Raw genomic sequence first — 54,751 nt, forward strand, 5'->3', positions numbered from 1 at the left:
GGTCCCGCCGATTTCATCAGCATTGGCTTCAATGCCAAAGCCATGAACGTCCGTCAGCCGGTTGTAGAAGTCTCCTTTGTCCCAGAACCCGTCTTCCGAGCAACCGATGCACGGGTGTCCAGACTGGATGGGGAAGGAAAGTCCGCCGTTCCATTTGACGGTCGCGCAAGCATTGTAGGTCGTCGGGCCCTTGCAGCCGACTTTGTACAGGCAGTAGCCTTTGCGTGCGCCCTCATCATCGAAATGCTCGACAAATTGACCGGCATCAAAATGTGGACGGCGATAACATTTGTCGTGGATTCGCTGCGAGTAGAACATTTTCGGCCGGCCCTGACGATCAAGCTCGGGGAATTTCTCAAAGGTCAGAATGTAGGTGATGACCGCCGTCATGACTTCGGCGATTGGCGGGCAGCCGGGCACCTTGATAATCGGTTTGCCGGGAAGACCCGGCACTTTGTGCACCGGAGTCGCCCGTGTCGGGTTTGGCCGCGCTGCTTGTACGCAGCCCCACGATGCGCATGAGCCCCAGGAGATGATGGCCTTGGCATTTGCCGCCGCATGCTTGAGCTGATCGACAAACGGCTTGCCGCCAATGATGCAGAACATGCCGTCCTCGTCGAGTGGCGGGTTGCCTTCGACGGCGAGAATGTAATTGCCTTTGTATTTCTCGATCACCTCTTCAATGATCGCCTCGGCCTGATGTCCGGCTGCGGCCATCAGCGTGTCGTCGTAGTCAAGCGACAGCATTGAAAGCACAACATCCTTGGCCAGCGGATGGGCCGAGCGGATGAAGCTTTCAGAACAGCATGTGCACTCAAGTCCATGCAGCCAGAGTACGGGAATGCGTGGCTTGGTTTCCATCGCATTGGCGATCTGCGGCGCAAAGCCGGGTCCAAGTCCAAGCGATGCAGCGGTCAGGCTGCAAAATTTCAAAAAGCTGCGCCGCGTTATGCCTTGACGCCGCATAACCTCGTAAAAGGTTTCCTGCATGGGTTTCTCCTCCTCGGCAGGGCAAGTCGTTGCCCCCGTAAGAAACCAAGCAAATGCCGTGCCAATCCAAAAAGATAAGTGTTTACCGTGCGGCGGAGCCGAAACGCACGCGCATCCTTGCGGCCCGTCCGCAGAAGGATGGCCCGCCATTGTCGCGCAAATCCAGCCACCCGGCCACAAGAGCCGTTGAAACCAAATGCTACAAGATCGGCGTATGACTGCTTCAGTGCTCGCCGCTGCGTGCGTGCCTTGGCAGCAAAGCGCTCAGACAGACATCCGCTATTAATTTCAGACAGATAGCAAAGCCTCATCGGATCTAATGGGGATTAAGATGCTTCAAGATATTCTGATATTGGAAAAAACTGGCTTCCTCGCGTACTGCGAGAAGATTAGAGGACTCAGCAAGAACACCGTAGACGCCTATGAGCAAGACATCGCCGCCTTCATGAGGTTTTTCCGACAGGGCGACCCTAGTGTGCCTCTCGATGGCCAAGTGGTTATTCACTATCTCGACGATTTGAAGCGAGAGCGAAACCACAAGCACGCGACCATCCGCCGGCGGCTGGTGACGCTGCGTGCTTTTGCGACCTGGCTACGCAAAGCGGGCCACATCGCGACCGATCCTTTTGACGGCCTCGAAATCGACCTGCGACCGCCCAAACGCCTTCCGCGGCCTGTGGAATGGGTCGATGTGCGAACGATGCTGAAAGCTGATAGCGGATGTCTTGCCGGGTCTCCCACCCTGCTCAACAGTGAACTCCATGCTCTATCGAGAACGACAGCGCTGGCCATCAAGCTCATGGTAGCAACAGGAGTGCGCGTTGGTGAGCTTACTCAAATTACGCTTTCGAACATTTCCAATGACGGCTATCGAATTCGGATCCATGGCAAAGGCAGCAGGGAGCGAAATGTCTATATTGGCAACCTAAATCTGCGAACCGAGTTGCAACATATCAAATGGCAAGCCAGCCGAGCTGCACATGACGGCGACTATCTGCTTCTCAACAGCCGGCGGCGGCGCCTCAGTGAACAAGCTCTGAGGCGAAGACTTCGCCTCCTCGCACAAGCCTGTAATCTTGATACGCGAGTGACCCCTCACCGCTTTCGCCATTCAGCAGCGACGTTCCTGATAGAAGAAGGGGTGGACATCCGCTTCGTCCAGCGACTTCTCGGGCATGCAAGCATTGCAACTACGGAAATTTACACGCGTGTCTCGGACACCGCTCTCATGCGGGCGATAGACAATGCCGATACGCTAGTCACCTGAATCCGAAGTTCGGCTCATTGTTTTCTGGCAGAAGCGTTTGACGGCGGCGAGGATTTCGTCGGCAGATTTGACCCATTTATACCAACATGCATTGATCAAAACCGATGCGCCCACTCGCGCAGTCCAATGGACATTATCTTCCAGGGTTGCGCGACGAGTTTGTTCCAGGCGGCACAGCAGTGAGCGACGATGTCCTCGTAGTCTGTGAAGATGCGGTTCGACAGCCAGTTGTCCCTCATAAACTGCCAGACGTTTTCGACAGGGTTCAATTCAGGCGAACGCGGCGGCAAGAACAGCAATGTGATGTTGTCAGGGACGCTGAGCTTCGGCGTGACGTGCCATCCGGCTTGATCGAGGATGAGGACCGCGTGAGCGCCGTCATCGACTGCCTGGCTGATTTCCAGCAGATGTTGATTCATGGCGTCGGTATCGCAATAGGGCAATACGAGGCCCGCGCCCTTACCTTTCTTGGGGCAGATGGCACCGAAGATGTACGCCCACATCGTCCGTTGATCCAGCGGCGCTGAAGGTCGGGTGCCACGGCGAGCCCATCGGCGGGTGATCTTGTTTTTCTGACCTATGCGCGCCTCGTCGGCCCACCAGAGTTCGATCTCGGTATTCTTCGGGAGGCTGCTTCTGATGGCTGCCAATGCGGCAGGGAACTCTTTTTAAAAGCGTCCACTTCGGGTTCATTCTGGGCGTAGTGGCGCGGCCGGGCAGACAGCTTGGCAAAGCCGAGAGCCTTCAATTCGCGACCAACCGTGGTCTCGTCCATCGAGATCCGGAATTCCTGGAAGATCCATTGGACCAGATCCTTGCGCCGCCACCGAACGACACCGTGGATAGCCGGGATCGGACCACGCTCTACAATCTTGGCCAAGGCCTGGCGCTGATCATCATTCAGCTTGGGCCGATTGCCGGGAGCCTTGCCGTTGAGGAGCCCGGCCGACCCGTGCTCATTGAAACGAACGACCCAGTCGCGAACAATCTGCAAGGTCACGCCCCCGATCCGGGCCGCATCTGTACGCGAGCCGCCGTCATAAATTTCCGCCAACGCCAGAAGCCGCCGCGCTTGAGCGGCATCCTTGGTCCCTTTCGCGAACTGCCGCAGAGCAGGACCATCAAAATCATCGCGCAATGCAATCGCCGAACCCATTGCAAACCTCCCGTTTGCCCCATGGATTCAGATTTTCACCGATTCGGGAATCTGGAGGGTTATGTGAGGTCGGATAGGACAGTGGCGTCATACTCGGCCGACCTCACATAAGCCGGATTGAACGAAGGCGCGGGTTGTTTGGCACTATGGGGATTGCGTTCTGCGTCCGGTTCCGGCGCGGTGATGCGGTGGCCCTGAGGGCGCGCAATCAAGTGGCAGACGGCGAGGTTTTACATGATTGTCGAAGCGCAATGTCGCGGGTCGCTGTGCCGGTTGTGCCGATATGGATGCATTTGCGCCTACGGATCGAACATCTGGCCTGGTTCCAGGCAGCGACGATTGTCCGCCGGAACGGCGTCCAAGTCGGCGGGTGATATGGGTCGTCTGCCGATCGCCTGATGTCATGATGTGTCACATCGGAATGAAGATGACCGTGCTTGAGCGGGTCGGATGTTGGCCTTCATCCGACGCATCGGCCGGTCACATTCGGGGCATGTGAAGGGGTAGCCTTGATTTGGGTTGAGGCAATGCGGTTGCTCGGCCGACGTCGACCGCTGGCCCAGCAGGTCCCGACAGAGGGCGATGCGTTGCCGGCGATGGCTATTGGCGAGAAAGCCGAAGTGACGCATACGGTGAAAGCCGTCGGGTAGTACGTGGAGAAGGAAGCGCCGGATAAACTCGAGCGGGTCAAGGCGCATGATCTTCTCGCGATCATGTCCTTGGCGTCGATAGTCCTTCCACCGGAAGTCGACATGCTCGTCATCGGCACCGACGATACGACTGTTGGCGATGGCCACACGATGGGTGTATCTGCCGAGATAGGCGAGCACTTGGTCCGGTCCGCCAAACGGCGGCTTGGCGTAGACGACCCATTCACTGCGACGGGCGTGCGCGAGATGGCTGGTGAAAGCGGTGGGGTCGGCAAGGCGTGCAAGCGCGTTGGAGAAGCGAAGTTTACGCTGAGCGAAGGCGTCAGCAAGGGCCGTCAGAAAGAGCCGCCGGAAGACACGCGATAGAACTCGGACGGGCAAGAAAAAGCCCGGCCGGCATGCGATCCACTTTGACTTATCCGGTGAGAGACCGCCGCCTGGTATGACGCAGTGGACGTGGGGATGGTGGGTCATCGCCTGGCCCCAGGTGTGAAGCACGGCGATGATACCGATCTCGGCACCCAGCCGTTTAGGGTCGGCGGCGACCGTCTGCAGCGTCTGGGCTGCGATCCGCATCAGCAGTGCGTAGACGACCGCCTTGTTGTGGAAGGCTATCTCGGCGATGCCAGGCGGTAGTGTGAAGACCACATGGAAGTACTGGACCGGCAAGAGATCGCAGATGCGGGCCGCGACCCATCCCCTGCGAGCTATGCCCTGGCACTTCGGGCAGTGACGATTGCGGCAGGAATTATAGGAGATGCGAGTCGTGCCACACTCATCGCAGGCATCGACATGGCCGCCGAGCCTGGGTGTGCGGCAAGCTTCGATCGCGCCCATGACACGTCGTTCGCCACGACTAAGATGACCGGCGTTCTCTCGCCTGTAGCAGCCACCGTGTCGCCGAAAGATGTCGGCAACTTCGAAAGCGGGGCGCAACCGATTATGATACCGGCGGCGTCACCTCCAGTCGCAATCGGTCAAGCGGGCTTGCCGTGGAGCGGATCGTGTCGGTGGAAACCCGCGTGTAATGTGCCGTGCTCGACAGGTGTGCATGACCGAGCAGTACTTGGATAATACGAATATCGGTGCCGTTCTCCAGCAAGTGGGTGGCAAAACTGTGCCGCAATGTATGGATGGTGACCCGCTTGGCCAGTCCCGTTGCTGCAACCGCCGAACGACAAGCGGCATGCAACACCGTCGGCTCGATCGGCTTGTCAGGATTGCGTCCGGGAAAGAGCAGCGTCTTGGGCCTCGTCAAGCGCCAATAGCTGCGTAGGATGCCGAGCAGTTCCGGCGACAGCATGACGTAGCGGGCTTTGCCGCCCTTGCCATGGCGGATATGAATCACCATGCGCGAGCTGTCGATATCACCGATGCTTAGTCCGCAGACTTCCGAGACCCTGAGACCGGCTCCATAGGCGCAGGTTAGTGCCACACGCGCCTTCAGGCTGGAGACAGCTTCCAGGAATTGGACTACCTCGTCCGTCGACAGAACGATGGGTAGCTTCCGCGGTGCGCGGGCATAGGGGATGCGCTCCGGGATCTCATTCTGACCGAGCGTGACCCCATAAAAAAACCGCAGCGCGCAGACGATCTGGTTCAATGCCGCCCAGGATATTCCACCTGAGACAAGGTAGACTTGGAACGCGCGGACATCTTCAAGATCAAGCCGATCCGGCGAGTGGCCGAAATGGCGGCTGAACTTCTGGACGGCATTGATATAGGATCGTTGGGTGGCCGGAGACAGATTGCGGACCGTCATGTCCTCGATCATCCGGCGGCGAAGAGGGCTTATCTCGGCCATCTGGACCTCCTGTCTGAAGGGTGGGTTTGCAACACCCTCATCCTCTCAGCCAGGAGGCTCTTCTCAAAGCCCGCCGCAATTGCCGCGGTAGCGGCTTAGTTCAATCCCAAGTGAGTCGTACTCTGCGCTCGCTGGTATTATAGGGCTTGGGGTTTTCGTTCGCGTTGGTGCACGGATCGTTTAGCGGTCGTGGTGTAGGCGATCGGCAACCTCAATAACCGATCTGTGACCTTGATGCCTTTCAAACATAACGCCGCCCGCCGCCATCGCATCGGCAGGATGAAATTCAAGGTGACGAACTGGCCGGAATATGAGGCGGGGTTACGGCGACGTGGCAGCTTGACCCTGTGGCTGACACCGGAGGCGCTTGCCATGTGGCTTGCTCCACGCCGAACGACGCGTGGTGGCCAGCCTCGTTATTCCGATTTAGCCATCGAGACCGCCTTGATGCTGGGCCTGGTGTTCGGCTTGCGGCTGCGTCAGGTCGAAGGATTATTAGGATCGGTGCTGCCCTTGATGGGCTTGGCGCTCGCTGTCCCCGATCATACCACCCTGAGCCGTCGGGCGCGAACATGGCAATCGCCCAACAAGGCGCATGACCTCCAGGGTCGACCGGACGGGCCAGTGCATATTCTTGTCGACAGCACTGGACTGCAGGTCTACGGCGCGGGCCAATGGTTGGAGGAGAAGCATGGCGCCAGATCCCGCCGTGGTTGGCGAAAGCTGCATGTGGCACTGGATGCCGATAGCAGCGAGATCATTGCACATACGATGACCGACCAGGACGCGGGCGACGCATCGCAGGTGGAGCCGTTGCTCAACCAGATCGATGGTCGGATCGGGCAGTTCACAGCCGACGGCGCCTATGACGGGAAGCCCACCTACGACGCGGTCACCGACCACAGTGCGGCTGCCGTCATCGTCATTCCCCCGCGCGCCAACGCGATCGAACCAGCCGGCGATCAATCTCCCGGACAAAGGGATCAGCATATCGCTGCAATCAGCAGAGACGGACGAATGAAATGGCAGCTCTCCACCGGCTACGGCAAGCGCTCGCTGGTCGAGACTGCCATCGGCCGATACAAGTCCATCATCGGGCGGCGTCTGCGGGCTCGGTCGTTTCACGCTCAGCAGACGGAAGTGGCCATCGGCTGCGCCGCCCTCAATCGTATGCTTGCATGCGCACGCCCTAAATCCATCCGCCGCAATGGACCGACCACATAGATAGCCCCATCACAGATCCAGATCCGCTCAAGTCCCGATCCATGGACCAACGCCCATTTGGACATCATCATTCACCGTCAAGCTCACCTGAGACGATGGCGCCGTCACTGACCAATACCAATGGATACAAGACACGAAATCATCTCCACTGAACGTCTTCATTCTCGAGCTTTTTCGGGAGGGCGGGTAGCACAGCCTGCCGCAGCAAAATTGAAGCCTGATGCCGTAGTCTGCCGGGATCGGTAGCGGCGCATTCTTCGACAATCCTTCCTTGTTCCATGACCAGGATCCGGTCGGCAAAGCGGTCGATGAGGCGGAGGTCATGAGTGACGAAGAGATATGCGATGCCTTCGCTTTTCTGGAGTTTCGCAAGCAGTGCAAGAGCTGATGCCTGGAGATGGATATCAAGATTTGAAACGGCTTCATCCAAAATGACGAGCTTCGGTTTCGGCGCCAATGCGCGAGCAATGCATATCCGCTGAAGCTGCCCACCGCTGACCTGCGATGGCAGCATATCGGCGATGTCGGCCGGCAACTCAACCATCCTGAGCAATTCCATCACGCGCGCTTCCCGTGCCGAAGAATCCAGCCCGGTCAGATGTCGCAGCGGCTCGCTGATGATCCTTCGTATGTCAAAGCGAGGATTTACTGCGCTGGGCGAGTCCTGAAAGACCATCGTCACATCTCGGCGAAACAGTTGGTGGTCCAGACCGTTGATTGGCTGGCCTCGATAGGAGATTGTCCCGACGTCGGGCCGCTCAAGACCGGTCAGCAACCTTGCAAGCGTACTCTTGCCGCAGCCGCTACGACCGAGAAGGGCGACGGTCTCGCCGTTGGAGATGCTGAGAGATACGTCGTAAAGCACAGCCCGCGCGCTGCTGGCGCCAACCAGGGAGAACGTGCGGTAGCTCTTGCTGACGCTTTCTGCGCTGATCAGGAACATCAGGTGAGCTCCATTCCGTAGAGCGCCAGATGCGCCTCCACCAGCATGCGTGTCACGATATCTTGCGGCGCCCGAAAAATCTGCTCCACAGGCGCGTACTCCACCAGTTGCCCGAAATCCAGTACTGCGACATCGTCGGCGAGCCTTGCAACGACACCCATGTCGTGGGTCACGAGCAGCACGCCGAGCCCGCGCTGGCGCACGAGTTGCTCCATGAGATCGAGAATGCGCATCTGCACGACCAGATCGAGATCGGTGGTTGGTTCGTCAGCAAAGAGGTAGGGCGCCTCGGTGAGCAAGGCGAGCGCGATCATCATCCGTTGAAGCATGCCGCCGCTCATCTCGAAGGCGTGCAGGTCGAGCACCCGCCTTGGATCGTCAAGGCCGACGTCCAGCATCGTCGCTTCGATGCGAGCTTGCGCGTCCGGTCCATGGCGATCGAGGGCCTTCAGTGTTTCTTCGGCGTGAAAGCGCATGGTGCGAACGGGATTGAAAGCACTGCGCGGGTTCTGCATGATCGAGGCCACGCGACGGCCGCGAAGGTTTTGCGGTTCGATGGTGCTGCCATTAAGTGCGACGCTGCCGCTCGTTTGCACCACACCGGGAGGCAGGACGCCAAGGGCAGCGGAACAGGTCATCGATTTCCCGGAACCGCTGGCCCCGACCAGGGCCAGCACACGGCCGGGTCGAACTTTCAGGGATAGGTCGGAGACCAGCGTTTGCGAGTCGTTGCCGTGACGAGCGAGGACCGTAAGGTTCTTGATGGTCAGGGTTTCACTGTTCAATGGCAATGCTCTGCCCTCAGATGCGGATCGAGGCGATCACGCATGGCGTCGCCAAGAATGTTGAAGGCCATGACGCTGATGAACAAAGTCAGCCCCGGCCAGAAAATCAGCATCGGCGACGTCCAGACGAACTGCCGTGCATCGCTGATCATGACACCCCATTCCGACGTCGGCGGCGTAACGCCAAGACCCAGGAATGACAATCCGGAGACATGCAGCATCATGTGACCGATATCGAGCGTGGCCAATACCAGCAATTGCGACAGTGTGGCGGGCAGGAGATGTTCGATGAACATACGGACCGGTCCGGCGCCACTCAACCGTGCGGCCAGCAGGAACTCCCGATGTCTGAGCGATAGCACGATGCCGCGCACGATCCGGGCGTACCAGGCCCAATGGGACAGTGCGATAGCGACAATGACATTGGTCAGGCCCGTGCCGAGCATCCCGATCATAAACAGGGCCAGCACGAGCGTCGGGAATGTCAGGAATACGTCGGTCATTCGCATAATGATCTGGTCGATGCGTCCGCCGATGAAGCCGGAGGTTCCGCCGATCAAAACGCCCAACGCCAAGATGATGGTCAGTGTTACCGCTACGGCGCCAAGCGATATGCGTGCGCCGGCGATTAGCCGCGAAAGGATGTCTCGACCTAAATGATCCGTGCCGAGCCAATGCGTCCAGTCAGGTGAGCGAAGCCTCATTGCGAGTTCTACTGCGTCGGGATCATGGGGCGATATCCATGGCCCGGCGATGGCCGCCAGCGTCAGAAGCGCAATGATGGCCAGCGCCAGATAGGTGCTGGAACGGCGGGTCATTAGCCTTGTGCTGCGTATTGACGTCATCATCTCCATCATTGGACACCCTCGGCGGATAGCCGGATGCGCGGGTCGGCCCAAGCATAGACGATGTCGACGATCAGGTTGCAAAGCACGAAGATCGCGACCATCACCAGGGTGAAGCACTGGATAACGGGATAGTCGCGATTCATGATGGCAGAGACGGCATAGCGGCCGACGCCGGGCCAGCCGAATATGCTCTCGATCACCAGTGTGCCGCCGAGCAATTCGCCGATATGCATTCCCATGGCTGTGATGATCGGCAGCCAGGCATTGCGCAGGATGTGCGAGCGTTCAACCTTGTGCTCCGGAAGGCCGCGCAGCCGTGCGTAGCGCACATGCCGCTGTCCGGCGACCTCAAGCATCGATGCGCGCAGCAGTCGGGCATTGATGGCGAGCGACATGAAGGAGACGGCGATCGCCGGCATCACGATATGCGAAACGCTGCCACTGCCCATCGGCGGCAGCCAGCGCAGATGCACAGAGAACAGCATTACCAGCAGGAATCCGAGCCAGAAATTCGGCATGGAAACGCCGAGAAAGGCGATAAAACGCACGATTTGATCCGGCCAGCGCTCGCGATAGCGGCCGGCCCAAACGCCGAGCGGCACAGACAATCCGAGTGTGAGGGCGAGCGCAGTGCCGGCAAGCTGTAGGGTTGCCGGCAAGTAGTAGAGCAGGTCCGGCAGCATAGGGCGCTGCGTCGCGTATGACACTCCGAAATCACCGGTCACGGCCTTACAAAGCCAGTCGGTGTACTGAACGTGAATCGGCCGGTCGAGCCCGAGCATCTGGCGTGCGTCTTCGAGGGCCTGCGGTGTAGGAGGAACCTTCGACAGGCGCAGATAGTCCATGGCCGGATCGCTCGGCCCGAGCCGCAGCAGCAGGAAGATGACTATCGAGGCGCCGAGCAGCATTGGCAGGAGCAGGAGAACCCGCCGTACTATGAAGGCTGTCATCGATTCAGTTCGATTTCGGGGCCAGGAGACCGAAGGGGATCTCGCTAGACATGGCGCCGAATGGGATGGCGCCGACTTCGGGTTTGGCGACGGCAATGGCTGTGACATAGCTGAGCGGCAGATAGACTGCCTCCTCATGTAGCCGAGTCATGATATTGCGATAGAGCTGCTGGCGGGTGGCCTCATCGGTCGACACGAGAACCTGGCCGATCTTGGCATCAATCTCGGCCTTGTCGGGTAGACCGAGTTGCGCCTGGTAATCCGCGTGGGACGGAACGCGCATGGAACTGACAAAGGCGTGGGGATCGTAGGGCGCGCCCCAGGTACGGTTGAAGATCAGGCCGAAACGGCCATCGTGCTGGCGGGCAAAGATCGCGCTTTCCTCCTCGCCGATAAGCTTGACTTCAATACCGATCTTGCGAAGGTCGGCTTGGACGATCTCGGAGACCGACTTGGAGACGGCATCCGTGCCGATGAAGCAGAGCTCTATCGACAGTGTCTCGCCATCCTTACTGCGAATGCCACCTTCGCTTGCACCCATCCAGCCTGCCGCGTCGAGCAGGCGCCTGGCCTCGGCGGGATCATAGCCGTAGGGCTTCAAGCCGATATCGGCATAGGGCACATTGGGCGCGAACAACGTGTCGGCGCGACGCTGTGTGCCGTACAGGATCGTCGCAATCATGGTGTCCTTGTCAACAGCATGATTGATCGCCTTTCGCACTGCGATATCGCGGGTCGCACCCCTGTTCGTATTGATTGCCAACACGAGGGTTTCCAGTGGCTCAGAGAGTGCCGTGGTATACGAACCCATCTTCTGGAAGCGCTCGAACGTATCCGGCGAGATCGGCCCGTCCGTGCCGTAGATCAGATCGATCTCGCCGGTCTCGAACGCAATGGCGCGGGTATTCGGGTCTGGAATTACCTTTACGTTGATCTGCGCGTAAGCGGGCTTCTGACCCCAATAGCTGTCGTTGCGCATGAACACGTCTCGCTGACCTAGCAGCGTCTCGGTCAGTTTCCACGGGCCGGTGCCAATCGGCGCCACGATCCCGTCCTTGGTACCGCCATATTTAAACTGTGACGGCGCGACGAATCGGAAAGGGCGTGGCAAGGCTAATTCTTGCAGCAGCGGATAGTAGGCATCCTTGAGCGTCAGCCGCAGTTGATATTGGCCAACGACCTCAGCTGAGACGATCTGGTTAGCAAGTTCCAGCCAGGCATGACGTGTGCGGTTTGCCAGCACCGCATCGAAATTGGCTTTAGCTGCATTCGCATCGAACGCTTCGCCATTGGAGAATTTGACATCTTCGCGCAGCTTGAAGGTGTAGGTGCGACCGTCAGTGGAAGGCACCCAGGACTCGGCGAGCCAAGGCTTTATCGTTCCGTCAGCTTGATAACGAACGAGCGTCTCGTAGACCATGCTCTGTGCGAACATCTGGTTTGGCGAATAAAGGTGCGGATTGAGCGGACCGACATTCATCGGCCAGGAGAAATTGAGGGTAGGATCGGCACGTGCGCTAGAAACGAGAGCGGCGGCGGCAAAAGCGACTGCGAGCGCCAAATCTCGAAACCTGTTCTTCAACATGAAATAGCCTTTGATGCATGTTTGAAAGTATGCTGATCCTTAAAAAATATCATACCCAATCCGGTGTCAATGAGAACATTTTCTGGTTGCCATTGCGCGGCTGGACAAAACTCCCTTCGGAAGCGAGAACAAGACCTCTTTGGATAGCGCACAGTCGGAAGGATGCCCATGCAGCGAATTACCATCACGATTGACGATGAGCTTATGGCCACACTCGACCGAATGATTGAGTTCAAGGGTTACCAGAACCGGTCCGAGGCGCTCCGTGATCTTGCCCGCGCTGGGCTGCAACAGGCAGCGTTCGAAGCGGGGCGACTGGACAAATGCGTTGGGGTCCTGAGCTACACTTACGATCACAGTGCTAGGAACGTTGCGAGAAAGCTGATCAATTCACATCACGACCACCACGACATATCTGTCGCCAGTATGCACGTGCACCTTGATCATGATCGATGCCTTGAAGTCAGTATATTGAAGGGCAGATCCCACGAGATCCGCCATTTTTCCGATCACGTGAAAGCTGATCGACATATAACGCATGGGAGCTTAGCGGTTTTGCCATTCTGAGAAACGCAACATCACAAAATGATAGGTAACCATTGTCCCGGCCGGGACAGCTCTATCTGCATTTCATCGTCACAAGCGTAATTCGCGCCCATCCGCAGGGTGCCGTCGATACCGCCGAAGGACATTCGACGCAATGAGGGCATCGTAAACTTAACGGATGAAAGGCCAGCGAAAGACGCCATCCGCAGATATCTCTCATGCTCGGGCAATTTTCGCCCACAGGCTCATCGCCGCCGTGCGCAGTTCGCGATGGTGGCCGGAGGAGATGTCGTGGCGCGGGATTTGAAATAGGTTGGCGATCGGATCATGGATGGAGACGAAGCGTTGTAGATGTCGCTGTGACTTGAAGCGCTTCATGATCCGCTCTCGCCGCCGGACTGGTTGGTGAGAATTCTCCGCCCGATTATTCAACCCTTTGTGGCAGCGATGCTCTACACTCGGCATGATCTCTCGCTTTGCTGCGCCGTAGGACTGCAGCTTGTCGGTGATCATCGCACGCGGCGACCGTCCCTGACCCTTCAAGAGCTTGCGCATCAGGCGCTTGGCGGCCTTTGCATTTCGGCGGCTTTGTACGAGAACCTCCAAGACGAAAACCGTCCTGATCAACTGCGCGCCACAGCCAATGCTTCTTGCCGCGGATTGAAACAACGGCTTCATCGAGATGCCACTTGTCCCCAAGCCGACCGGATGATCGACGACGGATCTCGTTGGCAAAGGTGCGGCCGAATTTCTCCGCCCACAGCCGGACGGTCTGGTGCGAGACAATGATCCCACGGGCAGCCAGCAAGTCCTCGACCATTCGCAGGCTCAGAGGGAAACGGAAATAGAGCCACACGGCGTGGGCAATAACTTCAGAGGGAAAGCGATGTCGACGATAGAGTGGATCACGGTCTGTCATGAACCTTCATCGCACATCGAATTCCACATTCCGTTAAGTTGACGATGCCTGATCGACAGCTACGCCGAGGGCGTCATCGACAAGACGGAATTCGAACCGCGTATCGCAGGCCTGAAACAACGCGTCTCCCAGCTTAAGGAGCGACACCGGGCGGCGGTCGAAGTGGCAGGGAACGAACACGAACTGTCACTCCTCGTCAGCCGTCTGGAAGACTTCTCCGCCAAGGTGAAGGCAGGGCTCGCCGGCCTTGATAGGACCAGCATGCGGCAGATCATCCGTACCGTGGTCCGCCGGGTCGAAATCGACGACGCACACGTCGAGATCATCCTCCGGGTTCCGCCACTCGATGGCCCAACCGGCCCAAAATTGCTAACCCAGGCGACCAGTTCCACGCAACACTGTACAGCGGATCGTCGAGCGCTTCTTCGCCTGGATCAGCCGAAATCGGCGGCTGTGGAAGGACCCGGAATCGACCATCAAGTCCGCTAAGGCGTTCCTCTACGCCGCATCCATCATGACGCTCGTCAGAAGGATTGCTCGCCGCTGTTGAATTCTCGGACGGACTCTCAGGAATGCGGCGGCTGCCGAGCGATTCAATCGCAGAATCTCCCTTGGTGCCGACCGTGAATTGAATGCAGATCGGGCCGTCCCCATTCTTCAGGCCGATGCCTACCGATGTGACGTTGGGATCCTGCAGATAGTCAGCGCCTTTGGCGCGGATGTGTCTGCGTAACGCCTCTTCGGAAATCCCCCCCGGTGATTGCCGGCTTCCACGAGTAACCTTTGCCATGACTTGCCTCCCAGAGTGTTGGTTGCAGATGTACTCGCGCTACGGCATCAATCCGGGTCGCGCAGAAGGGTAAAAATTGCGAATGACCCGGTAGGAGCCGAGCTTTTGTATGATCGCCTCCATATCGCGAAGATCCGTATCGTCCTGCCGGTTGCCATCATGGCGGGGCAGGTGAGCTGTGGATTGTTCGAGCGCCGCGGACTGCGTGCCACAAGAAGTTGCGCAAGCGATGGCGCCGCGGCGCAAGCATCGCGATGATCTGTGAAGGCAGAACCCGAATTGCCATGACCCCTCCGGACAAGACATAGGTAAGACTGCTTGAAGGCGTATAATCTGACGGCTATCTATAAATCGCGGTCGCCCGACCGCAGATCGTTGCCGAACGACCAAGTCTACCCAGCCGCTCCAGCCATTTTAGCGTACTTTTTACTTGCAAAAGCTTTGAGTGAGCATTCCCCAGATTGCAACCGAAAGTCAAGGCCGCAACCGACGTTGGCATCACCAAGGGCTGTAAAGCCTGATCACTCGGCACCGCGGCCAGCGTCATAAGTGCCGAGTGCATTCAGAAGCACGTCCTCATCTGGATCGACAAGTTTCTGCAGATCTGCCCAGAAACGCTGCGCACGCCGATCGTCCGACAGGAAGCCACCAAGGAAGGAAGCGGTCAGAACGTGGCCCGCGTCAAACTCGTCGTTCGAAATCCCCCTCGGCTTCAAAGTTCGGATCCCATGGGAGCGCGCTAACTTTCGTTCCTTGGAGGTCGTCCGAGGACGACGATGAAGCCAGATGCCACCCGGGCGATGTCACGTTGTTTGATCAACGGCCGAAAAGTCGCTTGTCGGTAAACTCAGGCAATTGCAGCGGTCACGGCTTTCCACTGCGCCATGGCGCGGATGCGATGAATATGGGTGGCTAGGGCTGAGTGTCTCTGGTGCGGCGCGACGAAAGATTTCGGACTGCTGAAAAGACCGAGATGAAACGTTGCAAACCTCCGACGGATCGAAAGCCCTGCATCATCCGCTCTCGTTTTCGAAGCGGCACGTGAGAATTCTCTGCGCGATTGTTAAGGCCCTTGTGCGATCGATGTTCGACGCCGGGCATTACATCCCGTTTTGCCGCGCCGTATGAGCGCAGTTTGTCGGTGACGATGCGCTTCGGCGACAGACCTTGCTTCTTCAGCAGCCTGACCAGCAATCGCTTGGCAGCCTTGGTATCGCGGCGGGTCTGGACGATCTCGTCGAGAACGTAGCCGTCTTGGTCGACAGCACGCCACAGCCAATGTTTTCGGCCGCCTATGGAAATCACGAGTCGAGTGGCCCGGGGGAATTTCACCCCCAGGCTCTCACAGATCCGGACGTGAGCGTCTCCACTCATCCGGCTCCTACCGTCCAGCCGTTGCCCGATACAGCAATCGCCAATGTGCAAACAGCGCTGGCTCCCGACGCCTTACGTCCTGGACCCAGTACCGCGCACGCCGACGATGGCGTCTCAGGCGTCGATATTTCGACATGGCCCAGCGTGCCAGGCGCAGATCGAGGTGCATCAATGCTCGGGAAAGTGCCGATTTGTGGTAACGACCATAGTAGTTCATCCAACCACGAAGGATCGGATTGAACATCTTGGCCAGATCATTGATGCGCTTGTCGATACGGCGGTCAAGCTGCCAGTCCCGCATTGTCTGACGATGGCTTTCGCGGCTCGGTTGCTGATACCCGGACTGAAATTGACGAAGGTCTTGCCCCATCGGTTCATTGCCAGTCTCGGTCGAAAGGTGTAGCCGAGAAAGTCGAACTTCTGATTGGGGCAATGCCCCCGCCGAACGTTATCCTTGCAATACACGATCTGTGTCTTGTTTGGATGTAACTTCAGTCCGCATTCAGCAAACCGTTGCTCAAGATCCGTTTGCAACTTTTGGGCCTGACGCTCGCTGCTGCAATGACAAACGGCATCATCGGCAAAGCGTTCAAACGGAATCTCAGGACGGTGTTTGGCCATCCACCGATCGAACGCATAGTGCAAAAAGAGGTTCGCCAGCAAGGGTGAGATAACTGACCCCTGCGGAGTTCCCCTCTCCCGAGGTTCCAAAGTGCCGTTCTCCAGTTGCACGGGAGCCGTCAGCCACCGTTCAATGTACAACAACACCCACGTGCAGTCGGTGTGCTTTCGCACCGCCCGTAGCAACAGGTCGTGTGGAATGGTGTCGAAGAAGGCCTGAATGTCGAGATCGAGAACCCAGTCATGGCGCCAGCATCTCTGCCTTGCCATACCCACGGCCTCGAGTGCCGACTTGCCGGGCCTATACCCATAGGAATCGGGATGGAAATGTCTTTCCAGTTCCGGTTCCAGGTATGCCTTCACCACCCCTTGCGCAATCCGGTCTGAGACCGTGGGAATGCCCAACGGCCTTGTACCACCTTGCCGCTTTTTGATCGCGACCCGTTTGACTGGCGGCGGAAAGTAGCTGCCAGATGACAATCGGTTCCAGAGCTTGAACAGGTTGTTCTTCACATCCCGCTCAAGATCCTCGATCGACTGATCATCGACCCCGGCTGCACCCCGGTTCGCCTTTACCCGTTGATAAGCCTCCCAAACAGCCCGTTTAGGAATATCGAACGGCTTTGCTTTACCCAAAGGCTCCTCCCGCATGACGGTTGACCTTTCGATAAAGCTGGACAGTGTTGCGCCTTCGCTCCAACGCCATTACAGCACCTTCTTCACTACTACACGCAACTCCGTCCCTGTGCCCCGCATCGGTACTCGGATCCTCATGGTGCTTCCACTTGGATGTCTCCCTTCGCATCGGGGCGACAGGTTCCCACGTTCCACACAAGAGCCTGAAGCAAGGTCACGCCGCCTTCATGCCGGACGCCATCTGGGCAGTAGACAGGTATCTCCCAGACTTCTCCCGGGTTAACGAAGCCCACCCGGTTTTGACGCCATCTATGCACTTTTCGACACGTCGTCAGCGGTTCGCTCACGCTCGTCTCCTTGCATCTTACCTGACCGGATCAAGTCCGGCCTTTTCCTCAACGCTCACCACCATCGCTCTTTACGACAGCAGCTTGAGGTGGTTTGAAACCCGCTCCTGCAAGCCGGCTTCGAGGGGCCAGCCCTCATCTCCTGTGCAGCATGGCTGCTTGGGAAGTGCCTAAATCATAGCTCCTCCTTCGCGCCTTCGTGGCGCACCCTCGTCCAGATGCCAGATATCTTTCCGCGACGGCTTCATTCTAGGCAGCCGCTTGACGTAGGCTGCCCCGAATTTGCGGCCACATCGCCGTATCGTTTCGTAAGAAACGACGATGCCGCGCTCCAGCAACATTTCCTCGACCAGCCGCAGGCTCAACGGGAACCGGAAATACAGCCAGACCGCACGGGCGATAATCTGCGGTGGAAATCGGTGGTTCTTGTAGCTGATGGTCGATGAGGTCATCTCAACCGTATCATCCGCCACCCGTTAAGTTGCCGACAACGTGACATCGCCCAATCACCGCATGGCTCAAATGGCGAGAGAAGGAAGCCTCTAGACGGCGCAAGCGTTCCAGCAGATGAATGCACCACGCCGACATGCGGTCATGATGGCGACCTTGAGCGAGTTGGCGACTACCTTGACCGATGCGACGTTGTCGATGTTCCAGTCGCTCGTTGGGCGTGCCAATCTGCGCGCCAAAAAGCGGCTTGAGGAAACGATCGCCGCTTCTGCGGAACAGAGGGGCGTGCCCGGCTTCTTCGGATCGCCGAGGGCTTGACGCTGTGGTGACTGCTGTGCGATCCGAAGCCGATGTAACTGCTGTCGTCGCTGTGATCGCGCCCCTGGATACCATCGCAGATGATGCGGCTATCGTCCGGCGAACACTTCGTCCTGGAAGGCCGGACGTGCTCGGCGAGCTTGCACCCGAATACCACGTGTTCAGGAAGATTGGCGCCCGGTTCCTGAGCAGCTTTGCATTTGAAGGCGGTCGTGCCGTGCAGCCGCTCCTTGCTGCAATCGCAGTGTTTGGCGGGATTGGTGGCGACCGTCGTAAACCGCTACCTGCCGACGTCCCGCTCGGCCATCTTGAGCGGCGGTGGTCCCGGTATGTCTTTACCGACAATTCCATTGACCGCTCCTATTACGAACTGGCCACCTACTTCATCCTTGCCAATGCGCTTGCGAGCGGCGGCGTGTGGGGGACATTATCACATATAAAACGGCCCGCAATACGCCGGCGTAGGGGTGGCCTACTGTCTCGATTCAGCGCGGAGCAACGATGAAGCTGTCGAACAGCGTTAGATCATAGCGATGAGGGTCGCCCGTCGCCGCGATCGGCCGAAGAGTTTGCGGCAAATCCCAGACCACGCCTTCGTAGTCCTCGCTGACTAACAACTACCCATTCCTGTTCGCCCACAGCTCAGACATGTCGAGGTCTGGCAGCGCTTCCTTCATTCGGCGCAGAGCATTGTCGGAAAAGCACGGAATTTTCTGGGCACCGAATTCAAAAACGTGACAGCAACTTGCATCATCATCAATGCCAAGATGGGCGCGCAGTACTTTCGCTTTCGGCGCACTGAGACCAATCTTCGCGGCGAGTTCAGTTCGCTGCATATGGATTTTTTTTCGCAGGTCGATCTCGCGGACCGCCGCCGACGCGGCAGGATCATCCCCCCAACGTAATGAACTGGAGCACCTTGCTTCTTTGTGAACTGGACAACCAGATTCACACCCTCGCCCTCCGTAGTCGTACCTACTGTAGCAAGACGAGGAAACACTGCGACAAACTCGGCGCCCCCACGCATTGCCTTCTCGATGCGGTCAATATCGCGTTCAGAGATCTCTACTTCGTCCGTTACGATTGCTTCCATTGCCAGCATACTGCGAATTCTCGCCCGGGCTTCATCGCGAGCGCGACGCCCTGGCTGGAGTAGCTCATTGACGTAGTTGAACTCCTTATCAACCAGGAACTCAAAGTCGCCGGGTGGCTTTGTGGATATCGGAAGTACCCTTGGAGGGATGTGTTCGTGCAGCGTGACGTCCAGCTTCCGCTGCAAGTAAGCGTCGAAAGCGGTAATCAGCGCTCTGATCTGCATATAGAGGAGATCCTCAGAAACCTAGACAAACCAATGCTGAGCGGCATCGCGCTGGGCGTCGATGGCACGCATAATACCGGCCTCTTCAGGTGTAAGCTGATGATGTGCAACGCAGAGGCCGAGGCAGCGCTCAAATCCGATTGCCCTGCCCGTCCCTTTGTCAAAAACCCCCGCCTTACCCTGTATTAACACTGCCTTAAGCAGCATCTCGCATGCGTGCTGTGAATGCATCAAAACTACAGTAACGCGGCCAGCTTCATCATAACTGTTGAACGCTGTCATCGCTGTTCGAAGGGACTCTATTGCTTTCGTCTTCAGTGTTCGAGCATCACGTAAAAGCTTCATCCCGCCCTCAGTTCATATCAAAAATAGTATTCCTGATTTGTTCTAACACTACCGAAGCTCTGTTTCGAATTCTACGCTACCGATAGTGGAAATGAATCAAGGTATACCGGGGAATTATGACAACTGACGGTGCAGGGGCGGCATCAGTTTATAAGCACGAGAAGAAGGCTGTTCAGCGTCCCGATGTGGGCATCGAAGCGCAATTCTCAAATAAGAAGGCGCCAAAGACATATCGCTACGATTCCAGCCTCTGACCGGAACTAGCATGGGATGAAAATGGCGAGCGCAACTTTGCAGAGTGGTTGCTCAAAGCTCAGGCCAAACCCTGACGTTCACCCATCGTTCTTCAACTTGGCCAAAATCCCAGCTTCGAGCCGACAGGGCCACTAACCGCGGAATTTGCGACAGCCCGCCTATCAACTTGCGGTTTGTTCACCATAATTATTAAACCACAGATCGTTTTAGCAAAAATTTATATAAGTGACCTTGACTTGAACTTATGGGAACCGTAACTTGCATACTGTAAATACACACACCATAGTTGCAATCAAAGGATAAGACGATGACAGCAGTTACTTGGAATGACGGACGTCTGATCACCTTGAACGGCGGTGATACAGCAAGCTGCAACGGCAATTTGAATCAGGGGCAACTATACGCGCTGGTTTTCTACAACTCGGCCGGTAACGATGCCAACGCGACTGTGAACGTGATTTGGAGTCAATCACAGCCTCCCGTAAAGGTTACTGTGCCTGGCACTACTGGTAATCAGGGCCTTGCAGCGCTATGCTTTGTTTCAGGCAGCGACACGGCCTCCGTCAGCATTTCACTAACCACTGCCGATCCAGGCGTAAAAATAGATGCTTATATTGCCAGCGTAAAAATGCCGACGAACACATCCGGCATCAACAATGTTGCTGCACCAATCGGCTCAACAGCATCGTTTGCGAAATTTACGCGTTTCTACGGTGTACCAGCAAGCCATTGGTATGATGTGACCTTGAAGAGCAACATCAACCAGTTCATTTCGGTACAACTTACTGAAAACAAGGCCAACGTTGTCATTCTCAATCAGCAAGCCGACCCCTCCAACACGATTGCCTACACGGGCACGACACAAAATCAGGTCACCGTCACCGGCAAAACTTACAACACCTATGAATACCCAATTCAGGGCAACGGAACACAGTGGGTTTGGGTCAACGCCGACAGTGCACAAAATTCGCAGACGGCAACCCTTGCAATACAGTCATTGCAAGCAACCTATAACTTGTTTGCCAAGCAAAAAGTCGACGCCTGATTGGTAGGGCGACAAGGAGTGGGCCTTATGGCCTACTCCACCTACAGCGAAAAATGGATCAAGGTAAGCGGTGTTCTATTCCCACGTAGGCAACTGTAAAGTTATCAGCGGATTGATGCAGCGATAGCTGGCCGGGACGGCTGTCAGGCTGCGGCGACACACGCGATTTTGTTCCAGATTTGCATGGCGGCGTTACGCAGGTCTCGATGTTGAGCCGATGACAGCGTATTGCGGGGAAAGTGGAACAGGTTGGCAATCGGATCATGGATGGAAACGAACCGCTGAAGCTGGCGTGCCGACTTGAAGCGTTTCATGGTCCTTTCGCGTCGTCGGGTCGGCTGGTGCGAATTTTCCGCTCGATTATTGAGGCCTTTGTGCGACCGGTGTTCGACACCGGGCATGAGGTCACGCCTGGCGGCATCATAGGACCGGAGCTTGTCGGTGATCATGACCCGTGGTGTCCGCCCTTGAGCCTTCAGCAACTTACGCATCAGACGCTTTGCCGCCTTGGCATTTCGGCGGCTTTGCACCAGTACGTCGAGGACGAAGCCGTCCTGATCGACCGCACGCCAGAGCCACTGCTTCTTGCCATTGATGGCCACCACACATTCGTCGAGATGCCATATGTGGACGGCCCCCTCCTTGCAAGAACTCTTTGATGATTTGATCGGATCTCTTGCGTTCATATGTCCGGCCTTTTGTTGCGTTCACACATGAACGCTGGCCAAGATGGGTTCCGCGACGTGGGTTCCAAACACTTGATCGGCCTCGTTGGGCCACTGGCATCTACGGAGTGTACCGCGTCTCGGATCGATCGATCACACCATCTAATCGTTTCCTGCAAGTTCACGCATCAGCTCAGCACGGTAGCGTCTGTATCCTGCTCACCGTGACCGACTGATCTCTTCACGCCGCGCAGGCCAGAGCCGGGCGCGCAGCATTGCCCTTGTAATACCAACGAGCGCTAATCAAAACCGGTGCGCCCAGTCACGCATTCCAATCGACATGATCTTCCACGGCTGAGCGACCAGCTTGTTCCATGCGTCGCAGCAATGGGCGACGATGTCCTCGTAATCTTTGAAGATCCGGTTGGACAACCAGTTGTCACGCAGAAATTGCCACACGTTCTCGACGGGATTTAATTCGGGCGAGCGTGGCGGCAGGAAGAGCAGTGTGATGTTGTCGGGCACATCGAGCTTCGGCGTGACATGCCACCCCGCCTGATCAACGATCAGCACGGCATGAGCGCCGTCATCGACGGCCTGGCTGATTTCGATCAAATGCTGGTTCATGGCGCTGGTGTCGCAGTAGGGAAGAACGAGACCCGCACCTTTGCCCTTCTTGGGGCAGATAGCGCCGAAGATATAGGTCCACATCGTGCGTTGATCGTGTGGTGCCGAAGGCCTTGTTCCCCTGCGTGCCCATCGCCGGGTGATCTTGTTCTTTTGGCCTATCCGAGCTTCGTCGGCCCACCAGAGCTCAATCTCGACGTTCTTCGGGAGCCTGCCTTTGATGGCTGCCAGTGTGGCGGGGAACTTTTTTAAAACTCTCCAGGTCGCCTTCGTTCTGGGCGTAATGGCGCGGGCGGGCAGACAGCTTTGCAAAGCCGAGCGCCTTCAATTCGCGGCCAATGGTCGTTTCATCGACGGATATCCGATATTCTTGGAACAGCCATTGAGCAAGATCCTTGCGCCGCCAGCGCACAACGCCATGCACCGCCGGTATCGGGCCACTTTCGACGATCTTTGCCAAAGCCTGGCGATGCACGTCGGAAAGCTTTCCTTGATTGCCGGGTGCTTTGCCATTGATGAGCCCCGACGGGCCACGCGCATTGAAGCGAATAACCCAGTCGCGGACAATTTGCAGGGTCACGCCTCCGATCCTGGCCGCATCGCTGCGGGAATGGCCATCATAGATTTCGGCAAGGGCAAGAAGCCGCCGAGCCTGTGCCGCATCCTTCGTGCCTTTGGCCAACGCCCGAAGAGCGAAGCCGTCGAAGTCATCGCGCAGTGGAATTCCTGATGTCATCCGCAAACCTCCGTTTGCGGTATTGATTCAGAACTCAACTGATTTGGAAACCTCAAAATGCGCGGCGACAAACAAGGTGAGACTCAGCGTCAATCAGGATGAGACTCGGCGGCGGGGGTGTGACGAAGGGAGGGCGTAGCCCGACTGGAGTTACACCCCCGCCGCGGCGCAATTTTTCGGCGTCTCATGATCGCGGTTGGCCCGGTAGCGTCGGTGATTTTCTGAGAATGGAGAATCACCTTTGTGCCGGGTCGCCATGTAACCGATCATCAGACGAGGCTTTTTATGAAGTACCGACAAAACAACCCCATTGAGGTCGCTGCCGCCAAGGCGTCGATCAGCCGGGCGACGGCTTACCGCATCGAGAAGGATGCGCGTCTTCCATCGCAGACCAAGCCGCCGCGCGACCGGCGTCGCCCCGATCCCCTTGAGCACATCTTCGACGCCGAGGTTGTTCCGCTCCTCAAGGCCGCGCCCGGCATCCGAGCGGTCGCCGTTTACAACGAGATGCTGCGGCGTCATCCAGAGCTGTCAGAAGGTGTTCGCCGTACGATTGAGCGTCGTATCCGATCATGGCGGGCTGTTCACGGTCAGGAGCAGGAAGTGATCTTCCGTCAGATGCACGAACCCGGTCGGTTAGGACTGTCGGATTTTACCGACATGGGCAGCCTCGGCGTGACGATCGCCGGCCAATCGCTCGATCATCTGCTTTATCACTTCCGGCTGGTCTGGTCGGGCTTCGAGCATGCCCATGTCATCCTGGGTGGAGAGAGCTTCGTCGCTCTGGCCGAGGGGCTGCAGAACGCCCTGTGGTCGGTTGGCGGTTCGCCGCTCTATCATCGCAGCGACAGCTTATCGGCCGCCTTCCGCAACCTCGATGCCGACGCCAAGGTCGATCTGACGCATCGCTACGACGAACTGTGCGCCCATTATCGCATGACGCCGACGCGCAACAACAAGGGCGTCGCGCACGAGAACGGCTCGATCGAAAGTTCCCACGGCCATCTCAAGAATGCGATCCGCGATGCTCTGCTGATGCGCGGAACCAGGGACTTTGGCGACCTCGGATCCTATCGCGCCTTCATCGATGAGATCGTCAGCCGCCGCAATGCCGCACATGGCAAGCGCATCGATGCCGAGCGCACGCATCTGCAAGCTCTTCCCGATCGTCGCACCACCGACTTCGAAGAGGTCATCGTCACCGTATCGAGCACCGGCGGCTTCGCCTTGCGCAAGGTCTTCTACACCGTGCCTTCCCGTCTGATTGGCCACCGGCTGCGGGTGCGTCTGTTCGACGATCGCCTCGACGTCTTCATCGGCGGCACGCATCTGCTGACATTACCCCGAGGCCGCGCCCATGCGAGTGGCAAGCACGATCAAGTCGTCAACTATCATCACGTCATTCATTCCCTGCGCAAAAAGCCGATGGCGCTTTTGGGGCTCGTCTATCGCGACAAGCTCTTCCCCAGGCCGGAATATCGCAGGACTTTCGACGCGCTCATCGAGCAACTGCCCGAGCGGCAGGCTTGCAAGATCACCGTGGAACTGCTTGCCTTGGCTCACGATCGCAGTTGCGAGCGTGAACTGGCCGAGGAGCTTGCCAAAACGCTCGACGCCCACAAACTGCCTGATCTGGCGGCTTTGAGAGCGGTCTTCAGCCCGGACCCGGATCAGTTGCCGATCGTTCATGTGCAACTCGCGTCGCTCAATGGTTATGAAGCCCTGATCGGCACGGCCTATGCGGGAGAGGTCGCATGAAGAGCAACATCCACACAGTCGATGAAGCCCGCCTCGGCATCATGCTCAACGAACTGAGGCTGCCGACGATCAAGACGTTCTGGCACCAATTTGCCGAGCAGGCCGATCGGGAAGGATGGCCTGCTGCCCGTTTCCTCTCGGCCATCGCCGAGCATGAATTGGCCGAACGCGCCCATCGCAGGATCGAAAGACACCTCGCCGAGGCCCACCTGCCACCCGGAAAGACGCTCGACAGCTTCGCCTTCGACGCTGTTCCCATGGTCTCCAAGGCCCAGGTCATGGCGATTGCAGCCGGCGATAGCTGGCTCGCCAAAGGCGCCAATATCCTGATGTTCGGTCCGCCCGGCGGCGGAAAGAGCCATCTCGCCGCAGCCGTCGGCCTCGCGCTAATCGAGAACGGCTGGCGCGTGCTCTTCACCCGCACGACCGATCTCGTCCAGAAGCTTCAGGTCGCGCGGAGGGAGCTTCAGCTCGAAGCCGCCATCGCAAAGCTCGACAAGTTCGATCTTCTCATCCTCGACGACCTGGCCTACGTCACCAAGGACCAGGCCGAAACGAGCGTGCTCTTCGAACTCATCTCCGCAAGATATGAGCGGCGTTCCATCATGATCACCGCCAATCAGCCCTTCGGAGAATGGAACCGCGTCTTTCCAGACCCGGCCATGACGCTTGCCGCGGTGGACCGACTTGTCCATCACGCAACAATCTTCGAGATGAATGTCGAAAGCTACCGGCGGCGTTCGGCCATGGAAGCCAAACGCCAGCGCGGCAGACCCGCCTCATTCGCGACAATCAAAAGCTCTTCCCAGCTTGTCGCGGAGCGGCAATCAGAACACGATGAAACTCTTGCCAGCGACAATCAACATGATAACTTCGCTCCAACCGCGACATAAGAATCTCATCCAGATTGTCGCTCGCGTCTCATCCTGATCGTCGCGCTATACTCAAAAAGAGTCAGAGATCGCTCACGCTGGTATCAGTGGTGAGATTGTTTGTTCCGATCTGACCGTGGATGATGTCGGCGATCCGACAACGTTACCAGGACTTCTGGACCAGATCGGTGGCCCCGTCGAGAAGTTCATTGCCGACGGCGCCTATGATGGAACGCCAACCCGAGATCCTTCTGGCGACACGCTTTGGTGAGATCGTGGAGGTCATTATCCCACCTCCCAAGACTGCCGTTGCCAGCCCTCAATCGGTGCTGGTTCCATCTGTCCGCGATCGCCATATTGCAGAAATCCAGACCAAAGGGCGGATGGCATGGCAGAAATCCGCCGGCTACAACAAGCGCAGTCGCGCTGAGACCCAGATGGGTCGATGGAAGGCTGTGATCGGGCCCAAAGTCAAAGCACGACATTTTGACAATCAGAAGACTGAAGCGAAGATTGGCGTCCGTGTTCTTAACCGGATGACAGAACTTGGCCGGCCCAAGTTCGAGCGCGTTGCATGAAAAATGCAGTGGATAGGGTTGCCTCGTCCAAAGTCTGATCCATGCAACAGTGCTGATTGAAGCTGTTGAAGATCGGCGCCCAGGTCCGCGTCTCAGTCCGCCGCATCAAGGTGGCGATGGCTTCGGCCTGCCCCTATGCCGAGGAGTTTGCTCTGGCTCACGCCCGAATATGCGCTGCGGCCCGATGATGCCGCCGGACCTGAACCCACCCACCAACGAAAAAGGATACATCACCGGCCCAGACAAAACGCCCCACATCGCGGCGACGGCCGCGCGCGTCTTCGGCGGCGAGCCCGGCCCCGACCGCCGCCAACAGCCCAACGTCAACCAAAGCCACAGGCGCTGTGAGAGATGCGGGCTAGTACCGCGCCACAGAGATTATGACGGGTTGGGTTATCGTAGAATGGGCAAGTCTTCTGGTGGGATGAGAAGTTGGATGCTGCGTGCTGCGCCTGGCACGCGGGATATAAATCCTGCCTTCTCGAGGGTCAGCACCATCTGGTGAACAGACGGAGCCGTAACGGCGAAGTGGCGACGCATGTCGGCTTCGGCCGGAGGCTGTTTGAAGATGCGGCTGTAGGCGTAGATGAAGGCCAGGTACTGGCCTTGGACTTGCGTAAGGCCATGTCTTGCCGTTGCGGCTTGCGGGTCAAGTGAGGGACTCATTTTCGGATTCATCTGCGTCTCCGCGCTGAAGGAGGTGTCGATGACTATAAAGTTTCACGTAGAGCTTAGCCAATCGGAACGTGATCAACTGGCCGTTTTGTTGAGCGGGGGACGCCATGCGTCGCGCAAGATCAAGCGCGCCCAGATCCTGGTGGCGGCGGACGAAGGCTTCAGCGACGAGGTGATCGCGGCAACCTTGAACGTCAGCGGATCGACGATTTACCGGACCAAGCGCCGGTTTGTGGAAGCCAATCTGGAAGGCGCGCTCAGTGAAGAACCGCGCCCGGGTGTTGAGCGCAAGCTATCGAGCAAGGAGGAGGCGCTGTTGGTGGCGACCGCCTGCTCAAAGCCGCCGCCCGGGCGAGCCCGCTGGACCCTGGAGCTTCTGGCCGATGAGATGGTCCGACTCACCGATCATGACGAGTTGTCCTCGGAGACCGTACGTCGCCGGCTGGCTGAGAATCATCTCAAACCTTGGCGCAAAGACATGTGGTGCATCCCAAAGCTCGATGGGGAATACGTCGCGCGCATGGAGGATGTTCTCGACCTCTACGCAGAGACGCCTGATCCACAAAGGCCCGTGGTCTGCTTCGACGAGAGCCCGACCCAACTCATCGGCGAAGTGCGCGAGCCCATTGCGGCCAAGCCTGGCCAGCTTGAACGCTACGACTGCGAGTATCGCCGAAACGGCACGGTCAATCTGTTTGTCTTCATGGACGCCCACCAGCCCTGGCGCAGGGTGAAGGTCACCGATCGGCGAACCAACCAAGACTTCGCCCAGTGCATGCGCGAACTGGTCGACGTCGATTATCCCGACGCCCCGATCATCCGCGTGGTGATGGACAACCTCTCCACCCATTCCGCCGGGGCGCTTTACGACGCATTTCCAGCCCCGGAGGCTCGAAGGGTGCTGAAGCGACTGGAGTTCCACCACACGCCCAAGCACGCCAGTTGGCTCAACATGGTCGAGATCGAGATCGGTGTCCTGCGCAGCCAATGCCTCGACCGTCGTATCGACAATAAAGACACCATAATCGCCGAAGTCGCAGCCTGGGAGCAGCAACGCAACGCTAATGGCGCAAAGATCCAATGGATGTTCACAACCGAAAAAGCCCGCCAAAAGCTCCGCAAAGCTTACCCCGTCAAAGAGTCATAATCTCTGTGGCGCGGCACTAGTTCTATTAAAGATAGAGAAAGATAAGCGGACGTCGCCGTTCGGGCTGCTCACGCATCCCTGCGACGGTTCCGGCCCGCGCAAACTGCGGGCCGGTGTGGCACAAACTTAACAAAAACCGCACCACCCACACTCGCGGAAAGCTCCCTTATGGCTTTCGAAATGAAGAAGGTGGCGAAGCCGTTGCTAAAATGGTAAATTCGTGCAAACATCTGATAAACGCATCGCTTTTATTAGAAGGGATTTCCATGCAGCCGGATACTATCGATGGCAAAGCCGTCAAAAACCTGGCGATCGCTCACGCACTCAACGGCGCCGTTGTTTTTGGGCAGCCGGGCGGGTTTGCCGTTCTCGTGAAATATGGAGCGAACGAAAGAGCTGTGGCCGCTCAACGATCGCGCCGGATGCGAATCTGGCGGAATCTGAACACGGCTGCTGCTTATGTTCGTGACGAGCTTGGACTTGAACGGTTCGAAATCGACATGACCGAACATGATCCGGCTGCCGTGGAACGCAAGCGGCCTGATACGGCGGAACGTCAGCGACAACTCCATACAGCGGGGGAACATGATGCGTGGTTCCGAAGCCAGGTGCAAAAGGCAATGGATGGGATTGAGGATGGCTCGAATCGTGCAATTTCCGAGGACGAATGGGCGGATAAGGCGCAGTTGAAGCGGGCGGACCTACAGCGCCGTATTGGCGCGCAAGGTCGCTGAGTACATGCGGATCGTCAGGCGTGATTCATATGCCATCGATCTCGACAAGATCGTTGACCATATTGCATTGGACAATCCTTTGGCAGCGCTCAATATGTGGGATGAAATTGAGCGACAGGTTGAGCGGTTGCGTGACTTTCCTCGCTCCGGCCGCACAGGCCGAATGCCGGAAACAAGGGAATTGGTTGTGTCCGGGACGCCCTTCATCGTGGTCTATGTAGTATCCGACGATGTGGAGTTAGTTCGTGTCCTGCATGGCGCGCAGCAATGGCCGCCCGAAAATTAGACACCGGCTTGGCATCGCGTTGGTGCACGGATCGTTTAGCGGTCGTGGTGTAGGCGATCGGCAACCTCACTAACCGATCTGTGACCTTGATGCCTTTCAAACATAACGCCGCCCGCCGCCATCGCATCGGCAGGATGAAATTCAAGGTGACGAACTGGCCGGAATATGAGGCGGGGTTACGGCGACGTGGCAGCTTGACCCTGTGGCTGACACCGGAGGCGCTTGCCATGTGGCTTGCTCCACGCCGAACGACGCGTGGTGGCCAGCCTCGTTATTCCGATTTAGCCATCGAGACCGCCTTGACGCTGGGCCTGGTGTTCGGCTTGCGGCTGCGTCAGCTCGAAGGATTATTAGGATCGGTGCTGCCCTTGATGGGCTTGGCGCTCGCTGTCCCCGATCATACCACCCTGAGCCGTCGGGCGCGAACATGGCAATCGCCCAACAAGGCGCATGACCTCCAGGGTCGACCGGACGGGCCAGTGCATATTCTTGTCGACAGCACTGGACTGCAGGTCTACGGCGCGGGCCAATGGTTGGAGGAGAAGCATGGCGCCAGATCCCGCCGTGGTTGGCGAAAGCTGCATGTGGCACTGGATGCCGATAGCAGCGAGATCATTGCACATACGATGACCGACCAGGACGCGGGCGACGCATCGCAGGTGGAGCCGTTGCTCAACCAGATCGATGGTCGGATCGGGCAGTTCACAGCCGACGGCGCCTATGACGGGAAGCCCACATACGACGCGGTCACCGACCACAGTGCGGCTGCCGTCATCGTCATTCCCCCGCGCGCCAACGCGATCGAACCAGCCGGCGATCAATCTCCCGGACAAAGGGATCAGCATATCGCTGCAATCAGCAGAGACGGACGAATGAAATGGCAGCTCTCCACCGGCTACGGCAAGCGCTCGCTGGTCGAGACTGCCATCGGCCGATACAAGTCCATCATCGGGCGGCGTCTGCGGGCTCGGTCGTTTCACACTCAGCAGACGGAAGTGGCCATCGGCTGCGCCGCCCTCAATCGTATGCTTGCATGCGCACGCCCTAAATCCATCCGCCGCAATGGACCGACCACATAGATAGCCCCATCACAGATCCAGATCCGCTCAAGTCCCGATCCATGCACCAACGCCGTGCACGTACAGAATACGCGCAGGCGATGCGCACTTGGCCTGGCTTCGAAGGTAAATCTGCTGTCTATGACCACGTGATACGGTATCTGCCGCGGGACTATCAGATTTTCGCCGGCCTTCAGGCAGGCGATCAGTATCCGGAGGCTCACCGCTACGCCGTCTCACTGTTCGAGGCGCAGCTGGCGGAGCTTAAGAAAAGTGGCCGAGAGCTGTCGGAAGGCTCAGAAGAATGGCAAGCACTTCTTGCCAGCATCGTTCCGCCCTACGACGCGGGCAAGTTTCCCAATAAGTGGCGGAAGATGGAAGCTGATCGCCCAGCCCGCACTCTCCTCGCGCATCTCGGCAAAGATGGATACAGCCACATTCACTACGATAGCGATCAGGCGCGACCTATATCCGTCCGCGAAGCGGCACGTCTGCAATCCTTTCCGGATGGGTTCACATTCAGCGGGACTATGAACCCAGCTTTCAGGCAAATTGGAAATGCCGTGCCTCCCCTGCTTGCCTGGCACATAGGCGCAGCTCTGAATACGCAGCTGACCAAATCGGAAGGTGCGGTCGAAACATCACGCGCGACATCCGGAGGATCGCATTGAGCGGCTCCGAACTTATAATCGTCCGCTCCCTTACGGATTCAGATATGGGGCTGTTTGCAGCCCATCGGAAAGCGACCGCCAGCCACCAGCGCGCTATCGCATTGACAACCCGCGCTGCAAAGCGACTGCTTCATCCTGATGTTTTTGAGGAGAAGGGCGGTGATTTCGACTGCATCTGCCTGTTCGGCGCTGCCATGAACAGGGAAATCCGGAGGGTGAATAAGGGCGGTAAGAACTGGCGTCTTGGAGGAAGCCAGCTTGATCACGAGGTTTTCCGCAATCTCGATAGCAGAGACTTCGCATTGATAAGGTCAGTTCCGCATAACGACGGCTCGAGTCCTATCTTGCTGACATTCGTCGGAAGGCATTCGCATCAGTTGGTCCAGGCAGGCCTCGTTGCGATGTTGGCCAATGGCGAGTTGCAGCATAGCGTGGCCATTTTCGAAGAAAGGAAAGGCGGGTTTTCCGCACTGTCGGATCTCTTCCCCGCCATCCCGGCGCGCGTTGCAGTGAGACCGCCAGCTCAACAGTCGGCGCTGGTATCATGAAGCCCCCCGCAGCGAAGCCGGTCTCCGATGTGCATTCGCCTGAGGTGCGCAGTTATAACATGAGTAGAATACGCGGGCGGGACACTCGCCCGGAGTTGGTGATCCGTCGTGGACTACACGCTCGTGGATATCGATACCGGCTCCAGGTTAAGGATATGCCGGGTCGTCCCGATCTAGTCTTTCCGAAACATCACGCAGCATTGTTCGTCCACGGCTGCTTCTGGCATGGTCACAATTGCCCCCTGTTTCGTATGCCGGTTACACGCACAGAGTTCTGGGAATCAAAAATTAATGCAAACAGATCGCGCGACGCCAGAAATTGCTCAGCGTTGGCGAACGATGGATGGCGGGTGCTCACGGTTTGGGAATGTTCAATGCGGGGTGCTGATCGCTGGCCCGAAGACCAGATAATGAATTTCTGTCAGGCTTTTTTGAATGGCAATGCCATGACGCTAGAGATTGGGCACCGCCTTTTATCAACGGATCATACAGATGACCAGCTCGAGGTTTGAGGAGATGCATCAGGATCTGTTGTCTATGGATGATAACGAACTTCTGCGGTTGCGAGCCGACCTCCACCGAGAGATGAAAAAACGTGGTCTAGCTCTGAGCGTGGGACAACTTGCTGAAAAGCTCGCGATCAGCTTTTTCAATAAGACCCCTGGTTGCCCTAACCTGAGCGAGGCCGCAGTTGGGACGGCCAACGTTGACGCCCTTTCGCGCCGTGGCGACAGATACTCAATAAAAGGCGTGCTGGACGCTCGCAAAACAGGAACGGTTTATCCGGACGCGGTCGACCCGGACCGCCAGCTTTTCGAATACTTGTTGATTGTACGCCTCGCGCCCGATTGGACCCTGCAGTCAATCTTTGAGTTTGATTGGCAGACTTTCGTGCGCTGCCGGAGCTGGGACAAACGGATGAATGCTTGGTACTTAGCATTACAGTTGTATTTTAGTTTTGAGGTGAGCTCGTCGAGCGGCCGCCTGATGGGCGCGCCTCCAGCATGACCATGCGATGATGTAGGCGGGGCTTATGCGACGCTGAGCGAGTCTTATGGCGATGCGCCGGACTTCCTGGATAGACCAGCGGATCAAGTCCTGATGGTCGGCATCCGCGGTCTTTTTTGGGGCGTCGCGTCATTGGCGCGGTACCGGATCACCGCCATCATGGCGAAGGCAAGCATGACGAGGGAGACGTGGCGATGCCAGCCATGCCATGACCGGGTTTCATTGTGATCGAGTCCGAGCTCGTTCTTGGCGGTCTCGAAGCTGTCTTCGATCGCCCAGCGATGGCCTTCAACGGAAACGAGCGTCTGGATGTCCGTCCCGGCCAGGCACCATGTGGTGAAGAATGCGAGATCACCGTCGCTGATATTGCGCCGGATCAGGAGGCCACGGGTCCAAAGCCCAGATGTCGTCTCGTTGTATTCGTCGGCATCGAGGTCGGCGAGTTCGCAATAGGCCCAGTCATGAAGCCGCGCGCCTTTGGTGCCCTCACCGGCGGAAAGACGTTGCCATGCACTTGGATCGAGATCACGGGCGATCTCCTGCGCTGTGCCGGCGACCGGAGGCTTACCCGACCAGGAGCCGAAATGGTGGTCCGATTTAACCCCAAGAACGTAGCCTTTGCAGGCTCGACGCAGGGTCCCTTCAACGTCCCCGACGCCATAGACCGCATCTGCGGCCACCCATGAAAACGGCACATCGGCTGCCAGCGCACGCCGTATCATCTCGACAGCCAGGCCTGGCTTGGTAGCGAAGGCTGTAGCCTGAGGAACATGAGCTGCTGCCAGCCTTGCCGGATCGCCGGTCCAGCTTTTGGGCAAGTACAGGGCCCGATCGATAAAGGCATGACCGCGAACGGACACATAGGCGGCGAACACACCGATCTGGCAGTTCGTTATCTTGCCAGCCGAACCTGTATATTGACGTGCAACACCGCACGATGTCTTGCCCTGCTTGAGGAAGCCCGTCTCGTCGATGACCAGGACCGCATCATCCGTGGCGAGGTTTTCTACGACATACTCTCGCACGATGTCGCGAAGTGCGTCCGCGTCCCAGCGCCCGCGCCCCAGAATGGCTTGTTGCCGCCACGGGCCGGGATCACCGGCCGCCTCAGCACGCATCCAACCTGTCTTACGCCGCTCGTCACCCAGCAAGCCGTCCAGGAAAAGGTTCGCAGAGGCTGCAACTCGCTCCTGCGTAAACAGTCTGCGCATGCGAGCCTTCACGTCGCGCAACGATGATGCCCAAAGCTCAAGCGTAGTCTCGATTGATGCACCTGTCATCCATGACCTCCGAATCATGGAGACCCATAGATTCAGACCACAGATAGATATGCAACTGTAATGTTAGGTTTAGCTGCAAAGACACTCGGGCAGGCCAAAGTTTATTCGCCTGAGGCGTGACTCGGGAAGTGCCCAAGACACTTCCTTATGCCAAGGTCGTCCGTGTTCGAAAAACCTCACTATTGTTTAACCTCATCAGGGGAATCACGATCGTCTTACCAAATAGTATGATCTCGTCGTGGTCCCATCGTTCATGTCAAGCGAAGTGAAGATTTGACCCCGTAGGCGAAACGAACAACTGACCCCCTTGATTGATTTGCTGTTTCGTTTGTCTCGAGCGCCGTTCCGGCCTTCTGCAGAAGGCCGGAACGGCGCTTTTCGCGAAGCCTGTAGCTATCACCTCGGATGGTGATCACTGTCGAATGGTGCAGCAGGCGGTCCAATATCGCGGTGGCGACGACAGGGTCTCCGAAGACGCTCCCCCACTCTCCGACCGATCGATTTGAGGTAATCAGGATCGATCCCTTCTCGTAGCGGCGAGAGACCAGTTGGAAGAACAGGTGAGCCGCGTTCGCTTCGAAGGGCAGATATCCGAGTTCGTCGATGATGAGCAGTTTCGGCCGTGACGGGGTCGTCAACTGCTTGTCTAGGGTTCCGTCGTTGTGAGCCTTGGCCAACATGGCGACAAGCGTGGCTGCCGTCACGAACTGGACATTGTAATTTTGGCGGATCGCCTCGCGGCCGAGACTGACGGCAAGATGAGTTTTCCCTGTTCCGGGTGGCTCGCTGCATGGTATCCGTTGCGAGCGCCCCACAGCCATGGGCGTGACGCCGATCCTCAACCCGGACTAAGCGTCGTTGGCGGGTGCGCCTGGGTTAAAGCGCATCGGCTGGCAGTGCGCGTAAATACCCTCGACCGCGAACGGAAGCGTACGCCAGGCATCTTTGAGAATGGCCTCGGGAGGCTTGGGGAATGCCGTCGAGATCATTTGGATCAGCTCAGGCTTTGTGCATTGAGTGAGAATAGCCATAAGCGGATCGCCGGTCTGCTTTTGAGCGAACAGCGGTGCCCATTCCTCGAGATTTAAACCAATGGCCCCGAAGAACCCGTCGGCCCAGTCGCCCGCAAGCACTTCGCCCTCGTCGGTGCGCATCAATACCGGGGCATAGCGCCCGGGCGCCGTCAGCTGATGGGCTATGAGGTTATAATGATCGACGATCGTGTCGATCACCGCCTGGATCTTGTTGCCGATGAAGGCTCTCTTTTCGTGATCGCCGATGACATGGAACATCCAGTCGTTGGGCAACAGGAAGACCGGTCCAGCCGCCAGACCCGTGAGGAAGCCATTCATCATTGAGACGTCGCGGCAATGGGGTGCCGGCTCGGCCTTTTCAAACCAGACTTCCAGCTGCTCCAGGGTTAAAGGTTTCGCACGCTTGGGCCGCTTCACGCTGCTACCGCCATATTCATATCGGCATGTTCTTTCTTCCATTGCCACGGCAGGCAACGCTCAAGGGAGGTCGACTTTATTTCGCCCGACACGATGCGTTCAAGCACGTCGTGGAGCCAGGTGTACGGATCGACGCCGTTCAGCTTGGCTGTCGTCAGCAAGGAGCCTAAAATGGCCCAGGTTTCGGCACCGCCATCACTGCCAGCAAACAGACTGTTGACGCGCCCAAGCGCAATACTTCTCATATTGCGCTCCACGGTGTTGGAATCTACCTCAAGCCTACCGTCGTTCAGGAATAGGGTCAGGCCGGACCAAAGCCCCAGAGTGTACTTGATGGCGGATGCGACAGGGTCCTTGGCAGAGATATCTTTGATCGTATCCATCAGAAGCGCTTTCAGGTCAGCCATCAAGCCTTTGGTTTTCGCCTGACGAACAGACAGGCGATGCTCGGCGCTCGTGCCGCGGATTTTAGCTTCAATCGCATAGATTTCGGCTAACCGCTCGATCACCGTTTTGGCCAGCTCCGATTTGTACTTCTTATACACATCCACAAACTTGCGACGCGCATGGGCCAGACAATAGGCGAGTTTAATCGTTCCGGCTTTACGACCGGGCCGGGTCAAACTCTTATAAGCTTTATACGCATCGACTTGCAGAAGCCCGTTGTAGCTGTCCAGTTGCGACTGGATTTCCGCCTTGCCTCGACCTTGGGCAAACACATAGGCAACCGCAGGATACGCGGGACCGTTCCATGGGCGATCGTCCACCGCATGCGCCCAGAATTGACAGACCTTGGCGCGTTTTTGGCCCTTTTTCAGGACAGGCATCCGGGTCTCGTCCACAAACACCCGGCTATGGCTGTGAATGTAAGCTAAGAGCTTGTCGTAGAGCGTTTTTAGCCACCAGGCCGAGCGTTTCACCCAAACGCAAAGTGTTGATGTGTCTAAACGGACCCCTTGTCCTTTCAGCATCTGAACCTGGCGGTTGAGTGGCAGGTACCAGGCATATCGCCATACGACCACATTGCTGATCATGGCCGTCGTCGCCAGGCCGCCATCGAACAACCGCGGTTTCGCTTTGGCTTGAACAATGCCGGTTTCGCAAGCCCGGCAGGCGTACTTCGGTCGCACGGTGCGCAGAACATAAAGCGTGGCCGGCCGTGACGCGAGGGCCTCGCTTTCTTCTTCACCAATGCGATGGAGTTGCCCCTGGCAGCAGGCACATTCCAACGATGATGGCTCAATGACCTCAACGACGCGTTCAAGATGTTCAGGGAGGGCACCGAGGTTGCGGCGAGGCTGAGATTTGGAGCTTGCTTGACGCGGCGCCTTGGCGGGCTTTGGCTCATCGTTGGTCGCGTCCACCGCAACGTCACGCTCCGCGTCCCCTAGATCGAGACGGATCTGCCCTTCGAGAACCGCAATGGACTTTTCGGACTTCTGCCCAAAAGGTTGCGCGTTGGCCGCCTTCAACATGCCCTTCAGACGCTCGATTTCAGCGTCTCTTTCCAGGACCATACCGACCAGAATGTCTGGGTCCCGAGGCAGGGGTTGGCCACGGTTGAGCATGGCAAACACTAGCCAAAATTCGCGGAATTGTCCATGGATTACAATAAGATCATGCTATTTTTTCAGGGCGCTTCACGGGCCTTTGCTCTACTTTTGTCCAGTCCAGACCATCTAACAAAAGCGCCATTTCGCTCGCGCTGAGATGAACCGCCCCATCACGAGCGGCAGGCCAGGTAAAGTGACGATCTTCCAAAACCTTGTGCCTTATCTGAGAATGCAGCCTCGACCAGCGCAGGTCAGCAGCTAGTACCGCGCCACAGAGATTATGACGGGTTGGGTTATCGTAGAATGGGCAAGTCTTCTGGTGGGATGAGAAGTTGGATGCTGCGTGCTGCGCCTGGCACGCGGGATATAAATCCTGCCTTCTCGAGGGTCAGCACCATCTGGTGAACAGACGGAGCCGTAACGGCGAAGTGGCGACGCATGTCGGCTTCGGCCGGAGGCTGTTTGAAGATGCGGCTGTAGGCGTAGATGAAGGCCAGGTACTGGCCTTGGACTTGCGTAAGGCCATGTCTTGCCGTTGCGGCTTGCGGGTCAAGTGAGGGACTCATTTTCGGATTCATCTGCGTCTCCGCGCTGAAGGAGGTGTCGATGACTATAAAGTTTCACGTAGAGCTTAGCCAATCGGAACGTGATCAACTGGCCGTTTTGTTGAGCGGGGGACGCCATGCGTCGCGCAAGATCAAGCGCGCCCAGATCCTGGTGGCGGCGGACGAAGGCTTCAGCGACGAGGTGATCGCGGCAACCTTGAACGTCAGCGGATCGACGATTTACCGGACCAAGCGCCGGTTTGTGGAAGCCAATCTGGAAGGCGCGCTCAGTGAAGAACCGCGCCCGGGTGTTGAGCGCAAGCTATCGAGCAAGGAGGAGGCGCTGTTGGTGGCGACCGCCTGCTCAAAGCCGCCGCCCGGGCGAGCCCGCTGGACCCTGGAGCTTCTGGCCGATGAGATGGTCCGACTCACCGATCATGACGAGTTGTCCTCGGAGACCGTACGTCGCCGGCTGGCTGAGAATCATCTCAAACCTTGGCGCAAAGACATGTGGTGCATCCCAAAGCTCGATGGGGAATACGTCGCGCGCATGGAGGATGTTCTCGACCTCTACGCAGAGACGCCTGATCCACAAAGGCCCGTGGTCTGCTTCGACGAGAGCCCGACCCAACTCATCGGCGAAGTGCGCGAGCCCATTGCGGCCAAGCCTGGCCAGCTTGAACGCTACGACTGCGAGTATCGCCGAAACGGCACGGTCAATCTGTTTGTCTTCATGGACGCCCACCAGCCCTGGCGCAGGGTGAAGGTCACCGATCGGCGAACCAACCAAGACTTCGCCCAGTGCATGCGCGAACTGGTCGACGTCGATTATCCCGACGCCCCGATCATCCGCGTGGTGATGGACAACCTCTCCACCCATTCCGCCGGGGCGCTTTACGACGCATTTCCAGCCCCGGAGGCTCGAAGGGTGCTGAAGCGACTGGAGTTCCACCACACGCCCAAGCACGCCAGTTGGCTCAACATGGTCGAGATCGAGATCGGTGTCCTGCGCAGCCAATGCCTCGACCGTCGTATCGACAATAAAGACACCATAATCGCCGAAGTCGCAGCCTGGGAGCAGCAACGCAACGCTAATGGCGCAAAGATCCAATGGATGTTCACAACCGAAAAAGCCCGCCAAAAGCTCCGCAAAGCTTACCCCGTCAAAGAGTCATAATCTCTGTGGCGCGGCACTAGTGCTGGTTACACATCAGTTTCATCCCCTTTTCGGACGGCAGCTGCCCTGCGTTGGTAAGCGAAGTAACTTGCAGGGCGAACGGTTGCTGTTGCAGACCGACGATGGCGCCATATGGCCGCTTCCCCCTCAATGGACTGATCTTGTCAGCATTGATCCAGAAGTTCTCGCGAGCAACGGGCGCGCTCTCTTGCTGGTTTCGAACTTGATGGAACTTGCCAGCATGGTGGAACACCTTTGTGGCAGGTTGGCAGCGCGGTCGCGAGCGGAGTGTAAGGATAAATATGCCGCTGATGTAAACGAGATTATGCCGCAAGAGGACTCGCAATGAGCGATATATCCCGCATTACGCCATATGTCCTTGATTAACTCAGAGAATGTCCTTGACATAAATGAGAAGTGCGGTGTAATTATCATTACATTAATACTCGATTTCATACCCGGAGCCCGCAATGCCTGCGAAGTACGGCGGCAAGCGATCAAAGATGGATGCCCTCATCGACGAGGGCACCTTCAATCCAAATTCCGAGAAGGTGAGCGACCCGAAGTTCCGTGGCAGCGAGTTCTTCGATCCGCACGACGCCGTCCAGGTCAAATACGAGATGCTGCGGCGCGTCTCCATCGACAACGTCTCGGTAACGGACGCTTCCGACGAGTATGGTGTTTCCAGGCCAACCTACTACCAGGCCAGGGCAAACTTCGACCTGACCGGGATTGCCGGACTGGTGCCGGCGGCATCGTAAACGGATGAAAGGCCAGCGAAAGACGCCATCCGCAGATATCTCTCATGCTCGGGCAATTTTCGCCCACAGGCTCATCGCCGCCGTGCGCAGTTCGCGATGGTGGCCGGAGGAGATGTCGTGGCGCGGGATTTGAAATAGGTTGGCGATCGGATCATGGATGGAGACGAAGCGTTGTAGATGTCGCTGTGACTTGAAGCGCTTCATGATCCGCTCTCGCCGCCGGACTGGTTGGTGAGAATTCTCCGCCCGATTATTCAACCCTTTGTGGCAGCGATGCTCTACACTCGGCATGATCTCTCGCTTTGCTGCGCCGTAGGACTGCAGCTTGTCGGTGATCATCGCACGCGGCGACCGTCCCTGACCCTTCAAGAGCTTGCGCATCAGGCGCTTGGCGGCCTTTGCATTTCGGCGGCTTTGTACGAGAACCTCCAAGACGAAAACCGTCCTGATCAACTGCGCGCCACAGCCAATGCTTCTTGCCGCGGATTGAAACAACGGCTTCATCGAGATGCCACTTGTCCCCAAGCCGACCGGATGATCGACGACGGATCTCGTTGGCAAAGGTGCGGCCGAATTTCTCCGCCCACAGCCGGACGGTCTGGTGCGAGACAATGATCCCACGGGCAGCCAGCAAGTCCTCGACCATTCGCAGGCTCAGAGGGAAACGGAAATAGAGCCACACGGCGTGGGCAATAACTTCAGAGGGAAAGCGATGTCGACGATAGAGTGGATCACGGTCTGTCATGAACCTTCATCGCACATCGAATTCCACATTCCGTTAAGTTGACGATGCCCCGCGAACTCTCCGAAATTGCCGGCGACAATCTACTATTTGAATCGATCGATGGCGATCACCTGCATCAATGTCCCAAATGCCGGGTCGGCCAGTTGGTCGAGAGGTCGCGAAAACAGCCGGTTTCTGGGGTGCAATCAGTATCCAGAATGTAATCACACCGCACAGTCGCACTGAACCGTCTAAGGCGATCCGAGTCCGTTACGCCCAGGGAACATCGAATTTCTCATTTCACTTTGCAGTTGACACTAAGAGTCAATTCAGAATTGACAAATTGATTTATTCATAAAGGTTCAGTCGCGCAAGCTTTAATTTTGTGGCATAATGTCAAACATGAATGGACAATCAGAGCCAAAGCTAAAGCAGCTTCTACAGCAAGTGCCTCCTGGCTTCTTAGTGGACTCGAGGTGGATGGCCCGTCATGCTATCTCAAGCAGGGCTGGCTCGAGTCAGTCATGTCAGGTGTCTACCGTCGCCCCTTTTCCTCTGACGCCAATCCAGAAGCCGTCGGCGGTTGGAAGATACCACTGCTCTCGGCCGTCTGGCTCATGCAACATAGATTCCATATCGGCGGGGCGAGCTCGCTCTCCTTGCGGGGGCATGCCCACTACTTATCGTTCGGTGGCACTTTCGACCTATATCTCTACGGATCAGATATTCCCTCGTGGCTGCCGAAGCTGCGGACAGACGCCGATTTGAAGACCAGGAACAACGCCCTTTTCGGCGATGGAACGGCCGGAGTCGAAAACGCAGATTTCGACCTCTCTACCGAAGACGATCTGGAGTTGAAGCAGAGCCCTTGGCGTTGGCCGATGCCGATGTCCTCGACAGAACGCGCGATCCTCGAAATGCTCGACGAGGTTCCCAAGAGTGAAAGCTTCCATAAGGTCGATGTGGTATTCGAAAGCCTTGCTAATCTGCGCCCGAAATTACTCACGACACTCCTCGCGCAATGCCGGAGCGTTAAAACCAAGCGTCTCTTCTTCGTATATGCCGACAAGCACAATCATGCCTGGCGGCGACACATCGACATGTCAGCGGTAGATCTTGGCAAGGGGGACAGGGCGCTGACACCGGGCGGGAGACTGCATCCCACCTACCGCATCACAATCCCAGCAGACTTAATGCCTAAGGAGACCCCAGATGGCACGTGAACAATACATGCGCCAAGTCGACCTTCTGGTGCGAACCCTTCCCTATATCGCGCGGCACGAGGCCTTCGCTCTGAAGGGTGGGACGGCGATCAACCTCTTCTATCGCGACATGCCTCGGCTCTCAGTCGATATCGACCTGACCTATCTGCCGATCGAGGACCGTGAAACGACGCTGAAAAACATTGACACGATCCTCGAGAATATCCGCGAAGACCTTTTGCACAATCTGCGGGGGGCGAGCGTCCAAAGGATCGCAGGCGGCGGCAATAACGACACTCGGGTCCTTGTCCGACAAGGAAACGCAGAGATCAAGATTGAGACCTCCCCAGTCGCGAGGGGCGCCGTTCATCCGCCGGAACGACGCCGGGTGAGCGAGAAAGTCGAGGAAGCGTTCGGGTTCGCGGAGATGCAGGTTGTCTCGTTCGAGGATCTGTTCGGCGGAAAGCTGCATGCAGCGGTTGACCGGCAGCATCCACGCGATCTGTTCGATGTAAAGCTGCTCTATGAAAACGAGGGACTGACCGACGCGTTGTTTCGGACATTCCTTATTTATGTCGCAAGTTCTGGGCGGCCGCCGCACGAGTTGGTCAGGCCCTCGCTCGCTGCGCTAGAAGAGGCATTCGTGAAGGAGTTCGAGGGAATGACGACACAGACCGTCAGCCTCGATGAGTTGAAAGCCGCGAGAGAGCAAATGACGGCGAATCTTCTTGCAAGGCTCGACGACAACGCCATGCGCTTCCTGTTGTCGCTCCACGATGGCGAACCAGATTTCGAAGCCATCGGGCTGCCACAAGGAGCCGACCTGCCAGCCGTTCGTTGGAAGATTCTCAACCTTGAGAAGCTAAGAGTCCGTCCGAGAATTCAACAGCGGCGAGCAATCCTTCTGACGAGCGTCATGATGGATGCGGCGTAGAGGAACGCCTTAGCGGACTTGATGGTCGATTCCGGGTCCTTCCACAGCCGCCGATTTCGGCTGATCCAGGCGAAGAAGCGCTCGACAACCCAACGCTTTGGATGAACGGCAAAGCCGACCTGATCCTTTGGCTTGCGGACGATCTCGACATCGACCAGCGTCGCATTTTGCGGCCTGTCGCCTGAGTAGCCCATGTCGGCAAATGCCTTGGCCACGAACGGGAAGGACTTCCGCGACAGGCGCAGAACCGGGATGGCCCCATCGCGATCCTGAACGTCGGCCGGTTGAGGATCAAGCACGAGAGCGCGTCCGTCCATATCGACCATTGCTTGTCGCTTGCGGCCTTTGATCTTTTTGCCCGCATCATAGCCGCGCGGACCGCCGCTCTCGGTGGTTTTGACACTCTGACTATCCAGCACAGCAGCACTCGGAGAGGCCTGGCGGCCGGCCCGCTCACGATCCGCCATGACGAGGCAGTGATTGATCCGCGTGAAGACGCCGCAGTCTCGCCAACGACAGAAATAACCGAAAACCGTGCTCTTGGGTGGCAAGTCTTTTGGGATGAGACGCCACGGAATTCCGCCTCGTAGAACGTAAAAGATGGCATTGATGATCTCTCGCAGCGGCCAGGCTGGCTTACGCCCCCTTGGCGCAGGCTGCGGAAGAAGGGGCGCGATCACCGCCCACTCTGCATCCGTCAGGTCGGTTTCGTATCGTGGCTGATTGCGACTATACTGCCGCCGGGTGGTCGGGTTCCACATGACGCTTCCATTCAGGCTTCAGACACCGTCTTGGAATCATCATTGGCCCGATCACTCAACCCCATTCTCGGACAGGCTCTAAAGGCGCAAAACCCCGAAAAACATGCCGAGCAAAGGCGAGAGATTGAGGGGCTTCAGTCAACGGCCAGGATACAGTCCTAATGCTCCAGTTCGACGGCAAGTGGTGGTTTGATAGTCCCGGCCCGATAGAGCCCGCCGTTCAAGAGGGCTTTCGCGATCTCATCAACCGCATCAGCGGCCAAAGCCAGCGCAAGGTCATCCTGGAGCATTTCAAGGCGCGCTTCTGCGCGGCCGCCAATACGGATTACTGGCCCAGCACCAACGAACGATTTGCCTCTGACGATCTCGACAGAGACATGGAGCGTGCCGCAGCAAACGCGCCTGTGTTTATCGAGGCATTCTGGGACGCTTGCCAAGAACTTCGCGCACGTCATCCCGCCATGGTGATACCGGATGCCGGGCGGATCAATCGCATCGGCACTGTAAAGTTATCAGCGGATTGATGCAGCGATAGCTGGCCGGGACGGCTGTCAGGCTGCGGCGACACACGCGATTTTGTTCCAGATTTGCATGGCGGCGTTACGCAGGTCTCGATGTTGAGCCGATGACAGCGTATTGCGGGGAAAGTGGAACAGGTTGGCAATCGGATCATGGATGGTAACGAACCGCTGAAGCTGGCATGCCGACTTGAAGCGTTTCATGGTCCTTTCGCGTCGTCGGGTCGGCTGGTGCGAATTTTCCGCTCGATTATTGAGGCCTTTGTGCGACCGGTGTTCGACACCGGGCATGAGGTCACGCCTGGCGGCATCATAGGACCGGAGCTTGTCGGTGATCATGACCCGTGGTGTCCGCCCTTGAGCCTTCAGCAACTTACGCATCAGACGCTTTGCCGCCTTGGCATTTCGGCGGCTTTGCACCAGTACGTCGAGGACGAAGCCGTCCTGATCGACCGCACGCCAGAGCCACTGCTTCTTGCCATTGATGGCCACCACACATTCGTCGAGATGCCATTTGTCGCCCAGGCAGCCGGCTGACCGTCGCTTGATCTCCCGGGCGAAATGCCGTCCGAATTTCTCCGCCCAGCTTCGAATGGTCTGATGCGTGACGATGATGCCGCGAGCCGCCAGCATGTCCTCAACCATGCGCAGGCTGAGCGGAAAGCGAAAGTAGAGCCATACCGCGTGCGCAATGATCTCAGCGGGAAAGCGGTGGCGACGATAAAGCGGATCACGAGCAACTTCTGACATGGCCCATGTACGCACATCTTCATCAGCCGTCGGTTAACTTTACGGTGCCCTTGTCGAGCTTTGCGATGGCGGCTTCGAGCTGAAGCTCCCTCCGCGCGACCTGAAGCTTCTGGACGAGATCGGTCGTGCGGGTGAAGAGCACGCGCCAGCCGTTCTCGATTAGCGCGAGGCCGACGGCTGCGGCGAGATGGCTCTTTCCGCCGCCGGGCGGACCGAACATCAGGATATTGGCGCCTTTGGCGAGCCAGCTATCGCCGGCTGCAATCGCCATGACCTGGGCCTTGGAGACCATGGGAACAGCGTCGAAGGCGAAGCTGTCGAGCGTCTTTCCGGGTGGCAGGTGGGCCTCGGCGAGGTGTCTTTCGATCCTGCGATGGGCGCGTTCGGCCAATTCATGCTCGGCGATGGCCGAGAGGAAACGGGCAGCAGGCCATCCTTCCCGATCGGCCTGCTCGGCAAATTGGTGCCAGAACGTCTTGATCGTCGGCAGCCTCAGTTCGTTGAGCATGATGCCGAGGCGGGCTTCATCGACTGTGTGGATGTTGCTCTTCATGCGACCTCTCCCGCATAGGCCGTGCCGATCAGGGCTTCATAACCATTGAGCGACGCGAGTTGCACATGAACGATCGGCAACTGATCCGGGTCCGGGCTGAAGACCGCTCTCAAAGCCGCCAGATCAGGCAGTTTGTGGGCGTCGAGCGTTTTGGCAAGCTCCTCGGCCAGTTCACGCTCGCAACTGCGATCGTGAGCCAAGGCAAGCAGTTCCACGGTGATCTTGCAAGCCTGCCGCTCGGGCAGTTGCTCGATGAGCGCGTCGAAAGTCCTGCGATATTCCGGCCTGGGGAAGAGCTTGTCGCGATAGACGAGCCCCAAAAGCGCCATCGGCTTTTTGCGCAGGGAATGAATGACGTGATGATAGTTGACGACTTGATCGTGCTTGCCACTCGCATGGGCGCGGCCTCGGGGTAATGTCAGCAGATGCGTGCCGCCGATGAAGACGTCGAGGCGATCGTCGAACAGACGCACCCGCAGCCGGTGGCCAATCAGACGGGAAGGCACGGTGTAGAAGACCTTGCGCAAGGCGAAGCCGCCGGTGCTCGATACGGTGACGATGACCTCTTCGAAGTCGGTGGTGCGACGATCGGGAAGAGCTTGCAGATGCGTGCGCTCGGCATCGATGCGCTTGCCATGTGCGGCATTGCGGCGGCTGACGATCTCATCGATGAAGGCGCGATAGGATCCGAGGTCGCCAAAGTCCCTGGTTCCGCGCATCAGCAGAGCATCGCGGATCGCATTCTTGAGATGGCCGTGGGAACTTTCGATCGAGCCGTTCTCGTGCGCGACGCCCTTGTTGTTGCGCGTCGGCGTCATGCGATAATGGGCGCACAGTTCGTCGTAGCGATGCGTCAGATCGACCTTGGCGTCGGCATCGAGGTTGCGGAAGGCGGCCGATAAGCTGTCGCTGCGATGATAGAGCGGCGAACCGCCAACCGACCACAGGGCGTTCTGCAGCCCCTCGGCCAGAGCGACGAAGCTCTCTCCACCCAGGATGACATGGGCATGCTCGAAGCCCGACCAGACCAGCCGGAAGTGATAAAGCAGATGATCGAGCGATTGGCCGGCGATCGTCACGCCGAGGCTGCCCATGTCGGTAAAATCCGACAGTCCTAACCGACCGGGTTCGTGCATCTGACGGAAGATCACTTCCTGCTCCTGACCGTGAACAGCCCGCCATGATCGGATACGACGCTCAATCGTACGGCGAACACCTTCTGACAGCTCTGGATGACGCCGCAGCATCTCGTTGTAAACGGCGACCGCTCGGATGCCGGGCGCGGCCTTGAGGAGCGGAACAACCTCGGCGTCGAAGATGTGCTCAAGGGGATCGGGGCGACGCCGGTCGCGCGGCGGCTTGGTCTGCGATGGAAGACGCGCATCCTTCTCGATGCGGTAAGCCGTCGCCCGGCTGATCGACGCCTTGGCGGCAGCGACCTCAATGGGGTTGTTTTGTCGGTACTTCATAAAAAGCCTCGTCTGATGATCGGTTACATGGCGACCCGGCACAAAGGTGATTCTCCATTCTCAGAAAATCACCGACGCTACCGGGCCAACCGCGATCATGAGACGCCGAAAAATTGCGCCGCGGCGGGGGTGTAACTCCAGTCGGGCTACGCCCTCCCTTCGTCACACCCCCGCCGCCGAGTCTCATCCTGATTGACGCTGAGTCTCACCTTGTTTGTCGCCGCGCACGGCTCTCCATATGCGGTTTCACCCGACAGGAACTTGTGACTTCCCGGCAGGCCGGACAGACAATCATCGTCCGACGCTGCGCGGTCCCCAGATTCCGGTTCGTCAATGGTTTGTCTCGCAAATGCCGATCGCCTTGACGATGATGCACGACGAACGGCCCGCGCGTATCGCCACAGATGTCGCATTCGCGGGCATCGTGGCGGTCGATGAGGTCGTTTGGGCTTTTGACCCACCATGCTCCCATTGTGACATCGTCCACGACTGGACTGGTCCAAGAGAGGCGGCATAGATGCTTCAATCGCCACAGTTTGAGGCTGCGAACTTCACCACGTATTACCGAGGAGCGTACTGTCACATTGATTGAGCGGTAAGGAACTCGAAGACGCCGCCGACCGCATCGCGGATATCTCGCGAGCGGATCTTCAGATTATGCTTCGCCGGGCCGCGCTGCGGCTACGCAATGCAGGCGCCGTCTCTATGGAGAATGACATTGAGGACGCCCTGCGCGACCTGGCCGGCGAGTTCGGCATGACGCGCAATGACACAATCAGGTTTATCGTTCGGGAATGGATGCAGCAGAACAACCTATTTACCAGTCCGCGATCTCCACGAAGACGGCGACGTGGTCGGCAACGCGTAGACGCAGATGCGCGGCTACGCTCGGCGTTACTTTCCGCCACGCACATTTTTGCGGGTAGCGCACGGCTGCCGGGTTTGCTCAACTCCAACCATGACCGAGGAAAAAGCCAAGAAATTTGTAATCGCCATGATCGAGGCCGGCAGCGATATCGCTGCCGTCGGCCGGATTGGCTACGTCACGGTTGAGCCGGTTGACCCAACCGACGACGAGGCGTGGCACCGGATCGACCGAGTTGCGGCGACGTTCGGCGATGTCAGCCACCTGCAAGACGACATCATCGCTTATCTTCACCGACTCGGGCGGGTCGAGGAGATATAGGCGGTTTTTATCATTAGCCCCGCCAAGATGGCGGGGCTGCAGGTTTAGCCGACAGTTCTTAGAACTTTACGCCAATCCCGAACTTGAGTTCGTTCTGATCGAGATCGACATCAACTCCGAGAACGTCCTTCTTGCCAAAGTCATTGTAGCGATATTCGCCACGGGCGAAGATGTTGTTGGTGATGGCAAAGTCAACGCCAGCTCCTACGGTGTAGCCGTTGAAGGTCTCCGTTTCCTTGTCAAAGCCAGGTACATCGACGAAACCGCGCGTCGCAGTCCAGCCGGCTGCGCCATAAATCAGCGCTTTATCGAAGGCATAGCCGACACGACCACGAACAGCGCCGGCCCAATCCGTCCCGATGTCTGCGCCGAGCGCGCCCTCTTCATTCCAGTTGTATTCCAGGTTGCCCTCTATACCGACGACAATGTTATCGAACTGGAAATTGTACCCTGCGAATCCGCCGAAGATGCCGCCGTTGAAATCTTCCGAAGCGATGGCACCACCGGCGCTGAAGTCACCGTCAAGCCATCCGGCGCCACCATCGATCCCGAAGTAGGGACCGGACCAAGTAAAAGTAGGCGCGACCGCAGCGTCCTGGACGACGTCGGCGGCAAGGGCGGTGGTTGCGACAAGTGCGAGTATCGTTGTGGCGATAGTCAACTTCATTTTCTGTACCCCATTGCATAACAATACAACCGAAGGATATATCATCAGCTCAACAAAAAGCTGTAGCAACTAGGGCACACTCGCGAGATTGTACGGGTAGTACAAGTTGCGCGCGGCGGAGGGCCGGCGGTCTTCGGCCCGACATGACATTCGCTGGTACTGTCACATTGATTGAGCGGTAAGGAAATTGAGGTAGCAGCGCACCCATTTCCGTGAGTGCACCGAGCTACAAGAACCACCGCTATCCGATTCGAAATCGTAGCCCGTGCTGTCTGGCTCTCTTTCGCTTTAATCTGAGCCTGCGCGATGTCGAGGAAATGCTGCTCGATTTCGGGATCGTCGTTTCCCACGAGACCATCCGCCGATGGTGCCGAAAGCATGGCCTTGATTATGCGCGCCGCATACGCCGCAAGGCGCCGACGAAAGGCGATGTCTGGCACCTCGATGAAGGTGTGCCGCGAGGCACCCACAGCAGTGTGGGAGCCGCGCTGCACGGAAGATGAGGGTAGGTCCCTCGAAACCGACCGTCAGGGGTAGGTTTCAAACCACTGCAAGCTGCGACGGTAAAGAGCCGTGGTGGTGAGCGTTGCAGAAAAGGCGGATCTTAGTCCGTCAGGTAAGGTTCAGAGAGACGAGCGCAAGCGAACCGCTGATGACGTGTCGAAAAGTGCAAGATGATGTCGAAACCGGGAGGAGTTCGTTAGCCCGGGACGGCTGTCAGGCTGCGGCGACACACGCGATTTTGTTCCAGATTTGCATGGCGGCGTTACGCAGGTCTCGATGTTGAGCCGATGACAGCGTATTGCGGGGAAAGTGGAACAGGTTGGCAATCGGATCATGGATGGAAACGAACCGCTGAAGCTGGCGTGCCGACTTGAAGCGTTTCATGGTCCTTTCGCGTCGTCGGGTCGGCTGGTGCGAATTTTCCGCTCGATTATTGAGGCCTTTGTGCGACCGGTGTTCGACACCGGGCATGAGGTCACGCCTGGCGGCATCATAGGACCGGAGCTTGTCGGTGATCATGACCCGTGGTGTCCGCCCTTGAGCCTTCAGCAACTTACGCATCAGACGCTTTGCCGCCTTGGCATTTCGGCGGCTTTGCACCAGTACGTCGAGGACGAAGCCGTCCTGATCGACCGCACGCCAGAGCCACTGCTTCTTGCCATTGATGGCCACCACACATTCGTCGAGATGCCATTTGTCGCCCAGGCAGCCGGCTGACCGTCGCTTGATCTCCCGGGCGAAATGCCGTCCGAATTTCTCCGCCCAGCTTCGAATGGTCTGATGCGTGACGATGATGCCGCGGGCCGCCAGCATGTCCTCAACCATGCGCAGGCTGAGCGGAAAGCGAAAGTAGAGCCATACCGCGTGCGCAATGATCTCAGCGGGAAAGCGGTGGCGACGATAAAGCGGATCACGAGCAACTTCTGACATGGCCCATGTACGCACATCTTCATCAGCCGTCGGTTAACTTTACGGTGCCTTTCTGAGTCATCGCGCGCGGCCATCGCAAATGCGGCGCCTTCCGCTGTCACGATCTCTTGCGCGCGCTGGATCGCTCAAAAGGGCGGTTGGGGCCTGTAACCGCGCGCTCACTTCTGGCGATGCCGCTGGGCAGTTAAACGTAAGAATGCGGCTGTTTGGGCTGGGGATCTCGTTAGCGCTACTGGACCGTTGTTCTGAGGCGTTGGTCCATGGATCGGGACTTGAGCGGATCTGGATCTGTGATGGGGCTATCTATGTGGTCGGTCCATTGCGGCGGATGGATTTAGGGCGTGCGCATGCAAGCATACGATTGAGGGCGGCGCAGCCGATGGCCACTTCCGTCTGCTGAGCGTGAAACGACCGAGCCCGCAGACGCCGCCCGATGATGGACTTGTATCGGCCGATGGCAGTCTCGACCAGCGAGCGCTTGCCCTAGCCGGTGGAGAGCTGCCATTTCATTCGCCCGTCTCTGCTGATTGCAGCGATATGCTGATCCCTTTGTCCGGGAGATTGATCGCCGGCTGGTTCGATCGCGTTGGCGCGCGGGGGAATGACGATGACGGCAGCCGCACTGTGGTCGGTGACCGCGTCGTAGGTGGGCTTCCCGTCATAGGCGCCGTCGGCTGTGAACTGCCCGATCCGACCATCGATCTGGTTGAGCAACGGCTCCACCTGCGATGCGTCGCCCGCGTCCTGGTCCGTCATCGTATGTGCAATGATCTCGCTGCTATCGGCATCCAGTGCCACATGCAGCTTTCGCCAACCACGGCGGGATCTGGCGCCATGCTTCTCCTCCAACCATTGGCCCGCGCCGTAGACCTGCAGTCCAGTGCTGTCGACAAGAATATGCACTGGCCCGTCCGGTCGACCCTGGAGGTCATGCGCCTTGTTGGGCGATTGCCATGTTCGCGCCCGACGGCTCAGGGTGGTATGATCGGGGACAGCGAGCGCCAAGCCCATCAAGGGCAGCACCGATCCTAATAATCCTTCGACCTGACGCAGCCGCAAGCCGAACACCAGGCCCAGCGTCAAGGCGGTCTCGATGGCTAAATCGGAATAACGAGGCTGGCCACCACGCGTCGTTCGGCGTGGAGCAAGCCACATGGCAAGCGCCTCCGGTGTCAGCCACAGGGTCAAGCTGCCACGTCGCCGTAACCGCGCCTCATATTCCGGCCAGTTCGTCACCTTGAATTTCATCCTGCCGATGCGATGGCGGCGGGCGGCGTTATGTTTGAAAGGCATCAAGGTCACAGATCGGTTATTGAGGTTGCCGATCGCCTACACCACGACCGCTAAACGATCCGTGCACCAACGCGGCTCTGACCGGCAATTTTCCGAGTTATCAGGATCTCTTCGGAAGCCTCAATTACACCAGCTGCGATGATTGTGAATCCATCTTCGGTCCGGCGGCATATTTCCTCGATATCATGCGGATTGTCGACGATCGTATCACCGCGCCCAATAAGAGCACGCCCTCGCCTATTCCAGCGGGTCACAGCCTGCCGGAACGCCGGCCGGATCTGTTCGAGATCGCGCTGACGTGCTCTTCGGCTATGACCCCGATATCGTATCTGTCCGTCGTGAACAAAGTCATGTCGACGCGCCTGCGGTTGGCTCTTTCGGCGAACCCTGACCAGAAACTGGCCACGGCGCTCTATCCGTTCAATCTTCCTTTCAATCTGCCGCTGAGCGAACTGCGCAAGATCGTGGCCGTGCTGAAATCGAGCCTGCCGCAGGTCTATTCATCGCTGCTGCGCCCCGGCGATGCCGGCGGCCGGATGGACGTGGCGCGGGAAACCATCGGGTTGACGGTGGAGCAACTCGCCATCGTCGCCACCCCTCACGATACCGCCGATGCGGTCGCTCCGTTTTATGGCCTCGCGAACGGGTCGGCGCTCGTTACCGAGCTTGCCTCCTTCGCCCGGTTTATGGAGCGAACGGGGCTTGGCCGCGAGGCGGTACAGTCGCTGCTGTACGAGGATCTGAGCGAAACCGAGATCAAGGATGGGCTGGCGAACACCTTCTTCATCGACGCCACCGGTGAGGCTGATCCGCCGGTCGCGCTGGAATGGGATGCAAGCAACCCGGAAAATCCGGTCGAAAAGTTGACCGGCCTGACGGTCAAGCGGCTGGATCGGATCAGCCGTTTCGTCCGGCTGGCAACTGTCCTCGGCTGGGATTTCGCCAGTCTCGACTGGGCGATGAAATCCGTCGGCGCGGCCGAGATCGCCGATGCGATCGAGCCGCTTGCCGCCATCAAGACGGCACCGTAAAGTTAACCGACGGCTGATGAAGATGTGCGTACATGGGCCATGTCAGAAGTTGCTCGTGATCCGCTTTATCGTCGCCACCGCTTTCCCGCTGAGATCATTGCGCACGCGGTATGGCTCTACTTTCGCTTTCCGCTCAGCCTGCGCATGGTTGAGGACATGCTGGCGGCCCGCGGCATCATCGTCACGCATCAGACCATTCGAAGCTGGGCGGAGAAATTCGGACGGCATTTCGCCCGGGAGATCAAGCGACGGTCAGCCGGCTGCCTGGGCGACAAATGGCATCTCGACGAATGTGTGGTGGCCATCAATGGCAAGAAGCAGTGGCTCTGGCGTGCGGTCGATCAGGACGGCTTCGTCCTCGACGTACTGGTGCAAAGCCGCCGAAATGCCAAGGCGGCAAAGCGTCTGATGCGTAAGTTGCTGAAGGCTCAAGGGCGGACACCACGGGTCATGATCACCGACAAGCTCCGGTCCTATGATGCCGCCAGGCGTGACCTCATGCCCGGTGTCGAACACCGGTCGCACAAAGGCCTCAATAATCGAGCGGAAAATTCGCACCAGCCGACCCGACGACGCGAAAGGACCATGAAACGCTTCAAGTCGGCATGCCAGCTTCAGCGGTTCGTTTCCATCCATGATCCGATTGCCAACCTGTTCCACTTTCCCCGCAATACGCTGTCATCGGCTCAACATCGAGACCTGCGTAACGCCGCCATGCAAATCTGGAACAAAATCGCGTGTGTCGCCGCAGCCTGACAGCCGTCCCGGCCAGCTATCGCTGCATCAATCCGCTGATAACTTTACAGTGCCGTCATTCATTCCCTGCGCAAAAAGCCGATGGCGCTTTTGGGGCTCGTCTATCGCGACAAGCTCTTCCCCAGGCCGGAATATCGCAGGACTTTCGACGCGCTCATCGAGCAACTGCCCGAGCGGCAGGCTTGCAAGATCACCGTGGAACTGCTTGCCTTGGCTCACGATCGCAGTTGCGAGCGTGAACTGGCCGAGGAGCTTGCCAAAACGCTCGACGCCCACAAACTGCCTGATCTGGCGGCTTTGAGAGCGGTCTTCAGCCCGGACCCGGATCAGTTGCCGATCGTTCATGTGCAACTCGCGTCGCTCAATGGTTATGAAGCCCTGATCGGCACGGCCTATGCGGGAGAGGTCGCATGAAGAGCAACATCCACACAGTCGATGAAGCCCGCCTCGGCATCATGCTCAACGAACTGAGGCTGCCGACGATCAAGACGTTCTGGCACCAATTTGCCGAGCAGGCCGATCGGGAAGGATGGCCTGCTGCCCGTTTCCTCTCGGCCATCGCCGAGCATGAATTGGCCGAACGCGCCCATCGCAGGATCGAAAGACACCTCGCCGAGGCCCACCTGCCACCCGGAAAGACGCTCGACAGCTTCGCCTTCGACGCTGTTCCCATGGTCTCCAAGGCCCAGGTCATGGCGATTGCAGCCGGCGATAGCTGGCTCGCCAAAGGCGCCAATATCCTGATGTTCGGTCCGCCCGGCGGCGGAAAGAGCCATCTCGCCGCAGCCGTCGGCCTCGCGCTAATCGAGAACGGCTGGCGCGTGCTCTTCACCCGCACGACCGATCTCGTCCAGAAGCTTCAGGTCGCGCGGAGGGAGCTTCAGCTCGAAGCCGCCATCGCAAAGCTCGACAAGTTCGATCTTCTCATCCTCGACGACCTGGCCTACGTCACCAAGGACCAGGCCGAAACGAGCGTGCTCTTCGAACTCATCTCCGCAAGATATGAGCGGCGTTCCATCATGATCACCGCCAATCAGCCCTTCGGAGAATGGAACCGCGTCTTTCCAGACCCGGCCATGACGCTTGCCGCGGTGGACCGACTTGTCCATCACGCAACAATCTTCGAGATGAATGTCGAAAGCTACCGGCGGCGTTCGGCCATGGAAGCCAAACGCCAGCGCGGCAGACCCGCCTCATTCGCGACAATCAAAAGCTCTTCCCAGCTTGTCGCGGAGCGGCAATCAGAACACGATGAAACTCTTGCCAGCGACAATCAACATGATAACTTCGCTCCAACCGCGACATAAGAATCTCATCCAGATTGTCGCTCGCGTCTCATCCTGATCGTCGCGCTATACCTGAAGGCGCTGGAGGCCTTCGAAACAGGTCACCGGGGTCAGAAATATCCTGCTATCGCGCAAAGCTGGCGGCGCAACTGGGAACACGTCGTTCCGTTCTTCGCCTTCCCCGAAGGAGTCCGCCGCATCATCTACATGACCAGCGCCTACTAGAGGCCGTCAACTCGAAGCTTCGGCGACCTGTGCGTTCCCGCGGGCATTTCCCTGGTGCCGAAGCCACGATGCATCGTAAGCGCGCTTTTCAGTGCACGTCGTAAATCGCTTTGAAGGGCGTCGGCTTATGCTGGCTGGCTTTTGAAGTTGAAGGGCAGCAGGTCGTCGATATCAGCATCGTCGGGGCGCTGCGGCAGTTCGGTGAGAACGTGCTTCAACCATGCGAATGGCTCGACGCCAAAGGCCCGGCAGGTCAGCATTAAGCTGTAGATGACGGCACTGGCTTTGGCCCCCTGGACTGTATCGCTAAAGAGCCAACTCTTTCTTCCAGTGGCAAAAATTCTGATGTCACGCTCCAGCAAATTGTTGTCGATCGGCATCCTGCCGTCGCCGGTATAGCGCGTCAGGTACTCCCATTGATTGAGCGCATAGGAAACGGCATCGCCAAGCTTGGTGTCGGGCACGACCTTTGGCGCGATTTTGTCGAGCCATTCCTTGAGGGCGGCAAGGACCGGGACGCTGTGTTTCTGGCGAAAGCGGCGCATATAATGATCTCGCGTTTCGTTTCGCCGTCGTCGGGCTTTTCGTCCCGCACCTGCCTTTCAATCCGGTAGAGCTGGTCGAAGAACTTGATGGCCTGTGCCGGCGGCCCACCGGGTTTCTTGC

The 54,751-nt window shown here is 57.9% G+C and carries 56 protein-coding genes and 17 pseudogenes (2 of these 73 running past the window's edge); 33 read left to right on the plus strand and 40 right to left on the minus strand.

What is annotated here, in order from left to right; translation table 11 throughout:
• Nucleotides 1-990, minus strand: partial view of a hydrogenase small subunit gene (locus WGT02_RS32585; RefSeq protein ID WP_208246428.1) — the 5' portion only. Its footprint begins 87 nt before the window's first position; 990 of the gene's 1,077 nt are visible here — the first part of the coding sequence; its start codon is at nt 988-990; the stop codon falls past the left edge of the window.
• Nucleotides 991-1,321: 331 nt separating this feature from the next.
• On the opposite strand from WGT02_RS32585, the gene WGT02_RS32590 reads away from it, so the two are divergent.
• Entirely contained in the window at nt 1,322-2,257 is a 936-nt protein-coding gene (locus tag WGT02_RS32590) for a tyrosine-type recombinase/integrase (protein ID WP_208246174.1), read from the plus strand.
• Nucleotides 2,258-2,352: 95 nt separating this feature from the next.
• Here WGT02_RS32590 and WGT02_RS32595 read toward each other — a convergent pair.
• The 3 genes from WGT02_RS32595 to WGT02_RS32605 form a co-directional block, all read right to left on the minus strand.
• Nucleotides 2,353-3,413, minus strand: a protein-coding gene (locus tag WGT02_RS32595; protein ID WP_112334090.1) for an IS630 family transposase whose coding sequence is annotated in 2 segments (ribosomal slippage) — nt 2,353-2,921 and nt 2,921-3,413 — 1,062 coding nt in all. Because the reading frame shifts where the segments join, the coding sequence is not laid out codon by codon here.
• Nucleotides 3,414-3,814: 401 nt separating this feature from the next.
• Nucleotides 3,815-4,999, minus strand: a complete 1,185-nt coding sequence (locus WGT02_RS32600) for an IS91 family transposase (RefSeq protein WP_082321374.1) — start codon at nt 4,997-4,999, stop codon at nt 3,815-3,817.
• A gap of 4 nt (nt 5,000-5,003) precedes the next feature.
• Entirely contained in the window at nt 5,004-5,867 is an 864-nt protein-coding gene (locus tag WGT02_RS32605; protein WP_037069958.1) for a site-specific integrase, read from the minus strand.
• Nucleotides 5,868-6,101: 234 nt separating this feature from the next.
• Here WGT02_RS32605 and WGT02_RS32610 point away from each other — a divergent pair, with 234 nt between their 5' ends.
• Nucleotides 6,102-7,091 carry an IS5-like element ISRm33 family transposase gene (locus WGT02_RS32610; protein WP_208246176.1) on the plus strand — a complete coding sequence of 330 codons (990 nt, stop codon included), beginning with the start codon at nt 6,102-6,104 and terminating at the stop codon, nt 7,089-7,091.
• A gap of 139 nt (nt 7,092-7,230) precedes the next feature.
• On the opposite strand, the gene nikE is transcribed toward WGT02_RS32610, so the two are convergent.
• From nikE to nikA, 5 genes are read right to left on the minus strand one after another with little or no spacing between them, the layout of a single operon-like run.
• Complete coding sequence (gene nikE / locus WGT02_RS32615) at nt 7,231-8,034, minus strand: nickel import ATP-binding protein NikE (RefSeq protein WP_208246178.1); 804 nt, start codon at nt 8,032-8,034, stop codon at nt 7,231-7,233.
• Nucleotides 8,034-8,819 (minus strand): nickel import ATP-binding protein NikD, encoded by a 786-nt coding sequence (locus WGT02_RS32620; protein ID WP_210363098.1) that lies wholly within the window; start codon nt 8,817-8,819, stop codon nt 8,034-8,036. Before WGT02_RS32620 ends, nikE begins: the two co-directional genes overlap by 1 nt.
• Nucleotides 8,816-9,637 carry a nickel ABC transporter permease subunit NikC gene (nikC, locus tag WGT02_RS32625; protein WP_375679686.1) on the minus strand — a complete coding sequence of 274 codons (822 nt, stop codon included), beginning with the start codon at nt 9,635-9,637 and terminating at the stop codon, nt 8,816-8,818. The genes WGT02_RS32620 and nikC overlap by 4 nt, the downstream gene beginning before the upstream one ends.
• Before the next feature lie 35 nt (nt 9,638-9,672).
• Nucleotides 9,673-10,617, minus strand: a complete 945-nt coding sequence (gene nikB, locus WGT02_RS32630; RefSeq protein WP_208246180.1) for a nickel ABC transporter permease subunit NikB — start codon at nt 10,615-10,617, stop codon at nt 9,673-9,675.
• Nucleotides 10,618-10,621: 4 nt separating this feature from the next.
• Nucleotides 10,622-12,202: a nickel ABC transporter substrate-binding protein gene (gene nikA / locus WGT02_RS32635; protein ID WP_208246182.1), complete on the minus strand. Its 1,581-nt coding sequence runs from the start codon at nt 12,200-12,202 to the stop codon at nt 10,622-10,624.
• Nucleotides 12,203-12,370: 168 nt separating this feature from the next.
• Here nikA and nikR point away from each other — a divergent pair, with 168 nt between their 5' ends.
• Nucleotides 12,371-12,769 (plus strand): nickel-responsive transcriptional regulator NikR, encoded by a 399-nt coding sequence (gene nikR / locus WGT02_RS32640; RefSeq protein WP_208246185.1) that lies wholly within the window; start codon nt 12,371-12,373, stop codon nt 12,767-12,769.
• A gap of 195 nt (nt 12,770-12,964) precedes the next feature.
• Here nikR and WGT02_RS32645 read toward each other — a convergent pair whose 3' ends face one another.
• The 3 genes and pseudogenes from WGT02_RS32645 to WGT02_RS32655 form a co-directional block, all read right to left on the minus strand.
• Nucleotides 12,965-13,303, minus strand: a complete 339-nt coding sequence (locus WGT02_RS32645) for a DDE-type integrase/transposase/recombinase (protein ID WP_375679689.1) — start codon at nt 13,301-13,303, stop codon at nt 12,965-12,967.
• Nucleotides 13,257-13,667, minus strand: a pseudogene (locus WGT02_RS32650) (transposase); the annotation flags it as partial. The pseudogene WGT02_RS32650 and the gene WGT02_RS32645, both read right to left, overlap by 47 nt.
• 186 nt (nt 13,668-13,853) lie before the next feature.
• Nucleotides 13,854-13,982 carry a hypothetical protein gene (locus tag WGT02_RS32655; protein WP_263623153.1) on the minus strand — a complete coding sequence of 43 codons (129 nt, stop codon included), beginning with the start codon at nt 13,980-13,982 and terminating at the stop codon, nt 13,854-13,856.
• Nucleotides 13,983-14,076: 94 nt separating this feature from the next.
• On the opposite strand from WGT02_RS32655, the pseudogene WGT02_RS32660 reads away from it, so the two are divergent.
• Nucleotides 14,077-14,217, plus strand: a pseudogene (locus WGT02_RS32660) (IS5/IS1182 family transposase); the annotation flags it as partial.
• 761 nt (nt 14,218-14,978) lie between these two features.
• Here WGT02_RS32660 and WGT02_RS32665 read toward each other — a convergent pair.
• The 5 genes and pseudogenes from WGT02_RS32665 to WGT02_RS32685 all read right to left on the minus strand — a co-directional run.
• The gene (locus WGT02_RS32665) at nt 14,979-15,173 is read right to left on the minus strand and encodes a hypothetical protein (protein WP_208246187.1); all 195 of its coding nucleotides are present in this window, start codon (nt 15,171-15,173) and stop codon (nt 14,979-14,981) included.
• 131 nt (nt 15,174-15,304) lie between these two features.
• Nucleotides 15,305-15,765, minus strand: a pseudogene (locus WGT02_RS32670) (transposase); the annotation flags it as partial.
• Nucleotides 15,766-15,838: 73 nt separating this feature from the next.
• The gene (locus WGT02_RS32675) at nt 15,839-16,132 is read right to left on the minus strand and encodes a group II intron maturase-specific domain-containing protein (RefSeq protein ID WP_318246590.1); all 294 of its coding nucleotides are present in this window, start codon (nt 16,130-16,132) and stop codon (nt 15,839-15,841) included.
• Complete coding sequence (gene ltrA / locus WGT02_RS32680; protein ID WP_318246589.1) at nt 16,045-17,088, minus strand: group II intron reverse transcriptase/maturase; 1,044 nt, start codon at nt 17,086-17,088, stop codon at nt 16,045-16,047. Before ltrA ends, WGT02_RS32675 begins: the two co-directional genes overlap by 88 nt.
• A gap of 556 nt (nt 17,089-17,644) precedes the next feature.
• A pseudogene (locus tag WGT02_RS32685) lies at nt 17,645-17,901 on the minus strand (IS6 family transposase); the annotation flags it as partial.
• Nucleotides 17,902-18,002: 101 nt separating this feature from the next.
• On the opposite strand from WGT02_RS32685, the gene WGT02_RS32690 reads away from it, so the two are divergent.
• Both WGT02_RS32690 and WGT02_RS32695 read left to right on the plus strand, forming a co-directional pair.
• A complete protein-coding gene (locus WGT02_RS32690; protein ID WP_208246189.1) occupies nt 18,003-18,203 on the plus strand; it encodes a hypothetical protein in 201 nt (66 codons plus the stop codon).
• 16 nt (nt 18,204-18,219) lie between these two features.
• Entirely contained in the window at nt 18,220-18,708 is a 489-nt protein-coding gene (locus WGT02_RS32695) for a hypothetical protein (RefSeq protein ID WP_208246191.1), read from the plus strand.
• Here WGT02_RS32695 and WGT02_RS32700 read toward each other — a convergent pair.
• From WGT02_RS32700 to WGT02_RS32710, 3 genes are read right to left on the minus strand one after another with little or no spacing between them, the layout of a single operon-like run.
• Nucleotides 18,689-18,820 (minus strand): hypothetical protein, encoded by a 132-nt coding sequence (locus WGT02_RS32700; RefSeq protein ID WP_263623152.1) that lies wholly within the window; start codon nt 18,818-18,820, stop codon nt 18,689-18,691. The two genes, WGT02_RS32695 and WGT02_RS32700, sit on opposite strands and share 20 nt — an antisense overlap.
• A gap of 56 nt (nt 18,821-18,876) precedes the next feature.
• On the minus strand, nt 18,877-19,521 hold the full coding sequence (locus WGT02_RS32705) for a hypothetical protein (protein WP_208246192.1): 645 nt from the start codon (nt 19,519-19,521) through the stop codon (nt 18,877-18,879).
• A 21-nt stretch (nt 19,522-19,542) separates the two neighbouring features.
• Nucleotides 19,543-19,866 (minus strand): HEPN domain-containing protein, encoded by a 324-nt coding sequence (locus tag WGT02_RS32710; RefSeq protein WP_208246194.1) that lies wholly within the window; start codon nt 19,864-19,866, stop codon nt 19,543-19,545.
• Between the two features lie 562 nt (nt 19,867-20,428).
• Here WGT02_RS32710 and WGT02_RS32715 point away from each other — a divergent pair.
• On the plus strand, nt 20,429-21,166 hold the full coding sequence (locus WGT02_RS32715) for a hypothetical protein (protein WP_208246196.1): 738 nt from the start codon (nt 20,429-20,431) through the stop codon (nt 21,164-21,166).
• Nucleotides 21,167-21,224: 58 nt separating this feature from the next.
• Here WGT02_RS32715 and WGT02_RS32720 read toward each other — a convergent pair.
• Together WGT02_RS32720 and WGT02_RS32725 are read right to left on the minus strand one after the other, a co-directional pair.
• A pseudogene (locus WGT02_RS32720) lies at nt 21,225-21,789 on the minus strand (IS6 family transposase); the annotation flags it as partial.
• Between the two features lie 345 nt (nt 21,790-22,134).
• Nucleotides 22,135-23,194, minus strand: a protein-coding gene (locus tag WGT02_RS32725) for an IS630 family transposase (protein ID WP_208246197.1) whose coding sequence is annotated in 2 segments (ribosomal slippage) — nt 22,135-22,702 and nt 22,701-23,194 — 1,062 coding nt in all. Because the reading frame shifts where the segments join, the coding sequence is not laid out codon by codon here.
• Nucleotides 23,195-23,479: 285 nt separating this feature from the next.
• Between WGT02_RS32725 and istA (WGT02_RS32730) the strand changes: the two genes are divergently transcribed.
• From istA (WGT02_RS32730) to WGT02_RS32745, 4 genes and pseudogenes are all read left to right on the plus strand, one after another.
• Nucleotides 23,480-24,952: an IS21 family transposase gene (gene istA / locus WGT02_RS32730; protein ID WP_208245170.1), complete on the plus strand. Its 1,473-nt coding sequence runs from the start codon at nt 23,480-23,482 to the stop codon at nt 24,950-24,952.
• The gene (istB, locus tag WGT02_RS32735; protein ID WP_208245168.1) at nt 24,949-25,845 is read left to right on the plus strand and encodes an IS21-like element helper ATPase IstB; all 897 of its coding nucleotides are present in this window, start codon (nt 24,949-24,951) and stop codon (nt 25,843-25,845) included. The genes istA (WGT02_RS32730) and istB (WGT02_RS32735) overlap by 4 nt, the downstream gene beginning before the upstream one ends.
• Before the next feature lie 82 nt (nt 25,846-25,927).
• Nucleotides 25,928-26,402: pseudogene (locus WGT02_RS32740) on the plus strand (transposase); the annotation flags it as partial.
• A gap of 56 nt (nt 26,403-26,458) precedes the next feature.
• Nucleotides 26,459-26,590: pseudogene (locus WGT02_RS32745) on the plus strand (transposase); the annotation flags it as partial.
• A 205-nt stretch (nt 26,591-26,795) separates the two neighbouring features.
• Here WGT02_RS32745 and WGT02_RS32750 read toward each other — a convergent pair.
• Complete coding sequence (locus WGT02_RS32750) at nt 26,796-27,080, minus strand: LexA family transcriptional regulator (protein WP_225039569.1); 285 nt, start codon at nt 27,078-27,080, stop codon at nt 26,796-26,798.
• A gap of 28 nt (nt 27,081-27,108) precedes the next feature.
• Between WGT02_RS32750 and WGT02_RS32755 the strand changes: the two genes are divergently transcribed.
• The 8 genes and pseudogenes from WGT02_RS32755 (at nt 27,109) to WGT02_RS32790 (ending at nt 32,529) form a co-directional block, all read left to right on the plus strand.
• Nucleotides 27,109-28,224, plus strand: coding sequence for an IS630 family transposase (locus WGT02_RS32755; protein WP_208244984.1), 1,116 nt, complete (start codon nt 27,109-27,111; stop codon nt 28,222-28,224).
• Nucleotides 28,225-28,337: 113 nt separating this feature from the next.
• Nucleotides 28,338-28,958, plus strand: a complete 621-nt coding sequence (locus tag WGT02_RS32760) for a hypothetical protein (protein ID WP_225040385.1) — start codon at nt 28,338-28,340, stop codon at nt 28,956-28,958.
• 4 nt (nt 28,959-28,962) lie between these two features.
• Complete coding sequence (locus WGT02_RS32765) at nt 28,963-29,244, plus strand: type II toxin-antitoxin system RelE/ParE family toxin (protein WP_065284808.1); 282 nt, start codon at nt 28,963-28,965, stop codon at nt 29,242-29,244.
• An 89-nt stretch (nt 29,245-29,333) separates the two neighbouring features.
• The gene (locus WGT02_RS32770) at nt 29,334-30,323 is read left to right on the plus strand and encodes an IS5-like element ISRm33 family transposase (protein WP_208246201.1); all 990 of its coding nucleotides are present in this window, start codon (nt 29,334-29,336) and stop codon (nt 30,321-30,323) included.
• 62 nt (nt 30,324-30,385) lie between these two features.
• A pseudogene (locus tag WGT02_RS32775) lies at nt 30,386-30,973 on the plus strand (DNA cytosine methyltransferase); the annotation flags it as partial.
• Nucleotides 30,970-31,521 (plus strand): hypothetical protein, encoded by a 552-nt coding sequence (locus WGT02_RS32780; RefSeq protein WP_208246203.1) that lies wholly within the window; start codon nt 30,970-30,972, stop codon nt 31,519-31,521. The pseudogene WGT02_RS32775 and the gene WGT02_RS32780, both read left to right, overlap by 4 nt.
• A gap of 59 nt (nt 31,522-31,580) precedes the next feature.
• Entirely contained in the window at nt 31,581-32,033 is a 453-nt protein-coding gene (locus tag WGT02_RS32785) for a very short patch repair endonuclease (RefSeq protein WP_341353305.1), read from the plus strand.
• A complete protein-coding gene (locus WGT02_RS32790; protein WP_339151158.1) occupies nt 32,014-32,529 on the plus strand; it encodes a hypothetical protein in 516 nt (171 codons plus the stop codon). The genes WGT02_RS32785 and WGT02_RS32790 overlap by 20 nt, the downstream gene beginning before the upstream one ends.
• Before the next feature lie 83 nt (nt 32,530-32,612).
• Here the strand turns inward: WGT02_RS32790 and WGT02_RS32795 are convergent, their stop codons facing one another.
• From WGT02_RS32795 to WGT02_RS32820, 6 genes and pseudogenes are all read right to left on the minus strand, one after another.
• Nucleotides 32,613-33,827 carry an IS701 family transposase gene (locus WGT02_RS32795; RefSeq protein ID WP_208244986.1) on the minus strand — a complete coding sequence of 405 codons (1,215 nt, stop codon included), beginning with the start codon at nt 33,825-33,827 and terminating at the stop codon, nt 32,613-32,615.
• Between the two features lie 233 nt (nt 33,828-34,060).
• Nucleotides 34,061-34,591: pseudogene (locus WGT02_RS32800) on the minus strand (ATP-binding protein); the annotation flags it as partial.
• 66 nt (nt 34,592-34,657) lie between these two features.
• Nucleotides 34,658-35,260, minus strand: coding sequence for a YecA family protein (locus tag WGT02_RS32805; RefSeq protein WP_208246210.1), 603 nt, complete (start codon nt 35,258-35,260; stop codon nt 34,658-34,660).
• A complete protein-coding gene (locus tag WGT02_RS32810) occupies nt 35,257-36,828 on the minus strand; it encodes an IS66 family transposase (protein ID WP_208246435.1) in 1,572 nt (523 codons plus the stop codon). The genes WGT02_RS32805 and WGT02_RS32810 overlap by 4 nt, the downstream gene beginning before the upstream one ends.
• 49 nt (nt 36,829-36,877) lie before the next feature.
• Nucleotides 36,878-37,021: an IS66 family insertion sequence element accessory protein TnpB gene (gene tnpB / locus WGT02_RS32815; protein WP_208246212.1), complete on the minus strand. Its 144-nt coding sequence runs from the start codon at nt 37,019-37,021 to the stop codon at nt 36,878-36,880.
• An 85-nt stretch (nt 37,022-37,106) separates the two neighbouring features.
• Nucleotides 37,107-37,391 (minus strand): LexA family transcriptional regulator, encoded by a 285-nt coding sequence (locus tag WGT02_RS32820; RefSeq protein ID WP_225039569.1) that lies wholly within the window; start codon nt 37,389-37,391, stop codon nt 37,107-37,109.
• Nucleotides 37,392-37,419: 28 nt separating this feature from the next.
• On the opposite strand from WGT02_RS32820, the gene WGT02_RS32825 reads away from it, so the two are divergent.
• From WGT02_RS32825 to WGT02_RS32835, 3 genes are all read left to right on the plus strand, one after another.
• On the plus strand, nt 37,420-38,535 hold the full coding sequence (locus WGT02_RS32825; RefSeq protein WP_208244984.1) for an IS630 family transposase: 1,116 nt from the start codon (nt 37,420-37,422) through the stop codon (nt 38,533-38,535).
• Nucleotides 38,453-38,884 (plus strand): DUF5372 family protein, encoded by a 432-nt coding sequence (locus tag WGT02_RS32830; RefSeq protein WP_225040383.1) that lies wholly within the window; start codon nt 38,453-38,455, stop codon nt 38,882-38,884. The genes WGT02_RS32825 and WGT02_RS32830 overlap by 83 nt, the downstream gene beginning before the upstream one ends.
• 121 nt (nt 38,885-39,005) lie before the next feature.
• Entirely contained in the window at nt 39,006-39,296 is a 291-nt protein-coding gene (locus tag WGT02_RS32835; protein WP_225040381.1) for a helix-turn-helix domain-containing protein, read from the plus strand.
• A gap of 42 nt (nt 39,297-39,338) precedes the next feature.
• Here the strand turns inward: WGT02_RS32835 and WGT02_RS32840 are convergent, their stop codons facing one another.
• Together WGT02_RS32840 and WGT02_RS32845 are read right to left on the minus strand one after the other, a co-directional pair.
• A complete protein-coding gene (locus WGT02_RS32840) occupies nt 39,339-39,677 on the minus strand; it encodes a DDE-type integrase/transposase/recombinase (RefSeq protein ID WP_375679689.1) in 339 nt (112 codons plus the stop codon).
• Nucleotides 39,631-40,041, minus strand: a pseudogene (locus WGT02_RS32845) (transposase); the annotation flags it as partial. The gene WGT02_RS32840 and the pseudogene WGT02_RS32845, both read right to left, overlap by 47 nt.
• 455 nt (nt 40,042-40,496) lie before the next feature.
• Between WGT02_RS32845 and WGT02_RS32850 the strand changes: the two are divergent.
• Both WGT02_RS32850 and WGT02_RS32855 read left to right on the plus strand, forming a co-directional pair.
• Nucleotides 40,497-41,243, plus strand: a complete 747-nt coding sequence (locus WGT02_RS32850; RefSeq protein ID WP_339151187.1) for a type IV toxin-antitoxin system AbiEi family antitoxin domain-containing protein — start codon at nt 40,497-40,499, stop codon at nt 41,241-41,243.
• Nucleotides 41,233-42,156: a nucleotidyl transferase AbiEii/AbiGii toxin family protein gene (locus WGT02_RS32855; RefSeq protein WP_208246218.1), complete on the plus strand. Its 924-nt coding sequence runs from the start codon at nt 41,233-41,235 to the stop codon at nt 42,154-42,156. Before WGT02_RS32850 ends, WGT02_RS32855 begins: the two co-directional genes overlap by 11 nt.
• On the opposite strand, the gene WGT02_RS32860 is transcribed toward WGT02_RS32855, so the two are convergent.
• Nucleotides 42,105-42,917 (minus strand): IS5 family transposase, encoded by an 813-nt coding sequence (locus tag WGT02_RS32860; RefSeq protein WP_208246220.1) that lies wholly within the window; start codon nt 42,915-42,917, stop codon nt 42,105-42,107. The two genes, WGT02_RS32855 and WGT02_RS32860, sit on opposite strands and share 52 nt — an antisense overlap.
• A gap of 161 nt (nt 42,918-43,078) precedes the next feature.
• Here WGT02_RS32860 and WGT02_RS32865 point away from each other — a divergent pair, with 161 nt between their 5' ends.
• Nucleotides 43,079-43,441 (plus strand): hypothetical protein, encoded by a 363-nt coding sequence (locus WGT02_RS32865; protein WP_208246222.1) that lies wholly within the window; start codon nt 43,079-43,081, stop codon nt 43,439-43,441.
• A 27-nt stretch (nt 43,442-43,468) separates the two neighbouring features.
• On the opposite strand, the gene WGT02_RS32870 is transcribed toward WGT02_RS32865, so the two are convergent.
• The 4 genes and pseudogenes from WGT02_RS32870 to WGT02_RS32885 all read right to left on the minus strand — a co-directional run bounded on the left by WGT02_RS32870 (nt 43,469) and on the right by WGT02_RS32885 (nt 46,679).
• Nucleotides 43,469-44,185: an IS6 family transposase gene (locus WGT02_RS32870; protein ID WP_208246224.1), complete on the minus strand. Its 717-nt coding sequence runs from the start codon at nt 44,183-44,185 to the stop codon at nt 43,469-43,471.
• Nucleotides 44,186-44,213: 28 nt separating this feature from the next.
• Nucleotides 44,214-44,738 (minus strand): annotated as a pseudogene (locus WGT02_RS32875) (ATP-binding protein); the annotation flags it as partial.
• Nucleotides 44,735-46,207 carry an IS21 family transposase gene (istA, locus tag WGT02_RS32880; protein WP_208245170.1) on the minus strand — a complete coding sequence of 491 codons (1,473 nt, stop codon included), beginning with the start codon at nt 46,205-46,207 and terminating at the stop codon, nt 44,735-44,737. The pseudogene WGT02_RS32875 and the gene istA (WGT02_RS32880), both read right to left, overlap by 4 nt.
• A 205-nt stretch (nt 46,208-46,412) precedes the next feature.
• The gene (locus WGT02_RS32885) at nt 46,413-46,679 is read right to left on the minus strand and encodes a hypothetical protein (RefSeq protein ID WP_375679852.1); all 267 of its coding nucleotides are present in this window, start codon (nt 46,677-46,679) and stop codon (nt 46,413-46,415) included.
• Between the two features lie 116 nt (nt 46,680-46,795).
• Here WGT02_RS32885 and WGT02_RS32890 point away from each other — a divergent pair.
• Nucleotides 46,796-47,075 (plus strand): annotated as a pseudogene (locus WGT02_RS32890) (CopG family transcriptional regulator).
• Between the two features lie 90 nt (nt 47,076-47,165).
• On the plus strand, nt 47,166-47,393 hold the full coding sequence (locus WGT02_RS32895) for a hypothetical protein (RefSeq protein ID WP_208246226.1): 228 nt from the start codon (nt 47,166-47,168) through the stop codon (nt 47,391-47,393).
• A 58-nt stretch (nt 47,394-47,451) separates the two neighbouring features.
• On the opposite strand, the gene WGT02_RS32900 is transcribed toward WGT02_RS32895, so the two are convergent.
• Complete coding sequence (locus tag WGT02_RS32900) at nt 47,452-48,060, minus strand: outer membrane protein (RefSeq protein WP_208246228.1); 609 nt, start codon at nt 48,058-48,060, stop codon at nt 47,452-47,454.
• A gap of 231 nt (nt 48,061-48,291) precedes the next feature.
• On the opposite strand from WGT02_RS32900, the pseudogene WGT02_RS32905 reads away from it, so the two are divergent.
• Nucleotides 48,292-48,515, plus strand: a pseudogene (locus WGT02_RS32905) (IS6 family transposase); the annotation flags it as partial.
• A 262-nt stretch (nt 48,516-48,777) separates the two neighbouring features.
• On the opposite strand, the gene WGT02_RS32910 reads toward WGT02_RS32905, so the two are convergent.
• Nucleotides 48,778-49,494, minus strand: a complete 717-nt coding sequence (locus tag WGT02_RS32910; protein WP_208246232.1) for an IS6 family transposase — start codon at nt 49,492-49,494, stop codon at nt 48,778-48,780.
• 303 nt (nt 49,495-49,797) lie between these two features.
• Nucleotides 49,798-50,787 (minus strand): annotated as a pseudogene (locus WGT02_RS32915) (IS5-like element ISRm33 family transposase).
• 77 nt (nt 50,788-50,864) lie between these two features.
• On the opposite strand from WGT02_RS32915, the gene WGT02_RS32920 reads away from it, so the two are divergent.
• The 5 genes and pseudogenes from WGT02_RS32920 to WGT02_RS32940 all read left to right on the plus strand — a co-directional run.
• Entirely contained in the window at nt 50,865-51,818 is a 954-nt protein-coding gene (locus WGT02_RS32920; protein ID WP_208246437.1) for a Tc toxin subunit A, read from the plus strand.
• A gap of 39 nt (nt 51,819-51,857) precedes the next feature.
• Nucleotides 51,858-52,574 carry an IS6 family transposase gene (locus WGT02_RS32925; RefSeq protein WP_208245775.1) on the plus strand — a complete coding sequence of 239 codons (717 nt, stop codon included), beginning with the start codon at nt 51,858-51,860 and terminating at the stop codon, nt 52,572-52,574.
• A 45-nt stretch (nt 52,575-52,619) separates the two neighbouring features.
• A pseudogene (locus WGT02_RS32930) lies at nt 52,620-52,988 on the plus strand (IS21 family transposase); the annotation flags it as partial.
• The gene (istB, locus tag WGT02_RS32935) at nt 52,985-53,881 is read left to right on the plus strand and encodes an IS21-like element helper ATPase IstB (RefSeq protein WP_208245168.1); all 897 of its coding nucleotides are present in this window, start codon (nt 52,985-52,987) and stop codon (nt 53,879-53,881) included. The pseudogene WGT02_RS32930 and the gene istB (WGT02_RS32935), both read left to right, overlap by 4 nt.
• A gap of 51 nt (nt 53,882-53,932) precedes the next feature.
• Nucleotides 53,933-54,156 (plus strand): annotated as a pseudogene (locus WGT02_RS32940) (transposase); the annotation flags it as partial.
• 54 nt (nt 54,157-54,210) lie between these two features.
• Here the strand turns inward: WGT02_RS32940 and WGT02_RS32945 are convergent.
• Nucleotides 54,211-54,751, minus strand: a pseudogene (locus tag WGT02_RS32945) (IS66 family transposase); its annotated part runs 286 nt beyond the window's last position; the annotation flags it as partial.

It is taken from the genome of Rhizobium sp. T1470, from assembly GCF_042140505.1.
In the GTDB taxonomy this organism is placed as follows: domain Bacteria; phylum Pseudomonadota; class Alphaproteobacteria; order Rhizobiales; family Rhizobiaceae; genus Rhizobium; species Rhizobium favelukesii.

Excerpts from the sequence above, each read along its gene's own strand:
- WGT02_RS32710 (WP_208246194.1), bottom strand. The coding sequence starts at position 19,866 with ATGAAGCTTTTACGTGATGCTCGAACACTGAAGACGAAAGCAATAGAG.
- nikR (WP_208246185.1), top strand. The coding sequence starts at position 12,371 with ATGCAGCGAATTACCATCACGATTGACGATGAGCTTATGGCCACACTC.
- nikC (WP_375679686.1), bottom strand. The coding sequence starts at position 9,637 with ATGACCCGCCGTTCCAGCACCTATCTGGCGCTGGCCATCATTGCGCTT.
- WGT02_RS32690 (WP_208246189.1), top strand. The coding sequence starts at position 18,003 with ATGAATGCACCACGCCGACATGCGGTCATGATGGCGACCTTGAGCGAG.
- WGT02_RS32885 (WP_375679852.1), bottom strand. The coding sequence starts at position 46,679 with ATGGGAGCATGGTGGGTCAAAAGCCCAAACGACCTCATCGACCGCCAC.
- WGT02_RS32715 (WP_208246196.1), top strand. The coding sequence starts at position 20,429 with ATGACAGCAGTTACTTGGAATGACGGACGTCTGATCACCTTGAACGGC.
- WGT02_RS32795 (WP_208244986.1), bottom strand. The coding sequence starts at position 33,827 with ATGATTCGGAGGTCATGGATGACAGGTGCATCAATCGAGACTACGCTT.
- WGT02_RS32865 (WP_208246222.1), top strand. The coding sequence starts at position 43,079 with ATGCTCCAGTTCGACGGCAAGTGGTGGTTTGATAGTCCCGGCCCGATA.
- WGT02_RS32750 (WP_225039569.1), bottom strand. The coding sequence starts at position 27,080 with ATGAATCCGAAAATGAGTCCCTCACTTGACCCGCAAGCCGCAACGGCA.
- WGT02_RS32675 (WP_318246590.1), bottom strand. The coding sequence starts at position 16,132 with ATGCGGGACTGGCAGCTTGACCGCCGTATCGACAAGCGCATCAATGAT.
- WGT02_RS32925 (WP_208245775.1), top strand. The coding sequence starts at position 51,858 with ATGTCAGAAGTTGCTCGTGATCCGCTTTATCGTCGCCACCGCTTTCCC.
- nikE (WP_208246178.1), bottom strand. The coding sequence starts at position 8,034 with ATGTTCCTGATCAGCGCAGAAAGCGTCAGCAAGAGCTACCGCACGTTC.
- WGT02_RS32830 (WP_225040383.1), top strand. The coding sequence starts at position 38,453 with ATGGCGCAAAGATCCAATGGATGTTCACAACCGAAAAAGCCCGCCAAA.
- WGT02_RS32605 (WP_037069958.1), bottom strand. The coding sequence starts at position 5,867 with ATGGCCGAGATAAGCCCTCTTCGCCGCCGGATGATCGAGGACATGACG.
- WGT02_RS32645 (WP_375679689.1), bottom strand. The coding sequence starts at position 13,303 with ATGCGCAAGCTCTTGAAGGGTCAGGGACGGTCGCCGCGTGCGATGATC.
- WGT02_RS32820 (WP_225039569.1), bottom strand. The coding sequence starts at position 37,391 with ATGAATCCGAAAATGAGTCCCTCACTTGACCCGCAAGCCGCAACGGCA.
- WGT02_RS32770 (WP_208246201.1), top strand. The coding sequence starts at position 29,334 with ATGCCTTTCAAACATAACGCCGCCCGCCGCCATCGCATCGGCAGGATG.
- istB (WP_208245168.1), top strand. The coding sequence starts at position 52,985 with ATGAAGAGCAACATCCACACAGTCGATGAAGCCCGCCTCGGCATCATG.
- WGT02_RS32835 (WP_225040381.1), top strand. The coding sequence starts at position 39,006 with ATGCCTGCGAAGTACGGCGGCAAGCGATCAAAGATGGATGCCCTCATC.
- istA (WP_208245170.1), top strand. The coding sequence starts at position 23,480 with ATGAAGTACCGACAAAACAACCCCATTGAGGTCGCTGCCGCCAAGGCG.
- WGT02_RS32900 (WP_208246228.1), bottom strand. The coding sequence starts at position 48,060 with ATGAAGTTGACTATCGCCACAACGATACTCGCACTTGTCGCAACCACC.
- WGT02_RS32895 (WP_208246226.1), top strand. The coding sequence starts at position 47,166 with ATGACCGAGGAAAAAGCCAAGAAATTTGTAATCGCCATGATCGAGGCC.
- WGT02_RS32855 (WP_208246218.1), top strand. The coding sequence starts at position 41,233 with ATGGCACGTGAACAATACATGCGCCAAGTCGACCTTCTGGTGCGAACC.
- WGT02_RS32590 (WP_208246174.1), top strand. The coding sequence starts at position 1,322 with ATGCTTCAAGATATTCTGATATTGGAAAAAACTGGCTTCCTCGCGTAC.
- istB (WP_208245168.1), top strand. The coding sequence starts at position 24,949 with ATGAAGAGCAACATCCACACAGTCGATGAAGCCCGCCTCGGCATCATG.
- WGT02_RS32705 (WP_208246192.1), bottom strand. The coding sequence starts at position 19,521 with ATGCAGATCAGAGCGCTGATTACCGCTTTCGACGCTTACTTGCAGCGG.
- nikA (WP_208246182.1), bottom strand. The coding sequence starts at position 12,202 with ATGTTGAAGAACAGGTTTCGAGATTTGGCGCTCGCAGTCGCTTTTGCC.
- WGT02_RS32860 (WP_208246220.1), bottom strand. The coding sequence starts at position 42,917 with ATGTGGAACCCGACCACCCGGCGGCAGTATAGTCGCAATCAGCCACGA.
- WGT02_RS32785 (WP_341353305.1), top strand. The coding sequence starts at position 31,581 with ATGAGTAGAATACGCGGGCGGGACACTCGCCCGGAGTTGGTGATCCGT.
- WGT02_RS32870 (WP_208246224.1), bottom strand. The coding sequence starts at position 44,185 with ATGTCAGAAGTTGCTCGTGATCCGCTTTATCGTCGCCACCGCTTTCCC.
- WGT02_RS32755 (WP_208244984.1), top strand. The coding sequence starts at position 27,109 with ATGACTATAAAGTTTCACGTAGAGCTTAGCCAATCGGAACGTGATCAA.
- WGT02_RS32765 (WP_065284808.1), top strand. The coding sequence starts at position 28,963 with ATGCGGATCGTCAGGCGTGATTCATATGCCATCGATCTCGACAAGATC.
- WGT02_RS32840 (WP_375679689.1), bottom strand. The coding sequence starts at position 39,677 with ATGCGCAAGCTCTTGAAGGGTCAGGGACGGTCGCCGCGTGCGATGATC.
- WGT02_RS32790 (WP_339151158.1), top strand. The coding sequence starts at position 32,014 with ATGACCAGCTCGAGGTTTGAGGAGATGCATCAGGATCTGTTGTCTATG.
- WGT02_RS32825 (WP_208244984.1), top strand. The coding sequence starts at position 37,420 with ATGACTATAAAGTTTCACGTAGAGCTTAGCCAATCGGAACGTGATCAA.
- istA (WP_208245170.1), bottom strand. The coding sequence starts at position 46,207 with ATGAAGTACCGACAAAACAACCCCATTGAGGTCGCTGCCGCCAAGGCG.
- WGT02_RS32610 (WP_208246176.1), top strand. The coding sequence starts at position 6,102 with ATGCCTTTCAAACATAACGCCGCCCGCCGCCATCGCATCGGCAGGATG.
- WGT02_RS32910 (WP_208246232.1), bottom strand. The coding sequence starts at position 49,494 with ATGTCAGAAGTTGCTCGTGATCCGCTTTATCGTCGCCACCGCTTTCCC.
- nikB (WP_208246180.1), bottom strand. The coding sequence starts at position 10,617 with ATGACAGCCTTCATAGTACGGCGGGTTCTCCTGCTCCTGCCAATGCTG.
- WGT02_RS32810 (WP_208246435.1), bottom strand. The coding sequence starts at position 36,828 with ATGCTCAACCGTGGCCAACCCCTGCCTCGGGACCCAGACATTCTGGTC.